Source organism: Bacillus sp. FSL K6-2944 (assembly GCF_038005385.1).
GTDB lineage: Bacteria > Bacillota > Bacilli > Bacillales > Bacillaceae_G > Bacillus_A > Bacillus_A cereus.
In genome coordinates, this window is the sequence record NZ_JBBOTE010000001.1 from 863,239 (window position 1) to 920,108 (window position 56,870).

Here is a 56,870-nt window from a genome sequence, read left to right on the forward strand (position 1 = left end):
ATACCTGGACAGGTTTATAAAATGGAAAATGGGGAAGGGCATTCTTTTTTATATGATCCAAAGTTTTATTCTAGGAATGGGAATGTAGCAATAGATAAATTGAAAAAGGTTAGCGAAACAGGATTTGATTGGAAATTTGGTTTTTTAGAAATATCAGAATCTGCTGGGGACCTATATAAAGGAATCACTGGAAAAAAAACATTAAGTACAACAGAAGAAGTTGTAGTGGATTTAGTGGTAAATGGAACCCCAGTCAGTGCAATTCTAGTTGCAATAACAGTAGTGGGAGATACTAGTGCTCTAGCAACAAAAATAGCAAGTATAGGTGTAGAAACAGGAAAAAAAGCTTTGAAATTTAGTAAGGAAGTTATACAAGAAGTTAGAAATCAGGTGAATGCGGCTGTGGATTGGATAGAGAATAAATTAGCAAAATGTAAGGAAAAGGTACTTGAAGTGTTAGAATCAGTATTTAACGCAGCTGTAGATTTTTTAGTAGGATGCATTATTCTTTATTTATCCCGTGATGAAATTATAGCAATTGCAAAAGAAGTAGCATCTTCTCTTGTTCAAGATATTTTAGATGTATTTAAAGGTGACTTTGAAATTGATACAAATATTGCTTCAATTGCTGGAGATTATGTAAGAAGCCATCGCCAATCATTATTAAACTATTTTATGAATGATGGTAGTAGAGGATTAAATCGTTCATTATTAGTAGAGATTTCCAGAGATGTGAACGAACTTTCAAATGATTTAAAAGAGTTAAGTCAAGATGTAACAGATGCGGTAATTTCTATGATAGCAAAAGATGAAGAGTTAGCTTCGGTTTCCTATTATTGATAAATGTTAAGGAAGGGGGTATGAGGATGGATTTACATATGATAATGTCGAGGGTTCATAGTACATTTCCGGACAGTGGTGGGCGAGATCAAATTATTAACGTTGTTATGCAACTTGAAAAAGCAGCTGTATCTTTGACAGGAGATATTAGAAGATTAGAAAGTAGTATTGATAATAGTTTGCAAGGTAAAACACGTGATGCTTTTATTGATCGTATTCGCCAATTAGAAAAAAGGCGACAAAAAATAGAAGAGAAAATTATCGTATTAAAAGGATCGGTGAATTAATATGAAAGATTATATGGAGAAAGTTTTGCCTTTAGGAAGTGTAGTGAGGTTGAGTACTGAGGAAGAAAAAGATGTAGAGTATGTAATTACTACAAGAGGAATACTTCTCGATGAAGACACTTTCTATGATTATGGTGGGGTATTACACCCAGTAGGTTTGACGGCAGAGACATATAAATTATTCAATGACTTTGATATTTTAGAAGTGAAATTTGAAGGGTATAAAAATTCTATTGAAGGAAAATTTGCTCATAATTTTAAAATATGGCGAAATGAATTTGTAAAAACGATAAAGAACAAGGCTGAAAATAATAAGTAACAATTATTAATAAAACAAGGGCTATAATATATTTAGAAATAAATAGACTTTCCTCTTCCAACATGGAAAGAGGAAAGTCTATTTTTGATTGAATAAGAATCTAAATATCTAGTATTACGTGGGAACAACATGAAAAGGAACGCCACGAATTTATAGCAAATAGAAAAAGAATAAGAGAGAAAGAACAAAAGCGAAACAAAAACTGAAATGAAAGTTGTAAATGATAATTGTAAACTTATATAGAATAAATGCATTATTCATAAGTTAACTAGTAAAGGGAGGGATGTAATATCTTGAATAAAGATCCCAAAACTGTAAAAACAGAAAAAGGTTTATTTGAAAGTGTAATAGTACCTATTATTGTCGGGATCATGTTTATCTTTTAATTCTATATAAAGTAGCACAGTTTCTGGGGAAGTGGATTGTTATCTTTGGAATAATATTTTTTATTGGTAGTATATTTCTTTGCATATATCTAGAAGAATATGGGGGGATTGGGCGGTAGGATAGGGTTAATATCAATGTTACTGTTGTATTTTATGTTTATTAGAAAAAGTAAAAAAGCTAGTTTAATATGAAATACCAAAAACATGTATTAACTCTCAGTTTGTCTACAAAAATAGAGTTAATACATGTTTTTAGAAAAGGTGGTGTCATTATATGTGGAACATAAAAGAAAAAGATTTAGATGCATTTAAAATAACATGTAGAAACCGTTTAAGTCCTGAAGCTGCTGTAGGTTTTATGCTAGGCTCAATCATATACACCTCATTAATCATGTTAGGTGTAATTTATGGTTTGGTGAAATTTGGTTGGTCAGTATATCCTAGTTTACTAGAGGAAACAATTATTAAAATAGAGTTATGTTTGTATAGCTTACAAATCATTTTTCTTATTGTATATTTATTTCCCAAAGCCCGTTTTAAATTTCAAAAGTTACAAGCTATAGTTATATTGCTATATGCACTTCAACTTGCGACTATAGGATTTGTAACAGTAGTTGTTTCGAGTATTTTCGGTTATTCAAATGATCATGTTACATTGACTTATGTAGCCTTATTATTGTTAGGAGCTTTTATTATTCATATTTTTACAACAATTAATACCTTTAAGCAAGCTAGCGAAGGCGCATTTAGTAAGTGGGAAAATTCAGTTTCATTTTTTAGTAAGACAAAAGATTTATTAATGATTGCCTCTATACTATATGTATTAACTCTCTTAATCTTAATTTATATTAATAATGATTATACGATGGGGCAAATAGGTTGGTATGCCGTATTGACCCTTATACTATATTCAGTAGCCATAGGTGCAGCAGAGTTCCAATTATTAGCCTATTGTAGATTCAAATTTCCGATATTTTACATTTCGTGGGAGGAACATGAAAGGGAACGTCAGGAATTCTTAAAGCGTTATAAAGAGAGAGAGGAAAAGAAAGCAAAATAAGTTTTGGTTTCTGAAAATTCGAACAGAATATATAAACAATTAAGGATTGTATAGAAATCGATGCTATTAAAAATTAAAGTATCTTCAATATAATCTGTATGAGTAAGTAAATATCAGTAAGTAAAGGTGAAATGTATTACTTTCCAAAAAGAAACATAATGAACTTAAAAATGCCTAGAGAAATCAACGGGGTGTCAGTATGAAGTTAAAGAAGAAAGCCAAGATGATGATAGTTCTGTCAATAATAGCAAATTTATTAAGTGGATGTGGTTTTGGGGAGACGAAGATAGAGTATGAGAGATTAGTAAAGGCATTGGATGAAGGTGATATGAAGACGGCTATGTCTGCGAGTGATGATGGGTATGCTTATGTGAAAGAAGAGGTTAGGGATAGCACGTTTGGGGCGGAAAATGATAATCGCATTAGCGTTGTATATCAAACAACAGGAGGAGTATACAATATTAAAGAAAAAAAGTTCTATGGAACAACTTTGCAAGAAATTGCTAGTTCATTAAATAGTGAGCAAAAAAAAGAAGAGATTGTATATAGAACTAGTATTAAATATGAAGATAATCAATCAAAAAGTCCAGATCAAAATTTGGATGTTTCGAATGTTCGATTTATATTTAATAGATTAAAGGGAATAGATAGTTTAAGACCCAAAAAAGATAAAAAAAGATTTAGTGAGTCATCCAAGGTAACATATTACTTAACCGAATCGGAATTTCAAGAAATAATTAATGATAAGTTAAAGGTGGACTACGATAAATTTGATGAAGCAATATTATTAATGGAGTTTAGTTCGGCGAAAGATTCAAAAGAAAATCCAATGGAATTCACTACAATAAGCATCACAATGGGATATGAAAAAAAGAATAAAGAAGGCCGATTAATAAGGCATGATCAAAAAATAGCAATCTATTTAAATAGTAAAGAAGATAACAATAAAGCTTCTAAAACCCGATATGAGAAGTATGAAAAACAATATTCAAATAGCAAGTAATGTATAAAATAAGGGGAAAGGTGTAGTTATGGTATGAGTAAAAGGTTAGTTAAAAAAATAGTTATTGTAATGACTGTAACGTTTTTACTAAGCGCGTGCAGTTTCGGGGAAACAAAAATAGAGTATGAGAGATTAGTAAAGGCATTGGATGAAGAGGACATGAGTACGGTAATGTCTGCGAGTGATGATGGATATGCTTATGTGACTCAAAGAGGTATTTATAGTACGTTTGAGCAAAAAGAAGATGGAGAGCACAGTAAGACAATTCGTCAAACTACGGAAGGTGTATATAATACAAAAGATAAAAGTTTATATGGAGAGGCGATACAAACAGTTGCGACTGATATAGAAAAAGACAAGGGGAAAAGGACAAATGAAAATTATAAAAAAGAAACTATTTATAGTACTCATGTTAAGTATGAAAATGGACAGGTGAAAAGTTCGGATTCAAATCTAGATGTTTCATACGTAAACTTAATTGTAGATCGTTTAAATGGGATAGGGAAACTAAAGATGAAGCCCGAGAATGATATAAAAAAGTTTGATCAGCCTAATTCAGTTGGATATCGACTAACTAAATCTGAATTTAAAGATATTATTAATAATAAATTAAAGATACAATACGATGAATTTGATGGAGCAACAATCGTATTGCACCTGGATGCCTCAAAAAATCCAAAACAAATTTTGCAAATGAGGATAGATATAGATTTTAAAGAAAAGAATGAGGATGGAAAATTAATAGAAAATATGTTCCAAATAATAACGTATTTTAATAGAAAACAGGATAATAACCAAGATGCGAGACAGGAATATTTAAAATACAAGGCGCAGTACAACAAAAGAGATAGTTAAGAGTGGCGATGAAAATAAAAAGGTATAAAATCAGTGACTAAGAAAATTGAATCTTTATTTTGGTAATATACTATAGTTCGGGGAAAGGTGAAGCTAACAAATGTGGAACATAAAAGAAGAAGATCTAGATGAATTTAGAATTACATGTAGACATCGTTTAAGCCCTGAAGGAGCTATGTTGTTTATGTTTGGTGGAATGCTTTATAGTTCGTTATTGATGCTTTTTATTTTTGGAGCATTAATTAGATTTGGCTGGGATTACTATCCGACTCTTTTTGACACAGTAATGGTCAGAATGGAATTGTTGTTATATAGCCTACAAGTAATCTTTTTTATTATATATCTGATCCCTAAGGTACGTTTTAAATTTCAAAAGCTCCAGACATTGGTGATATTATTATATGCGTTTCAGTTAGGTACTATAGGTCTTACGGCGTTTGTTCTTCCAGGGATGAGTAATTATTCTATTAATTTTATTACGCTTATTTATGTAGGTTTACTAGTATTAGGAGCAATACTTGTTCATGGTGTAACAACATTTGATACTTTTAAACAAGCAAGTAAAGGTGCGTTTAGTATGGGAGAAAGATCTACTTCATTTTTTAATAAGGAAAAGAAAAATGTAATGTTTGGTGTGGTAATTTATGTACTAATTCTTCTCGTTTTAATTTATATACAAAATAATTACTCATTGAGCATAATGTTTGGTTACTTTATATTTACATTCATCATGTACGCGATAGCCATAGGCGCAGCAGAGTTCCAATTATTAGCCTATTGCAGATTTAAATTTCCATCATTTTATATTTCGTGGGAGGAACATGAAAGAGAGCGTCAGAAAAGACTAAAGCTTTATGAAGAGAAGGAAAAAAAGAAAACTAAAGAAATAAAATAAGTTTTGCGTCGAAATGGGGAAAGATGAATGCTTAAAATAAAGGAAGAAGATTTAGGTTTTTTTCAAATTACAAATAAAAACCGATTAAGTCCGGATTATATAAGAATCTTTTATGGGGGAGTTTTTGCATATACTTCTATACCAATGCTCATCATGTTTTTAGGTGTTTTGCTGAACGGTGATAAGATTTCTCTAACTCCTTTTGAAAAGATAGTTGTACAAACTGAGGTTAAGTTGTATGTTGATGTATTTTGTGTTTGTTAAACAAAGTAAAAAAGGCTAGTTTAATATGAAATACCAAAAACATTTATTTACTCTCAGTTTGTCTACAAAAATAGAGTTATTACATGATTTTAGAAAAGATGGTGTAATTATATGTGGAATATAAAAGAAAAAGATTTAGATGAATTTAAAATAACATGTAGAAATCGCTTAAGCCCAGAAGACTCTGTGGGATTTATGTTTGGAGGAATAGTTTATAGTTCATTATTCATGCTTTTTATTTTGGTAGCATTAATTAAGATTGGCTGGGGATACTATCCGACTCTCTTTGACAAAATAATTGTTAGTATTGAATTAGTGTTATATGGTTTGCAAGTAATCTTTTTCATTCTATATCTAATTCCAAAAGCTCGTTTCAAATATCAAAAGTTGCAAGCACTTGTGATATTATTATTTGCATTTCAGCTAGGAACTATAGGATTCACATTGTTTATACTTCCAGCAATTTCGAATTATTCAACTGATCAAATTACATTATTGTATGTGGGTTTATTGTTTCTAGGAGCAGTTTTTGTTCATCTGGTGACAACGATTGATACCTTTAAACAAGCAGAGAGTGGGGCATTTAGTATGGATGAAAGAGCAACTTCATTTTTTAGTAAAACAAAAGGCAATGCAATGATTGGTGTTACGATATATGTACTAACCCTTCTTATTTTAATTTATGTTCATAATAATTATGAAACAGGGGTTTTAGTGGGGTATATGGCAGGAACCCTTGTAATGTACGCGGTAGCCATAGGTGCAGCAGAGTTCCAATTATTAGCCTATTGTAGATTTAAATTTCCATCATTTTATATTTCGTGGGAGGCACATGAAAGGGAACGTCAGGAATTCTTAAAGCGTTATAAAGAGAGAGAGGAAAAGAAAGCAAAATAAGTTTTGGTTTCTGAAAATTCGAACGGAATATATAAACAATTAAGGATTGTATAAAAATCGATGCTATTAAAAATTAAAGTATCTTCAACATAATCTGTATGAGTTAATAAATACCGGTAAGTAAAGGTGAACTATATTACTATCAAAATGGGAATGTAATGAACCTAAAAATGCCTAGAGAAATCAACGGGGTGTCAGTATGAAGTTAAAGAAGAAAGCTAGGATGATGATAGTTCTGTTAATAGTATCAAGTTTATTAAGTGGATGTGGTTTTGGGGAGACGAAGATAGAGTATGAGCCATTTGTCAAAGCTTTGGATGAAGGTGACATGAAAAAGGGTATGTCTGCGAGTGATGATGGGTATGCTTTTGTGGAACAAAGAGGCATATATAGTACATATGAACAAAAAGAAGATGGAGAACATAGAAATACAATCTATCAAACTTCGGAAGGAATATATAATACGAAAGATAAAAGTTTATATGGAAACACAACACAAGAAGTTACTTCAGCAGTAGACAGCAAAGATAATAAAGAAGAAGTTGTTTATCGTACCAATATTATGTATAAAAATGGGCAGGTACAAAGTACGGATTCAAGTCTGGATGTTTCATACGTGAACTTAATTGTAGATCGTTTAAAAGGGATAGGGAAACTAAAGATGAAGCCAGGAGGTGATATAAAAAAGTTTGGTCAGCCTAGTACTGTTGGATATACACTAACTGAATCAGAGTTTCAAAATATTATTAATGATAAGTTGAAAATACAATATGATGAATATGGTGGTGGATCAATCGCATTGCATATTGATTCTAAAAATGGTTCAAAGCAGATATTGGAAGTAAGTATTGTAATAAATTATAAGAAAAGAAATGATGAAGGCAAGTTAGTAAAATACATATCACAAATACATACATCTTTTGATAGTCACCAAGGCAATAACCAAGATGCGAAACAGGAATATATTGATTTTAAAGCACAGTATAATAAGAAGCAGTAATATTAAGAAGGGCATTTGCACGTAAAGATAATAGCGACATAGGTGTGATAAATGTTTCATAAATATAGTGGAAAGAATTTGAGGATAAACGCCCCAATTGCTGGAGTAGATGCAACAATTGGGGCGTTTATCTATCTAAAATTAGCTTGAATACATGAAATGTTTTAGTTAGGGGCATGGCTTTACAAGGAGTTTCTTCATAATAACGGTGTGGGGTTTTTGTGTAATCAGCTTTTATTGCTAAGTTACAACTATTTTCGTTTATAGAGTATCTCTTATTATCGATACATCGTCCACATTCCAATGTCTTTAAATCCTAGTCGTTTATAAATTCGTCCAGCAGCTGGATTGTTATAAAATAAACAAAGTGTTCGGTCTTCTTTCGTAAAGTCTTGGATCATTTTTTGTAATATGAGTGAAGCGTAACCATTTCCGCGATAATTCGGGTGTGTACATACACCAACTACCATAGCGGATAATGAATTTTCAGCGGAAGTAGAGGCGGATGCGATGATCACGCCATCTTTTTCAATATAGTATGTGCGTCCTGTATTTGTTTCGATAGCCTGCCTTAATATTTTCTCTGATTCATTGGTAGTCGGAAATTCAGCGATGTCACTTCGTAATTTCATAATTCGTTCTATATCATCTAGTGAGGCAAGTTTAATTGTTTCATGAATTGGTGTGCTAGGTAAGTTGTTGTCATTTAGACATTCGCAAAAATACATTTCATTTTTAGTACCTAGTTGTATATTTGAAGCAGTTTCAAATTGTTCTACGATAGTTGACTTACCAGAGAGTTTAAGTGGCTTATATGCGGAAAGAAGTGCCTCATAATCAGTGGTAATAAATTCTTCTTTACTATAGGGTATAAATGAATCGTGGAATCGGAGTAGAATTGATTTTAATGTTCCATTCTCTTTAAATACTCCCCATAATTCTTGAAAATCTGTGTCATAACCGAAAGCTTCAATATCTCCAATAATAAACAAGTTAAGGGCTGCTTCTTCTTTTAGATAAGCGAATACTTGTTCATGATCTTTCTTTGTTAATTTTCGCATCATAACGAATCGACCTCTTTTTTTATTTTTCTAAATATTACAACTTGAGTTTTTTGAAATCAATATAAAATTTTATGTTTAGTTCACAAACTTTCGGAAAAACTAGGAAAGATATGACAAAGGAGGTTATGAACGGTGGATCATCCAATTCAAGGGTTAATGAAAGCAGCAATGGAAAATTTAAAAGAAATGGTCGATGTAAATACGATTGTTGGAGAGCCTGTTCAAACGGCTGACGGTGGTGTAGTGTTAACGGTTTCTAAAGTAGCGTTCGGTTTTGGAGCAGGAGGTTCTGATTTCCAAACGAATGATGGACAAAGAGCGAACGGTAACCCTGCATTTGGTGGCGGTAGCGCGGGTGGTGTTTCTATTACACCAGTAGCATTTCTTGTGGTGAATAAAGATGGAGTAAATATTCTGCATCTACAAAATGCGACACATTTAGCAGAAAAAATGATTGAATTAGCTCCACAAACAATTGATAAAATTCAATCGATGTTCCAAAAAGAAGAAAAGAAAGAGGGAAATCATCATCCTCAAAACCCTGATGAAATCCTTTAAAAACGCCTGCTTATGAGCAGGCGTTTTTTCTTGTAATCACTATGTAATAAAACACATGAAATTGTAAATAGTTTTTGAAGTTTTTTCTATGTTTCTAAAATTTTTCATGTTAAAATATGCTATAGAATTGAAACATATAAAACGAAGGTGGCTAGGTGCTTTGTCTGGAGGATCTGACCAAGTAAAGAATATGATATATATTAATGGTAATCGTCGAGGTCATTGTTTTATTACATCAGGAATTACGTTTAAAGAGTTTGCGAGTAACATCCCTTCACCGCTTCATCAAGTGTTGCTTTTGAAGCACAACTTTGAATGGACGGATTTTCATTATCATACTTTATTTGAATATGTTGAGGAAGAAAATATACATAAGTTAATTCAAGCAGAGATTGATGAATTTGATGAATTTTGTTGGGTAGATTTTGATGATGCAAGCGATTTAGATGAATTAGAGCCGAAAGAAATTGCAGAATTATTATATTTGGCTCACAAAAAAGAACCACTTGCAAGAACATTCTTTCCGTTACTGAAAAATCGATTTGTTTATTTTTCACATGATGACGGATGGTACAACAAAGTGTATTATCGTAGAATTGCTGATTTTGTAGGAATGTTAAGTAAAGTCATTCCGTATAAACTCGGTGCTTTCGGTAAGAAACGTTTTTCTTTCTTCCAAAAATCAAAAATTTTCCCAGCGATTTCAAAAGAATTGATTATGGGACTTATTCCACTCATGGAAGATGGTCTTTACATAGATCTAGCAGGGAAGATTGAGTCAAGAAGAGGTCTTGAAATTCCGGTATATGTAGTTGGTTCGTATGAAAGTACGGATGAGGTGTTAGATAATATCGATGAATTGAAAGAGGAAGCAACAGAAACAGGTTGGCTCATTTTTGATAAGAAAGAACAAGAGTGGCAATGGGTTGTTGACTAAGAAAACTTGGCGTATGAAGTCAAGTTTTCTTGTCATTTGAAAGGAGTACAAATGAAGAAATATTATACAATTGTGGGTATTATAAGTATTATTCTCGTGGCAATATTACTTATAACTTGTCCGAAAGAATCAGATTTTAAAGTGTATGTACAGGATAAGTATGCGTTGAATTGTAATGAGAGTAGTTTTGAATGCACGCAAAATGTAGATGGTAAAAAAGAAAAACTACAATTTGAAAGTACAGATGCACGAAATGGTGTATTCTTTATGACTGTAAAGCAAACATTTAAAACAGAAGCTGGTGTTTCAAAAGAATATAGCGGAGTAGGAATGTTTGGTACATTTCTTTTTGTTTCAGAGAAGACTTTCTAGTAATAGAAGGTCTTTTTTTTATGCTTATGTTCATATAGATGAAGTAAGACAAGCATAGGAGGGGTATTGATGAAGAACACATGTATTGTTTGTGGCGGTGAGGAGTTTTTTTCCTCAACGTTATATGCACGTACGAAACAAGATTGGGCATATGCACCAAACATGTATCGATTTGAAAAAGTATTTATTGAGCATCGAGATGAAGAAAATTATCCAGTGTTTCAAGAAATTACAGCGAAACATTGTTGTGGATGCGGTCATATTATGTTGTATCATGAATGAACACACCAAGTATGACTTGGTGTGTTTTTTTAAAACGCTGACAAAGCAAGCGGATAAAGTAAAGTAAATAAAACAGAAAAACTACCAAAACCAATGGCTGTATATCCAAGTGTTCTTGCTCCGAAATTGACAGCTAATAGGCCAACTAAAATTGCTAGGGAGCCGAGCGTAACTGGATAAAAAGCAATGGAGAATAACGAAAGAAATAAAGCGACATAGCCTACCATTGCACCGGTATTTGTACCTTCTATCTCATTTGCAATTTCTTTACGCTTATGTCTAATTGGAATGCCAGCTGGTGATATTTCAGCTGCATACTCTTCGTTTTTTTCACCACTTTTAAAATGATGATTTCTCTTTCTTCGCATGTACATCCCTCTCTTTCAATTGGGTGTATCTATAGTATCTTTCAAAATGAGAAGAGCATGAGTATGAGTTAAACCCAAGTAAAGCAAAAATTGGAGAATACGCATTCCATCGTTAACATATCCATCTCCTATTGAAGATAAAGTGTGGGATTTTTTCCACTAGGACTGATTATCAGCCAGCAACAATTGGATTTTTATGAGCAGTTCTCTCCCATTAACTGATCCGCATCCATTGAATTTTGAGGTAGGTGTCTTACTGCAAGCGGGATAAAACAGGAATTTTGGAAAATGATGTAGAATGAAATGAGTGATAAAGCGTGAAGGTAGGGGAATGTATGACGAAATTTAATTGGCATGAATCAGCAGAAAAGAAATGGGATAGTAGTGCGGAGTTTTGGAATCAAAATAGTCAAGAGATGTGGGATAGCGGGAGTAGGAGCACAATTATTCCGTTTTTTGAACAATACGTGAAGAAAGAAGCACTAGTGCTCGATGTTGGTTGTGGTGATGGGTACGGTACATATAAATTAAGTCGCGCAGGCTATAAAGCAGTGGGAGTAGATTTATCGGAAGTGATGATTCAAAAAGGTAAGGAGCGCGGGGAAGGACCAAATTTATCTTTTATAAAAGGAGATCTTTCTGCATTACCATTTGAAAATGAGCAATTTGAATCAATTATGGCAATTAATTCTTTAGAATGGACGGAAGAGCCATTACGAGCATTAAATGAAATAAAGCGTGTGTTAAAGAAAGATGGATATGCATGTATTGCAATTTTAGGACCGACAGCAAAGCCACGAGAGAACAGTTATCCTCGCTTGTATGGAAAAGACGTTGTTTGTAATACGATGATGCCTTGGGAATTTGAACAGTTAGCGAAAGAACAAGGTTTTAAAGTTGTAGATGGCATCGGCGTATATAAGCGCGGAGTAAATGAGAAGATGTTAGGTCAACTACCTACAGAGTTACAACAATCGTTAACATTCTTATGGGTATTTATGTTAAAAAACGTATAAAGAAATGAAAGAATTTTTAGGAGGTAAATAAGTGCAGAAAATACAAAAAACTGATACAATATCATCAGAACCAATTAAAGGGGGACTAGGGTATATGACAACTACTACAACAGTGAAATCCGATATTGAAATCGCACAAGAAGCGAGTATGAAGAAGATTCAAGAAATTGCAGCTGATTTAAATATTTTAGAAGATGAATTAGAGCCATACGGACATTATAAAGGTAAGTTATCTCTTGATATTTTTAAGCGCTTACAAGATGAGGAAGACGGTAAAGTTGTTTTAGTAACAGCGATTAACCCAACTCCAGCTGGAGAAGGTAAATCAACAGTAACAGTTGGTTTAGGTCAAGCTTTTAACAAAATTGGTAAGAAAACAGTAATTGCACTGCGCGAACCATCTCTTGGACCAACGATGGGATTAAAAGGCGGAGCAGCAGGTGGCGGTTTTTCACAAGTCGTACCAATGGAAGACATTAACCTTCACTTTACTGGAGATATCCATGCGATCACAACTGCCAATAACGCATTAGCAGCGTTTATTGATAATCATATCCAACAAGGAAACACACTTGGAATTGATACGCGTAAAATCGTTTGGAAACGCTGTGTTGACTTAAATGATCGTGCCCTTCGTAACGTAGTAATTGGTCTTGGTGGACCTGTACAAGGTGTACCACGTGAAGACGGTTTTGACATTACAGTAGCATCTGAAATTATGGCCGTGTTCTGCCTTGCAACAGATATTCAAGACTTAAAAGCGCGTCTATCTCGCATCGTAGTTGCTTATAACTTTGCAAATCAACCTGTAACGGTTAAAGATTTAGGTGTAGAAGGTGCGTTAACACTATTATTAAAAGACGCATTAAAGCCGAACTTAGTACAAACGTTAGAAAATACACCAGCTATCATTCATGGCGGACCATTTGCGAATATCGCTCACGGTTGTAACAGTGTTATCGCTACAACAATGGCAGCAAAATTAGGTGATTATGTTATTACAGAGGCTGGATTCGGTGCTGATTTAGGCGCTGAGAAGTTTTTAGATATTAAAGCTCGTGCAGCTGGCATTAAACCAGAAGCAGTTGTTATTGTTGCGACGATTCGTGCGCTTAAAATGCATGGCGGCGTTGCAAAAGATCAATTAAAAGAAGAAAATGTAGATGCATTAGCAAAAGGTATGGAAAACTTACAGAAGCATGTTGAAACAATTCAAAGCTTCGGTGTGCCTTTCGTAATTGCAATTAATAAATTCATTACAGATACAGATGCAGAAGTTACATACTTACAAGAGTGGTGTAATGAGCGTGGCTATGCAGTATCCTTAACAGAAGTTTGGGAGAAAGGTGGCCAAGGCGGAGTTGACCTTGCTGAAAAAGTACTAAAAGAAATCGAAAAAGGTGAAAACAACTACGCACCACTTTATGAATTAGAATTACCATTAGAAGAAAAAATTCGTACAATTGCTCAAAAAGTATATGGCGCAAAAGATATTGAATTTGCTCCGAAAGCACGTAAGCAATTAGCTCAATATGAAGGAGAAGGTTGGAGTAATCTACCAGTTTGTATGGCGAAAACACAATACTCTCTTTCTGACGATGCAACAAAATTAGGTCGTCCATCTGACTTTATCGTTACAATTCGTGAGCTAAAACCATCTATCGGTGCAGGCTTTATCGTTGCGTTAACAGGTACAATGTTAACAATGCCAGGTCTTCCAAAACAGCCAGCAGCACTTCAAATGGATGTAAATGAAGATGGAAAAGCAGTAGGTTTATTCTAAAAGGTTGTAATTCATCTCGTTTATCTGTAAACTATATATACATCAAGTGGCGCCTTTCCATCGAAAGGCGCCTGTTTTTTGGAGGAAATTATGTTTGATCCAACTGCTTTTGACAATTTAAAAGTAATCGTAGAAGGTGCTGTGTATGATTTTGATCTACATGGAGATATTCTTGTAACAGATCGAAAAGATATGATGGATCTTGCTTCATTAAGTCGTATATATCATATCTCATTTCAATTAACAGAACCGTTTGAACCATTAGTAGAAGCAACATTTTCATTATCTGTGGATGCAAAGAACTTGTCTGGTGAAATACTAGAAGTGCCTCAGTTTACACCAGGTTGTGAGATGAAGCTAGCATTTTCATTCCCGTTAGAACAACCAGAAGTAAAATGTGAAGAAATTGAAACATTAATGCGTTCTATATGGGGAAAAGAAAGAATGATTATGCAGAAAGTTTCATACGAATATAATAAGCAAGCGATTTCATATCATAATAAGGTAGAGGTTCTATTTCAAAAAGCGATTACAGAAGACCATGTTGATGATTTAATAGCTGTTATTTCACACATGATAGAAACGGTGCGAACAATACAGCATTTTCTTCAAAAATAGAGATAAAGGAGAAAAACAAATGATAAAAGATATGCAACCATTTTTACAACAAGCTTGGGAGAAGGCTGGTTTTAAAGAGTTAACTGAAATTCAAAAACAAGCGATTCCAACTATTTTAGAAGGACAAGACGTTATAGCTGAATCTCCAACTGGAACAGGAAAAACATTAGCGTACTTATTACCCCTTTTACATAAAATTAATCCTGAAGTAAAACAGCCACAAGTTGTTGTTTTAGCGCCAACACGTGAACTTGTAATGCAAATTCATGAAGAGGTTCAAAAGTTTACAGCAGGAACTGAAATTTCAGGTGCATCTTTAATTGGTGGTGCAGATATTAAGCGCCAAGTTGAAAAATTAAAGAAACACCCAAGAGTAATTGTCGGTTCACCAGGCCGTATTTTAGAATTAATTCGTATGAAAAAGCTAAAAATGCATGAAGTAAAAACAATTGTATTTGATGAGTTTGATCAAATTGTAAAGCAAAAAATGATGGGCGCAGTGCAAGATGTAATTAAATCAACGATGCGCGATCGTCAATTAGTATTCTTCTCGGCGACAATGACAAAAGCGGCAGAAGATGCGGCACGTGATTTAGCAGTGGAACCACAATTAGTACGTGTAACACGTGCAGAATCAAAAAGCTTAGTTGAGCATACGTATATCATTTGTGAGCGACGCGAAAAAAATGATTACGTAAGAAGAATTATGCATATGGGCGATGTAAAAGCAGTTGCGTTCTTAAACGACCCATTCCGTTTAGATGAAATTACTGAGAAATTGAAATTCCGTAAAATGAAAGCAGCAGCTCTTCATGCAGAAGCAAGTAAACAAGAGCGTGAAGCGACAATGCGTGCTTTCCGCGGAGGGAAATTAGAAATTCTACTTGCTACTGATATTGCAGCACGCGGTATCGATATTGACGATTTAACACACGTAATTCATTTAGAGTTACCAGACACAGTAGACCAATATATTCACCGCTCAGGACGTACTGGACGTATGGGTAAAGAAGGAACTGTCGTGTCTCTTGTAACACCACAAGAAGAGCGTAAATTACTACAATTTGCGAAAAAACTAGGCATCGTATTTACGAAGCAAGAAATGTTCAAGGGATCATTTGTAGAAACGAAACCGAAAGCACCAAAGAAAAAGAAACCAGCATTTACTGGGAAGAAAAAGCCTAGATAAATGATAGGGAAGGCGTAACTATTTGTAGTTACGTCTTTTTTGTTTGTAAACAAGCGATAATGGGAATTGTATTAGTGTTTTTAATGTGCCTATCATATATATGCTTCTACTGGGAGTATCGAAAAAAGGGTAGTTTATTTATTTGGTTTATACGAGGAAATAATATAAAAAAAGTCGAATATTAAACTGACACGAAATAATAAAAAGAAGGTACACATATGGATAGGAAATTAGGAATGTTTTTAAATACGAAACATATTGAAGTAAACGAAGGAATACAAAAAGCAAGGGAATGGGATTTAGAATATATTCAATTATATGCTATGAATAAAAACTTTAACTTATCTAATATCTCAATGGTAGAATGGAATGCTTTAAAGAAAAGCTTATCTTTTAATGGAATAAAGATTCCATCATTAGCAATTAGTTTTGGAGAAAATGGAATTATGGGAATAGAAGCTGAGAGTGCAATAGATCAGTTTAAATATATTACTGACAGAGGTTTGGGGCTTGGGGCAAAGATCATAACAGCTCATATTGGAAAAGTTCCAGATGATGAAAAAAGTGCCTACTATGATAAAATGCTACGTGTTTGTAATGAAATAGGGGACTTAGCGTTCAGATTTGGAGGATTCTTCGCCATTGAGACGGGATCTGAAAAAGCAATAGTATTAAAACGATTTTTAGAAACTGCAAACTCGAAAGGACTAGCTGTTAACTTTGACCCAGCAAATTTAATAAGTGATGTAAATGAAAATCCGGGAGAAGGTTTATTACTATTAAAAGATTATATAGTGCAAACTCATATTAAAGATTGTACAAAGGTGAAAAGCGATAGTTCAAGTAAGTATATTGAAGTCGCAGCAGGGAATGGTGAAGTAGATTTCGATATATTCTTCAAAGTATTAGATAAAATTGGATTCGACGGATATAACATGATTGAAAGAAATGATTATTTTGATGAACTGGATGGGATGAGTCAGTCGATAAATTTTGCAAAGAAGTACATACCAACTCAAAAGGAATAACGATAGTATTTGTAGAAAGCTACATAGAATATAAAAACCATTAGGGGGAAATGTAATGATCCGTAAAGTAGGACAAATTATGTTATATGTAAATAATCAAGATGAGGCAGTAAATTTTTGGACGGAAAAGGTAGGGTTTCATGTAGTAGCAGAGGAAGATAACAAGCAAGGAATGAGATGGATTGAAATTGCTCCGACTAACGGTGCAGAAACGAGCATTATATTACATAATAAAGAAGTTATTTCTAAAATGAGCCCAGAATTGAATCTTGGTACACCGTCCTTAATGTTCTTCTCAGAAAATCTTGATCAATTATATACAGATTTAACAAACAAAAATGTTACTGTTGGAGAAATGGTAACTATGCCTTCTGGTAAAGTGTTTAACTTTGCTGATAGCGAAGGGAATTATTTTGCGGTTATGGAGAAGAACCAATAATAATATTGCTATGTGAAAATCCCCCTCAAATATATTTGAGGGGGATTAAATTTTTGAAGTGGATTTTTCATTAGAGAGTTGTTTAATAAAAAATACTCCTTTTTCAATCGCTGTCTCAATATAGCCAACGATTTGGTCAAACGTAAATACTTGTAAGTCTTCATGCAAATGTTGCTTTGGATACAACATATCTTCAAAAAGATACTTTCGAAAAGCTAAAACGTTTTCTTTAGAAACCTCTTCAATATCCACAATGTGAGCCTCTTGATTGAGAAGAGAGAAAAGCTGTTGTTCTTGATCGTAATGATGAAGCAACTTTGCATTTAACAATTTAAAATCGTTATAGTACAGGGGTGCGATAGTTTCGTCATTCTCTATTCTATTTTTTAGCCAAGGTAGAAAAAATCCACTTAGCCAATTATCATCGGCGATGAGATGGGTATAATAGCCTAAAATAAATGGGGAATCTATATGTGATTCATATTTATGAAAAAATGAATCATAATCTATTCTTCTCGTATAGTTCTTCGTTGTACCGGCATAAAAATGTGAGGTTCCTTTTTCTTTTTTTGAATGAACAGCATCAGGGGCTACAGCTCCAAGTAAGAAAGAAGTCTTATCGTGAATAGATAGTTTCTCAGCAATACCGTTAGCGATAATAACATGCATAATTCGTGATCCCATGAATGCCACCTCTGTTTCCAGTATTCATTTCAGGAAGAGGACTGAACAGTTAGTATTACTTTCCCTGTACTTTTTCTACTTTCGACCCATTCATGTGCTTTCCCTGCATCTTGAAGTGGAAAAGATTTCGTAGCCTTAATTTGTAAACGTCCGTCACGCAAATAACGGAAAACTTCATTTGCAGTTTCTTGGAGCAGTTCAGGACGCTTTTTTCGTGTGGTTCCAAAGCTAAAACCGAGTATAGAGCGGCAACTTGCATGTAAATCTTTCGTTTGAAAGTTACCAATTTCACCGCTAGCATTACCGAAATGAACGAGGCGACCGTAAAAAGCAAGGCAGTTTAAACTTCTTTCAGAAACAGTTCCAGAAATAGAGTCCAAAATAATATTCACTCCTTCTCCGTTTGTCAGCTCATTGACTTTCTCTACAAAATCTTCAGTTTGATGACAAATTACATAATCAGCTCCAGCATCTAAAGCGATTTTTCTTTTCGTTTCACTTCCGATAGTACCGATAACTGTTCTAGCCCCTAATAGTTTTGCAAGTTGAATTGCGGTAGTACCAATCCCGCCAGCAGCTGCATGAATGAGTACAGATTCACCTTTTTGAATTCTTGCAACATTTGCGAGTAAATTATAGCTTGTAAAGGATAAGGATACGATTGGACAAGCGGCTGCAGCTTGAAAGTCAACTTCATGGGGAAATACGAAAGTAAGATTTTCATTTGCAACAACGTATTCTGCGTAAGATCCATTTTGAGGAAAAGCAATGACACGTTGTCCAGGGTGAATATTTTTCACATGAGAACCGACACGTTCTACAATACCAGTGGCATCTATACCTGGAATAAAAGGTAGTGCTTTATTTCCTTTTTTGCCATAACGTGATTTAATATCAGCGAAATTTACACTAGTAGCAACTACGCGAATTAAAACTTGATCTTCTGAAATAGCCGGTATATCAAAATCTGTATATTTCATCACTTCAGGACCACCGAACGACGTTACAACGATAGCTTTCATTATATGTCCTCCTAAATTTGACTATATAAATTATTTTAAATCTTTATCAGAAATTGGAAAATTATATAATAGTTATGTGTGGTTATAAGTGAAGCTTATGAACTCAGTGGATCATTATATTAATTTATATAAAAAACTTTTTCGGAAAAATCGAACGAAATATGAATTACCTGCCAATATATAGTGTAAGACAAAGGAGGGCTGGAATATGAAGGGTGAAATAGATTACGCACATTTAATTCAATTAACTTTATCAGGCAATAAAGAAGCGTATAGCGAATTGTATGATGTAACGATTCAAGAAGTATATAAAACAGCACATTTTTTAATTGAAGATAAAACGGATGTAGATGATGTCGTTCAAGAAGTATACATACAGCTATATGAATCGCTTCGTAAATATGATAGCGAGAAGCCATTTCGCCCTTGGCTAATTGGGCTTGCGATTAAACAAATTCATTCTTATAGAAGAAAGAGGTGGATGCGACTAAGAATTATAAAAAAAGCAGAAGAGCAAAGAAAGCCAGTGCAAATTGATTTTTCTAACGATGTTGTAAGTAAAATATCAAACCAAAAACTAATCGAACTCATTCATAAATTACCGTATAAATTGAAACAAGTTATTATCTTAAGATACTTACACGATTATTCACAAGAAGAAGTAGCACAAATATTACATATTCCAATCGGTACAGTGAAATCTAGAATTCATGCGGCATTAAAGAAACTACGTCAAAAAGAGCAAGTAGAAGAAATTTTTTTAGGAGAGGTAGGGAATGTGAAATGAGTTTAGATTGTAGAGTTAGGGAATCTATACAAGAAGAAGCAAAGGGTATTGTTGCCCCGCCGGATTTAAAAGAAAAAGTAATCGTGCAAATAAAAATGAAGCACGGCGGGAGTAAGAGGAAGAAACGCCTTATCGCAGGAGTACTTGCAGCAGCTCTTTTAATCCCGACGACAGGTTTTGCGTACCAATCTATTATGGCGGATGGTATATATGGATCTTTTGAGAATTTAAAAAAACATGCCGGAGCAATGACATTAGAAACGTATATGCGTTTTAATGCAAAATTATCAGAAGCGAAAGATGAAATGGGTGCGAAGGAATATGAAGAGTTTACAAAAGAACTGAAAAAATTAACTAATGCAAAGCTTGCGTACGGAGATTCGAACGGTAATATAGATTATGATCAATTATCACCAGCTAAAAAAGAGGAATTGAAAAAGGTAGTAATGGAGCTTCATCCGTATTTTGATAAATTAAATGGCCATAAATCTAGTAAAGAAGTACTAACTCCTGAAGAGTATGAACAATATATGGAGGCATTAATGTCACATCAAACTGTGTTAGTAAAAACGAAATCGAGTGGAGGGATAACAGTAGAAGAAGTACCTGAGGCGTACAAAGAAAGATTTATTAAAGCAGAGCAGTTTATGGAGTATGTAAATGAAAAGGTGCGATAAGTAAAAAGCTCAAAGCTTTAGCTTCGAGCTTTTTTTATTGAAAGAAAATAAAGTATTCAATTATATTTTTTCATCGTTGCATAATCCTTTTGTATAAAACAATCTAAAAGGGAATAACCAGCTATTAAACTAATAATCGTAACAAAAGTTGTATTTATTAGAATAATATTAACTAAATAAGGTAGGTATTCGGCAAGTGGTGAAAAGAGTAGTGCTGGGGTAAAGGAAATGAATAGTGTAGGCACTGTAATAGCAATAAATTTATCCGGTTGAAAGCTCCAGTTTTGTTTACTCGTTTCGCGATTAATAGATTGAAGGAATCGTAATAAAATGCCAACTATAAGAGGGAAGAGTGTAAAGTAGAATAATCTTGGATAAACGTTAAAGTTCACTTGTGCATCTGTATCTAAATAAAATTGAATTTTTACTCCTACAAATAATAATAAGACGATAAATAATGTGAAGCAGAGGTATAGCATCAATTTTTGCATTATATTCCACCATCCTTTACTCAAAATATATTCAAAAAAAGAAGAGATATACAATAACTACTGTTGTATATCTCTTCTTTTACTGTTAGTTAATAGTGGAGTTTGCTTTTTCTTGCTTCGTGAAATAATCAATAATGCCCATTGCGCTAATTTCTATATCTAGATGTAAAATGTTATAAACGGAATGATCTGATGGAACGTTTAACTTTGTAAGATGAGAAGAGATTTTATCCATTAACAAAGTTTGTAAAGCTTTAGTCGCTTCATCGAAATCATTATACTTTTCAAAGACTTCCTTACCAGTCTGAACGAAAATAGGTAGCCAATGTTCCAATTGATTGTATACTTCTGTAACATGAGAGGATGCGCCGTAATGACCGAAATAAATAGTATCTACATTCATGCTTTGAATGTGATTTTTAGAAGCAATCATCGCATCTGGTTGGAATTGTGAAGGGGACGTTGATGGTAGATATAACTCTACATCAACGTCTGCGAGTTCTCTATAATAAATTCCAATTGTATCGCCAGTAAAAATCCCGTTTGTTAATGAATCGTGAATGCTAATATGGTGCTTCGCATGTCCTGGTGTATCATAAAATGTAAGGGTGCGGTCTTTTGCAATTTTTAATGTATCACCATGTTGTACAATATGAACACGTTCTTCTTCAATTGGAAGAATTGGGTCAAAGAGTTTATCGAAATCTTCTTTGTAGACAGCTTTTGCACCTAAAATAAGTTTTGTTGGATCAATCATATGACGAGCACCACGAGAATGCACATATAACGTAGCATTTGGACACTGTTCCATCATTAAACCAGCTGCGCCAGCGTGATCTAAATGCACATGTGTAACGATAATGTTTTTAACATCGTTTAAATCAATATGTAATTGTTGTAAGCCGTCTAAAATATACGGAAGAGAAGGGGCTGCACAAGTTTCAATTAAAGTAATATCGTCACCTAATAAAACGTACGTACCTGTTCGTTCATTATGCTGTAAATCGAAATCATCAATAAGATATAGGTGAGAAGATAATTGCTCTACTTTTTTCATAGTTACCACTCCTTATATACTGCATGTTTTTATTATACGCTAAAATAGAAAAAAGGCAGAAAACGAAGCTCGTCTTCTGCCTTTTTGTAATATTATTATTTCGTTTGTTGTTTATTAATAGACATAATGAACAGTCCAACAATCCCGCCTACTAATGGAAGCATAATCTCTCCTGCTAAATTAAAGTAGGAGCTTAAGAATAAACCATTAACATCGATTACCCAGCCAGTAACATACAATAACATCATATATAGTACGAAATAAAACTCGCGATTTGAAATCGTTTCATGTTGTGCAGTTTTCATAATGAACACCATCCTTTTCTTTTATAATGGAATATAAACTGTCACATTTTGTTCACATTTCAATTGTAAAACTTTCCATCATAAAAGTCTAGTGGTATGTGTCGAATTTTGAATGGAAATAAAGCGCTATCATTATAGCTTATAAGTACGTAATAAGAGCTGTATATTCACGAATGTAGTATAGTATAAATATAGAATGATAATGAAGAGAGGGGCAAAGACAATGACAGTTTATGATTTTTCAGCTAAAACAATTACAGGTGAAGAAAAATCGTTAAAAGATTACGAAGGAAAAGCACTTCTTATTGTCAATGTAGCTAGCAAATGTGGTTTTACACCACAATATAAAGGATTACAAGAGGTGTATGATAAATATAAAGACCAAGGACTCGAAATACTCGGATTCCCTTGTAACCAATTCGGGGGACAAGAACCAGGTACAGAAGCGGATATTACTAGTTTTTGTGAATTAAACTACGGTGTAAACTTCCCAATGTTTGCAAAGGTTGATGTGAAAGGTGATAAGGCTCATCCTTTATATACATACATGACAGAACAAGCACCAGGTTTACTCGGTATGAAAGCAGTGAAATGGAATTTTACGAAGTTTTTAATCGGAAAAGACGGGAAAGTAGTAGGGCGTTTTGCGCCGCAGACGAAGCCGGTAGATTTAGAAGTTGAGATTGAGAAGGTACTTGGAGAATAATTAGGAGTTTCACTTTATTAAAAAACGTCTCAAAGAACAATGTAGTTCTTTGAGACGTTTTCTTTAAACTCACATTTTCAAGATTAAATAACTGTATCAAAGCCATCTGATTTAGGCAGAGAAGCTGCTTTTTTCATAAGCACTTCCCATAAGTGTACAGATTTCTTCCATTCTTCTGCAGCCTGCTCCTGTTTATACATAGCGTTCTCATAACTGGCAGTAAGTTGTTGCATATCGGCCGAGTTGTAAAGTGTATCGATATGGAGAGCGTATTCTCGGAATGTTTGACTTTCACTCCGTGGTATGCCAATTCTCGCAAATTGTTTTAAAAGTGCACCGTAAGCTTTTTGATAAACAGCATCATTTTTTCGGTATTTATAGAAATGAATAATAAGAAATGTCATCCATTTCATTCTAGTGGTGAAGAGAATGTATCCTATAATACTAATTAGTATCGTAGAGAGGAATACGTACCACCAAGAAAAACTAGTTTTAGAATTTGTGACCTTTTTAGTAGAAGCTTCTTCTGTATTTTCTATTAAACTTTTAAGTTTTGCTTCATTATTTCGTTGTTGTATTTGCTCGTTATTAGAATTATTTGCTTCGCTATTTTGTGAAATAGGAGCAGGCGTATTATTTATAAAATTATAGGGATTGGTAAATCCTTTTGTTGGTTCGAATGGAATCCATCCGTATCCTGGGAAATATACTTCGACCCAAGAGTGTGCGTTATCGTTCGTGATTGTATAAACATCCGCACCTTCTGCAGAGGCAAGCGTATTGTCAAGAGTTCCTTCTGTATAGCCTTTTACCCAGCGAGCAGGAATCCCGGCAGAACGAAGTAGTACAATCATAGACGTCGAAAAATTATTACAGTAGCCGCTTTTTGTATCGAAAAGGAATTGATCTACATAATCTTGGCTTTTGGCAGGGAATAAGACATTCGTTGATTCGTATGTAAAAGAGTTGTCTGTGAAGTAATTTTCAATAGCTAATACTTTATCATATCGGTTGTCTTTATCATTTGTAAGATTGACAGCCAAGTCTTTTACGCGCTGTGGTAATGACTCGGGAAGTTGTGTGTACTTTGTCATAAAATAAGGGTTTGTTTCTTGACCTTCATTTGTTTTTACAGCTTTCAAGTTTTCTATGGAAAACTCAGGGATCTCATATGTTACTTTATACGAATGTAAAGTAGTAGAAGAGTCTCCATTCATTGTATAAATTTTTTCTGAAAACGGGTCAACACTGTATGATACATCAGAAGAAGCCTCAACTGATACTAATCCTGCTGGATAGGTAAGGTGAGGGTAACTTTTTTGCATGGTAATTGTTGCCTCAGTCGTTTCCGTTTTTGTATTTTGTTCGTACCAGCTTACGACGTCGTTTTTATTTTTAAAAGAAATCTTTTTCGGATTTTCAGAAATTTTCCAGCCTTTTCCTGTATAGAAATCTTTTGTTTCTACTCTCCAATATTGTTTGTTTTGCGTTCGTGCTGTGAAAACAATTGTAGGATCCGCCTTAAAAGGACCACCTAATCGCGAGTCATCTAAACCATACCCAATTGTAGAAACTTTTTGTTCTTTACTTGCTTCAGATGTGTTGAATTTTAAAAAATCCATTGGGTTTGGCCATTGAGGGCCAAATTTTGGAGCAAAGTATGCGATGGTTGCTAATAATACAATAAATATTGTAAGTGGTCTAAGTAATTTAGAGATTTCCCTAGCATAATTTTGTAAGTGTTCACGCTCTTTTATTCGTTCTACTTGAAGAAGACTAAGCATAAAAAATCCGATGACAACAGTTCGAATAATAGCGTAGTTTGCATTGTATAAATGTAAGTTATGAAAAGTTGCGATATAAATAATAGTCAATACAAGAAATAGAAACCCACGTTTTTTATGAATAATCCAAAATGAAGTGAAAGAACTCAAAAACCAAAATGAGAGAAAAAATAAAACCGTCGGAAAAACTGGAGAAATATCTAGTAAATTCCCTTGGAAAAATAGGGAGGAATTTCGAGACATATCAGAAAAGAATGTTGTTAGCCAAGATGGATTTATAAAAGCATTTTTATAATATAGGGAATGAATGATAAATAGGACTGTGACAATTTTTATTGGAATCTGCCACCTCGTTTGAAAAAAAGAGAGAGCGAAGCAAATTCCTATAAATGTTACGAAAATATCTAATCTACCTACATTTGTAATACCTATAAGAGGTCTTAGCCATTCTAGTAAAAGAAGAAATACACATGCATGCATAAAGAATCTGTTCGTATCCCACTTGTATTTTGTTTGTAATGTTATCATTTGCTCACCTCAAAAAACACGTTTGTATACCGGTTTTCATAAACCGTGTTTACAAATATTTGTCGTTTTTTTAGAGTTTCTATTATACTGATTTCTCGGTGTGAAAGTTGATTCGCTTTTTCTTTCACGACAAAAACCATACATTTTCTATTTTTTATAGCAGCACAATCAGCCGCCTTTTGAATATCGGGAGAAAGATTACTGGTCACGAGTATAACCGTGACGGGCTCATAAATTTTTCTTAGTTCCATGTCTACACTCTGGGAGAGCGGGAATACACTGTCTGCTTGCACTTTTGCTAAATGACAAAGGATTTGTTGTAACTGCGTATCTCCATTGTCTAAAGGGAAGATAGTTTGTTCTTTTCCGATAGACACGAATGATGCTGGTGAATTTTGTTTCAAGACAGCCCTTACGATAGAGGCAGTAAATGTGACGACTGATTCGAATAGAGGAGACTCGGTTCTGTCTATGAATATCATGACATTATGGCTGCGCTGCTGTTCAAACTCTTTTGTCATAATATTGTTTGTTCGTGCAGTTGCTTTCCAATCAATCCATGAAAAGCGATCACCAGGTTTATAGTCTCTGACACCGACAGAGATTGTAGAGTCTTTTGCTGAATTTATATTTGCTGAAAGCGCTCCTTGTTCGAAATGATTTTCCAATTGTCGATATGCTATATCTACATACTGGGGATAGACTAAAAATGTATCTGGAACTGAAAAAGTTACTTCTTTCTCTATCATGCCGAATAAATCGCCAGTTTTGACACGAACGCTTGAAAAAGTGTGCTCGCCTCTAGGGATTGTGTCAATAACATATTGAAACGAAATATTTCGTTTCAATCCTGGGAAGAGTACTACCTTATTCATCTTTGTTTGTTTACAACTTATAAATTGTGGTGGCAGTTCATCTTCTATAACTAAATAAAGTAAGGGGAAAGGAAGTTTTCTTTTTATTGTAATCGTGCTTACAAATTGTTCTCCTACTACATATCCATTTTGGTTTGTTATTCGTTTTACTTCAGCGTCCCGTAAAGCGTAGAAGGGGAGTAGTAGCGAATAAAGAGCAATGGGAATTATGCTGTAAAACAAAAACCAACTGACAAACCCTCCTTGAAGCATAGCGTACATAAATGTTAAGACTAGACATAAAGGGAGTAGCAATAACTTCATAACGTGATATAGCGCTCGTAGCATTCGTTTCATCAAGGATTCATCGTCCTTTGAGTAGGCACGGTAGTTCGTGCAACGATTTTTCCGATAACTTGTTCTCCTGTTATTCCTTCAAATTTTGCTTCCATTTTTAGAATGAGTCTATGTGCTAAAACGTAAGGAGCTAAAAATTTAACATCGTCTGGAATAACATAATTCCTGCCATGGATAAATGCATAAGCTTGTGAAGCTTTCATTAAAGCAATCGAGCCACGTGGACTTGCACCTAACTGTATAGAACTGTACGTACGAGTCTGATTAACAAGCTTTACAATGTAATGCTTAATTGCTTTGTCCATACTTACTACCCGTACGCTTTGTTGTAAATAAATTAATTCTTCTATTGTAGTAATGGTCTGTAATTGAGAGAGTGGATTTGTTTTTTCCATCCGGTTTAAAATTTCAAATTCTTCCTCTGGTGTAGGATATCCCATTTTTAGTTTCAATAAGAAACGATCGAGCTGAGCTTCTGGTAGAGAATATGTTCCTTCATATTCGACCGGATTTTGTGTAGCCATGACAAAGAACGGTTTTGGTAAAGGTCTTGTAATGCCATCTATTGTAATATTGCCTTCTTCCATACATTCAAGTAAAGCAGATTGTGTCTTTGGAGATGTACGATTAATTTCATCAGCAAGTACAAAATTCCCCATAATTGGTCCAGGCTTGAACTCAAATTGGAGCTCTTTCGGATTATAAATAGAAACTCCTGTTACATCTGACGGCAATAAATCAGGTGTAAATTGAATTCGCTTATAATCAGCATCAATGGATTTAGAAAGAGCACGTACTAGCATTGTTTTCCCGACACCAGGAACATCTTCTAATAGCACATGACCTTCAGCTAAGAGAGCTGTCAAAGCTAAGATTGTTTCTTTTCGTTTTCCGACCATTATTTTTTCAATATTATTGATTATTTTTTCTACAGTGGGATGTAATGAATCAAGCTGGGGCATCGTAATCCTCCTAATGTTATTATCGTTTTCTAATCAATTTAGTGGACATATTTCTAATTCTATATGTAGATAGTAAAGGTCTAACTTGAATTCTGAGAATATTCAGATTATTTATTTCGATTACATCTAGTATAATTGTTTCCGTAACTAAGAGCAATACAGTAAATAATGATTTGTAGTTTTATTCCTAGCTAGTAAAACCCCCACTGATTAAAGTTTTACTTTATGAGATTTTTACGCATAATTATAACTAAGGGAGATGATTTCAAATTGAATAAACAGAATATCAGCACAACAGTTTCAGGAGATTTAATTATTACCCATTTAATTGGAAATATAAGAACAGATGATGTGTATGAATGGTTTAATGGTTTTGAGCAAGTTTGTCAGCAATTCATTTCCGAGGGACGGAAGTACAAATTGTTGGTGGATAGAAAAGGATACACGCCAAATCATTTTTCTGTTCAAAAAGCATGGAAAGATAAGTTCTTCAATGAAACTATTTTGAATCACAGTAAGGCAATTGCGTTTCTCCTTGAAGAGGGGGAGATAATGAATTATTTACAGCAAGCCAATATAAAAGAATCTGTGAAGTTTTTTGATGATTATGAACAAGCGCTAAGTTGGTTGAATGAATATTCCATATAGAAACTTTATTAAACTAGTTTCTCGCAATCAACTGGTTTTTATATATCCATAATGTTGCGGTTATCGTAAAATTCATTAGCTTATCAGTTTCCAACACAATTGTTTTCTTCGCAGATTCTTGTCTAATTGCTTGTACGATGCTAAAAAGTGACGAATAATTAGTCAGAATATTTTAAGATAATAAAAAAGAAGCTTAGTAAAAGCTTCTTTTTTATTACTATTTTTCACATGCAACTCCATCGCCATCACGATCAAGATGTGAGTCATAACCTGGTTGTCCTTTATATAGAGGAGCTTTCCCGGCAGCTCTAACTGCGGTACAATTTTTGTAATATGCACTACTAGTATTTCCTGAAGCAGGTTGTGTTTGAGCTTGCTGTGCTTTTTGCTCTTCTTGTTGCTTACGAGCTTGTTCATCAGCCTGACGTTTTTGCTCTTCTTGTTGTTTACGAGCTTGTTCACCAGCCTGACGTTTTTGCTCTTCTTGTTGTTTACGAGCTTGTTCACCAGCCTGACGTTTTTGTTCCTCTTGTTGTTTACGAGCTTGTTCATCAGCCTGGCGTTTTTGTTCCTCTTGTTGTTTACGAGCTTGTTCATCAGCCTGGCGTTTTTCATCCTCTTGCTTACGAGCTTGTTCTTCGGCTAGACGCTTCTCATCTTCTTGCTTTTGAGTTTTTTCGTCCGCCTCTTTTTTTTCTAGATCTTTTTTCTTTTCGCTATCTTTCTGTTCCTCATTGTTAGAAGCAACTTTTGTACTAGTTGCTGTCGTTTTTTCAGAAGAAGGATCTGAAATACCTGATAGCGCAACAAAAATGACAAATAATACGGCTGTAATAATAAATTGTTTTTTCGCTACACCTGTTTTCTTAATAACAGATAAGATTGCTAGAACAAGGAAGAATATAAATAGAATGAAACTTAAAGTAGAAAAAAACTCGACGACGGGGTGTTCCGATTTTGTTGTACCGGCCGTTATTAATATAATAGAAATCATAAAAAGAATAACGGTAGGACGTCCATATTGTTTTGCTTTTCCATTTTTCTTAAAGAATGAAATAATACATAAGATTAAAAGAATAAAAGCAATAAAAAATAAAGCTGCACCAATATTACTTAAAATCGTCATTTTCATACCTCCATTTGTAAGATTCTTCTTATTGATTATATAGGAACTTATTGGATATTACACGTTTTATATAAATTTAGAAAGTTAATATTTTTACTAGACTTATAAACATTTATTTTATATATAGGGAAAAATAGATATATATCCCATTACGTTTTGAAAGAGATTTCATAAATTATAGTATATCGATTGAAAGGAGGAGATTTGAATGGAATTTCAATTGTTGGTAACTTGTATATTACAAGAAGGTAATGCTTACTTTTTAGTAACGAAGGTAGACGATGTTATTACGTTAAAAGTACCGATTACTGCGGGAGTAGCAGGTTTATTTTTAGCTTTAGGTGTACCAAGATGTTCTTAATTTAAATCTCTATAGTAGAAGGGGAAGGGACATGCCTTCCTTTTCTACTATTACATAATATAATTATGTAAACTTAAATATCATATTTGTGATAGCACGTTTGAAATGGACATGCATATACTATAATGTTTCATTGGATGTTAGCGGTGAAAGGTAGTTTTAATAAGTACATCCAGTGATGTTTTTAAGTTATGAAAATAAAAGAGGTGCTATTATATATGAAAAGAAAAACATTTGATATTCCAGTTACATTGCGAAGAGAGTGGTTTTTACTAGAGTTAGCTTATTTAACGAAAAAATATGGAATTGAAATTGCAACTAGCAAAATGGATGCTGCACCGTTTTTAAGAGATCAAGTTACAGAATCAAAGATAGGGAAAGGGTTACAATACGATAAATATGATGATGAATATATAATTGAAAATTAAAGGGTAACAACAAAATTAAATTAATTTATAACAAAATATAAAATAAAGCAGATTCTAAATATAGAATCTGCTTTATTATGAAGTACTTGTAGTCAACTAACCTCTTTCTAGTGTTTTTCCTACATATTTCTCTTGCGTTATTCCAAAAGATTCACGAAGAATGCGAGCATAATCTTTAGATTCTATTGGTCGTTTATTTTTAGTGCCTTTAAAGGTTTCTGTATAATTTTTATTTGTTAATGATATGTGACCATAAGTAGTTAATTTACAAGTGATAGCCCCTTTATTAAAAGGAGATTCTTTATGCTCTACAATCACTTTTTGAATGTTATTCACTTTTTTCTCATCTATTGGATCTACAGTGAAAGCATAGCCTATTTTCCATTCATTTGAAGGTTCAGATTGTAAGAAACTTGTAGATTCTCCGTTAGCTCCTTTTCTCATTTCTAAAATATGCGTACCTTTTCGAGTATTTTGCTTACGAATTCGATATTCTCCTGTTTGAGAGGAGATGACTTCTCCGTTAAAAGGGACTGGATGTAAAGGGAGATGAGATGCAAAACCTGCATCCACAACATAATCTTTACCCTCATGACTTAATATGATAATGACATGACCATCATCGGGTTTCCATTTATTATCGTACAGATCATAAACAGTACCGGCTACTTTGTATACTTGAAACCCACAATCAATTAAAAAATAATACAATAAGGAGTTTAATTCATAACAAAGTCCACCTCGTTTTTGAATAAGTAACTTTTCTATTAAGTTATCTTTTGAGATATTTTTAATAGTACCAGCCATAATATCAAGATTTTCATAGGGGAGAATCATTCCCATTTTTAAGAGAATTTCATCTAAATCATCAAATGTTATTTCTTTTGCAGGAATTTTTAAGCGTTTAAAAAACTCCTTTTGTAAATTGGTCATCATAAAGTATTCTCCTTTCTTTTTACAGAATTTTCTTCTGCTCACCGATAGGTTAGTACTTCTAAAAAGTTAATTCAAGTGCGCGGAAATTATCATAATATATGTTTCTGGAAATGTGATTTTCTATTCTGAAATTTCAGTTTAATTTTTAATCGTAGGAAAGTCTTATAATATAAGCTCCTTTAAAATTAGTTTGTATTTAATGAAAAGAAAGTACATATCTTTATTATATTTTTAAATAACTAACTAGTAATAAAATGTTTTTTCACTAAAATTTTTTCAAGATTTGTATGCTTTATATAAACAATATTGATTTAAAAAATATCTGGATGTAGCTAAGTTAACAATTATTGAGAAACTTTTTTGTCGTATTCTATCAAAAGGAAGAGGTAGAAACAAAGAGAATAACGAGAGTTAAGGAAGAGGGTATACAACTAGTAACCTTCTAAAAATAGGGCTAACATCTTTTTAAAATAAAAGATTAGCTATTATTAAGGAAGGGAAAATATAAAATATTATAAAGAACACCTTCTTTCAAAAAAATAGGGGGAGTAATATGCGACTGATGAGAAGATGCGTGGCCTTACTAATTGTATTTTTTATCATGGCTCCAACGATTAGCACAAATGTACAGGCAGAAGTTGTAAAAGAGCTTGGAAAGGGGTTTCCTGATACAGAAGTATTCACACCTGGAGAATGGTTTTTAGGCCAAAAACCTGCTAATTATGATGAGAATAAACCGCCAATTCTCTTTGTACAAGGAAGAAATGGTAATGCTGATAGTTGGTATGGAAAGACAGTATATCATGATATAAATGATATGTATGATTATGCTTTAAAAGCAGGCTATCAAACAGTGTTTATACAATTGTATGATGCAGCGGGGAAAGGTTCGGCTAGTCAGTGGGATAACGGAAAATTGTTGGCACAAAAACTTGAAGAAATATATAATCATTTCGGTAAGAAAGTTAATATTGTAGCGCATAGTAAAGGTGGAATTGATACACAAGCTGCATTAGTTGAATATGGTGCGAATCGATTTGTTGGAAATGTTATTACACTTGCTACACCGCATCACGGCTCAAATTTAGCAGATTTGTCATATAGTTGGTGGGCAGGGTGGCTTGCTTCTATATTAGGTCAAAAAGATGATGGTACGTACTCGTTACAAATAGGTGAAATGGCAAAGTTTCGTTCAATAATAGATAACAACCCAGCAGCTAAATTAAACCGTTACTATACGGCTACTGGAACTAGCTGGGGGCCAACATTTTCTGCATTATCTATGGGTGGGTTATATTTATCATCGTACGGTTCAAATGATGGACTAGTAAATGAATGGAGTGCCAAGCTATCGTACGGTACACATTTATTTACAGATTCCAGATTTGATCATGACAATATAAGAAAAGGATCAGCTGTTTTTGCACGAATTGAACCATATTTACGTACGACAAATGTGGGATTACCAGCTTTAGTAGCATCCAGCACTAGTTCAAATGAAAATCTAGAACAATTAAATACAACTTCAAATCAAAATATTTTAGGAGGCGAATTACCACAAAATCAGTGGATAGAGCAAAGTATTTCTGTTGATAAAAAGGCTGAAGGAATAGTTTCTGTACTAACTGCTTCTTCTGATGTTGAAGTACAAATGGTATCTCCAAAAGGAAAAATCTATGCAAATAAAGATAGCGCTATAACTACTGGTGAAGGCGAATCTTTCTTTAATGGGGCGACAATTAGAACATTTAAGTTTGATAAATTGGAAGTAGGCGAATGGAAAATCAAAATGATGGCGAAGCAGTCGAAAGATGCATATTTAGTTGTAAGCGATTACAATAATGGCGCGCCATTTGTTCTTCAAATGCCTACAAAAGTTAAAGTAAATAAACCTGAGTATAAACTGAAAAAATCACCAGTGGCACCTGAAATGAAAGGGGATCTTTCCATAACAGTAAGAGTCGTTAATAAAGAAGGTAAGTTAGTCTCTGAATTTAATGAATTACAAAATGTTAATACGAATACATTTACAGGTGCTTTGAAAGATATAAAACAACCGGGAGTATATAACGTTACGATGGATATAAAAGGGATGAATAAAGAAGGAAAACCATATAATCGTACGATTGTTAAGTCGGTTTATGTAGAGAAATAAGGAAGAATAAATAAGCATAATATAAAAGTGCAGAAATCTTGTGTTAGAAAGAATTCTGCACTTTTTTTGCGTGATGAAAGATAATAAAAGTCGAAGAAAACTGTTATTCAATAAAAAAAGATGCTGAAATAGCATCTGAATGTAAAGAAATAATATTAACTTAGTTTTGTAACTGTTAATTCAACTGAATTTATACCATTGTCACAAGTTACAATACTTTGACGATTAAAGCCACTATTATTTCTAAGTTGAAGAGTTGAATTAGCTGGCACTGTAACAATCGTTTCGCCAACGAGTTGAAGACATTCGTTATTTGATGAAGTATTCATTTGAATAGCGAAGTCACCTTGACTATTAGCAAGTGGATTGTTATTTAAAAATATAGTTATGACTGGGATATGTGGAAATACAGGATTTAAAGTAGTATTAATACTGGAAATGAACGAAACTCTATAATCACCAAATTGTCTAAAGTGTATAGTAGTAGGATTTAGTAAGGAAACGCCTCCTGCTAAAGGTCCAACGTGATTAAATGGAAAAGGATCGCCAAAAGGAACAGTTATAAATTCAGTTTGCCAAAAAGTTCCGTATGCAGGACAGCTGCGTTTATGTGAATGGTCACATGAACATTTTTTATACGAGTTTGAAGAATGATAGTATGAACCCAATATATTACCTCCTATTCTTAATAAATTTAAACCACATAGTAGTTTATGAAGGTGAATCACAATTGGCGTGTATGCTTGTACTATAAAAGGAGATAGATGTGGAATATAAAGTGGTCAAATGATGAAATGTAGTATTTGGGTATTACCTGTAACACCTTTTGAAGATGATAAGGTTCATAATTTGATAGAAAAATAAATGGAATTTCTAAATAGATTGAAGTAACGAGGAAACGTGTATCCCGCTATTTTCCGAGCAGTAAGACTCCCATCTCAAAATTCAGCGAAAGCAAAGAAGTTAGGTGGGGATGAATAAAACCCCACTCATTAAAGTTTCACTTTACTATATTAATTTCGTCTGACAAACAGCAATATTATCTTTCGCTGTATGGATGTTATCATTTGGTGAAGTTATGGCATTTAACTGTATGTATATTAGGTTATTCAGTTTATTTTTTTATTTGCGTAGCTGAGCAGGAAGAAGTCAGAAAATATAGAATAATTTACATATGAAGCATCGTTTGTTTTTGGTGTGAATAGTAATTAAAGATACGCTAAAATATTTAAAATTGTAACGAAAGAGAGATTAAATAATAGAGGGAGCAACTTACATGGAAAATATATTAAAGGTATCTTCAAAATCAAGCCCAAATTCAGTCGCGGGTGCAATAGCGGGTGTACTAAGAACAAGTGGTAATGTGGAAATTCAAGCGATTGGGGCTGGAGCTATAAATCAAGCGATTAAAGCAATTGCGATTGCAAGAGGGTTCGTCGCTCCAAGTGGTATTGACTTAGCCTTCGTACCAGCATTTCAAGAGATTTCTATCAATAATGAAGAAAGAACAGCGATTAAATTAATTGTAGGCCCTAGAAAGAAAAGGTCTTAGTAGAAGAGAGTGTTACTATAAGGGGAAAAGACCAATAGACTTCCCATGTTAGATACGTTATTTTATGTAACCGATCTTTGGGTGTGGACACGGCATTATACCGGACGCCTGTCTGTTAAGTTCTCCTTAAACTTAGCGAGTGTTCTAGATACTTAAAAATGCCAAATCCTTTATGATATAAGGGATTTGGCATTTTTGATGTTTTAAAAATAAACACCCTTAAAACTGCTCATTCTTTTCCCAAGATTCTACGATATAGCATGAAAACCTTATTATATCAAGGTTTATAAGTGTTGATTTTCCTTGATGCTCACATTTTGCTCACATTAAATCTTTTCATTTTTTATCAGGTGTTTTCATTAGATTTGATTATGCTCTCGAAGTTTTCCGCTGCTTGTTGCTGCATGTTCTGTGTGATGTGGCTATACTTGTCTAACGTCATTTGAATAGATGAGTGTCCTAAGCGATCTTGTACGATTTTAGGGTGTTCTCCAGCCTGAAGCATGAGTGTAGCGTGAGTATGTCGTAAGTCATGTATACGAATTCGGGGAACACCAGCTTTTTTATAGTGATCATTCAAAAAGCGATGGGGAGCATCTATATGTAAGGGCGAATGTATCGTATTGCCAGTGAAAATATAGGTCTCTTCATTCAAGTGTATACCCCAGCGGAAAAATTCTTTCTTTTTATAGGAGTAGTAGGATTGTAACTTCCCTATAACAAAAGAAGAGATACTAATGCTTCTATTTGAAGACTTAGTTTTTGTAGCAGCTTTAAAAAGTCCTTTTTCTGTTTTTACAAGCGATTTATTAACCAGGATACGTTTATTATCAAAGTCAATATCTTTCCATGTTAGTGCAAGTAATTCTCCGCGTCTCATACCTGTATAGATTGCAAGTAAGAAGAACATATGGTACTTAATATTTTTTTCTTCTAGATACTGGAGGAATCGATTACATTCTTCGCTGGACCATGTTTTCATTTCACCTTGCTCTTCACGTGATTTTTTAACCTTATTCATTATATTATCATGTATGATTTCCCATTCTACAGCGTGTTTGAAAATGCATCTTAGACAGCGATGGATATTGCTGATTGTACCATTTGATAGTCCTTTTTCCTTAAGTTCAGCATAGTAGCTTTGAATCATTATGGGCTTAATACTTTTAATTTTTTTATAACTAAATGGGGGAAGGATATAGAGCTTTACTAAGCTCATGTCTTTCTCATAAGATGTAATTTTTAATTCAGCTTTACGAAGAGGCTTTAACTTTTCCCATACATCTAAAACAGTTAATTGTTTGTCATCAAAATATATTCCTTTCTCTATCTCTGTAATCATCGTTGCAGCAGCATTTTGAGCTTCTTTTTTTGTTCTAAATCCACCTTTATTTTTTTGCTTTCTTTTGCCTGTCAATGGATCTATACCAACATCTATAGTAAACGCCCATCTGTCTCCACGTTTACGAAAGTATCCCTTCAAATTGAACCCTCCTTAAAAAGTTATTAACTCATTTTGTAGTGTTGAGTAATGTCATCTTGTAACTTACTAGCTAATAGTTGATTTTCAAAACGCAGTAGCCTTTTTTCAGCGAATTGGAGTGAGACGTTAAAAGTCTCAGCTATAAAATGTGCTGTTAAATATGAAGGAGACAAGTTTCTTAACATAAAAGTTGGAATACAAAACTGTAATTCAAAATTCTTAGCTTTTGCTTCTTGGTAATCAAGAAACATCTTAGACATTAATAATTGGTTACCAGAATGTAAGAGTATGTGACATAGTTCATGTCCAAAATCCTCCCATTGCTTTTGTTTTGTTTGTCGATTATCAATTATTAGGCTATACATTCCGTTCCTTTCGATAGCATGGCTACCAAATGGAGCACAATAGAGCCAAATATTTAATTTATTCGCAATCTCAATCATATCAATTTGTTCTGGAACAATAATAGATAAGGAATGGTACATGTGCTGAATATAGTCTTCGAGTTGTGTCGTGTAGTAGGGTTGCGATTGAAACATAATTTTCACTCCGTTTAAATTATAAAATAAGAACATTTGTTCTTATTTTATAATAAAAGAGAAAAAGTTTGAAGTTTTATTTTTATATATTGATTTTAAAATATTAAACTATGTGAGATTGCTAATTTATATCTTGCCAGGAATTAAATGTTAAGATACGGTAATAAATGAAAGAAATATATGGCAAAGAGGGTTGAGAGTAGTTGGAAATGAAAACAATGGTAACACAAAAACAAATTATAAAACATTTCAATTTATCTAGAGATACTTTGGTCACTATGGAAAAAGAAGGATTACCTTTCTATAAAATTAGTACTCGTGATAAAGGGTATGATATAGAGAAAGTAAGAGAGTGGTTAAAAAATATTAGAAAAGACATCGATTCAATGGAAATAGGTAAAATATACGATAATAGTGAAATTGCTAAACATTTTAAATGTGGAAACATGGGTGGAATGAGGCGATCTAAAAAGACAAATACATTAGTATTATTTTCTGATCATACAAAAGGTATTTATGATGATCGTTGGGATAAAGATATATTATTTTATACAGGAATGGGACAAGAAGGACATCAAACACTAGATGGAAACCAAAACAAAACATTGTACGAATCCAATGAAAATGGAGTAAGTATATATTTGTTTGAGGCGTTTCGACCTGGTGAACATATCTTCATGGGGCAAGTTAAACTTATAGAGGAACCTTTTCAAGAGATACAGGAAGATACACAAGGTAAAGATAGGATGGTATGGGTTTTTCCAATTCGTTTATTAAAAGATAATGTAATACTTTCAAATAAAGTGGTTCAAAGCAAACAGGAGAAAGAACAAAAGGAAGCAAGAAAATTAGATTACCAAGAATTAAAGGAGAGAGCTAAGAAAGCTGCGCCTGTTAGTAATAAACGATATACAAAAACTGAAACGTACCAAAGAAATGAATTTGTGGCAGAGTGCTCAAAAAGGCGTGCAAATGGCATATGTGAGTTATGTGAGCAAGAAGCTCCATTTGAAGATAAAAAAGGGAATCCTTATCTTGAATCTCATCATGTAGAATGGTTATCTGAAGGAGGAGAAGATACTATCTATAACACAGTAGGAGTGTGTGCAAACTGCCACCGTCGTCTACATGTTCTAAATGATAAAAATGATGTTATGAAGTTAAAAGTAAAATTAGACCAATATAAGAATGAAGATGATAATTGAATTACACTAAAACCTCTAAGGAATGATTGAACATGAAAAACATAGTTTCCGTCGTTGGAGCGGTTATATTTAATGATGATAATGAAGTGTTGTGTGCATTGCGTTCTCCTACAATGTCACTACCCAACTATTGGGAGTTTCCGGGTGGAAAGATAAAAGAGGGAGAAACTTTACAAGAAGCTTTAGTACGTGAGATTAAAGAAGAACTAAATTGTATTATTTCTATAGAAGAAAAAGTAGAAGAAATTGAGTATGAGTATGAGAATATTATTGTTCATCTAGTTACATTTAAAGCGTGTATTGAGTACGGTATACCTGAAGCTTTTCAACATGCGAAACTGAAATGGGTTAGTGTCGCTAATTTGCTAGAGCTTGAGTGGGCCCCAGCTGATATACCAACAATAGAAAAATTACAGAGTTCCCTTTAATGAATCGATACATAAAACTTAAGTATAAATAGGTATTAATTAAAAAAGAATAATTTTATTTTTGAAAATAATTAATTAAAAGGATAAGTGATAGTATGAGTAAAATGTTGCAAAATAAAAAAATATTGGAGAGTTTCAAAGATACAATTCCATTCATTTCTAAGTTTACTGTGGATAATCTTAAAGATTATGTTGAGAAAAATGCAGTTAAAGCTCTTGAAAATACAAACGGTTTAGTGGGGATAACCGTAAAGTTATTTGGCCAACAACTAATTGATAAATATTTTGAGCGTCAATCTGAAAAAAAACTTGAGAATTTTGGATTAGGTACTTATTTCCTTTCAGCGTGTATACAGGCAGAGCAGTCTTTGGGAAAATTGGAAGATTTTTCAATAGATATTCATGTGCAAAATCATATAATAGATTTATTTGAGACAAGTATAAAAAACAAACAGGATAATATTTGTAATTCGGATATTATCTTGCACTATACTCCAATAAAACATCCAGCTGTGCATTTTATAAGGGAATCATGTGAGCATTTGTTAGATCAGATTATTTTAGAAGAGCCATGTGAGAAGCAACGAATAATTAATTTTTTTGTAAAAGATTTTAACGAGAATATTGCGAGTGAAGTGGAAAAGCAGTTTGGTGAGGATTATCCTCGGCATTTTGAAGAAATACAGGATGCATTGTTAAAAAATAATGAATTAAGATTATTAAATGACACTCTAAACTTAGAAAAAATTGGATATGTTCAATCAGAGGAGTTTAGATATCAAACAACTTATGCAAGTTGGAGGAAGGTTACACAGTATAGAAATGAGAGTAGTGAATACTCAGATGAAAATATAACTGATATTGATGAGGAAGAAAAAAAATTAGAGCCAATTGAAAATTTAATTAAACAATATTTTTCTGAAACAGAGGATAATATAGAAAAAGTACTATTTGTAATAGCTGACTTTGGAAAAGGGAAGTCGACTTTTATGAAGTATTATGCCTCACAGTTAGCAAAGAAATATCAACAACGTGGTGAGGGCTTATTCCCAGTATATTTTAATTTAAGAGAATTTGATACTTATAATCAAGATAGTGTATATGGTGTCATTAGTGATTATTTAGGAGGTATGGTATTGATTTAGCTGAGGATTCCTTCAAATCAAAGGAATATTGTTTTTTAGTTGATTCATTAGATGAATCGGGGAATCTGAATGAAGAACATATTGAAAAAGTTGTTTTATCTGTTAAGCGAATACAGAATCTAGATGTAACAAGATCTAGAAAAAATAGAGTAATAGTTACATCTAGACCAATAGAATACGGACTACAAAAACAATTAAATCAACATAGACCATTTACAATAAATAATGATGAGGAAAGGCCAATAGCGCATTATATTTCCCTATATGGTTTTTTAAAGTTTCAATTTAATGATTGGTTATATGATAGTTTATTAAGAGAGGAAGATTTAAAACTTGATAGCTATAAAGGGATTGGGAGAGAAATCATCAATAGCCTGAATACTGGATTAAGAATAGATGTTTATAAAGAATTAATAGATAAAAAAATATTAACATATGATGAATTGAAGAGACCTATTTTTGCCTATATTCTATATAAATTAATAATAAATAAGGAGGAGCTTTCTGGTACCAATAAAATTGGAATATATTTATCTTTTATTAATCTACTTACTAAAGAAGCAAAGTACATGGAGTCAGTTAAGGTGATTAATTTATTAGATGAATTTAGGTTTAGAAATATTTTGCATTCTACGGCAGCTTTATGGATATTTGAAAATCATATCGGCAAAAGTAGAAGCTTATTAACTAAAGAAAATATAAGTAATACGTTAGAAGGTGCTGTAATAGATAAGAACGATAATGCAAAAAAAGAACAATATAAAGAAGTAGAGGAGATAAGATTTTTATCACAGTGTTATTTCGGACAAGATGGAAATCATTTTTATTTCCAGCATCAATCTTTCGCGGAAATGCTTCTTGCTGAATACTATTTAAAAGTATTCATAAATTATGCTCTTAATGACAATACAAGTGTTGAGGAGGCTAGGATTAGATTGAATATAGGAAATCCTACTGCACAAACTATAGAATTTTTTAAAGGATTATTAAATCTATTAAAAGAAAGTGTTTCTGATAGTTCAGTGGAAGAGGTAATGAAAAGACGAAGATTGCTTTTCCCAATGTTAGCATCACTATGCATTCCGGAATATGGTAAAGACCTATTTACACATAAACTAAAGTATAAATGGTTTGATGAAGTCACATTTGATTCTAATACTACTAAAATACCAGACATACTTTTAAATGAATGGCCAATAGATGAGAAAGTATTGAATAAAATAGTTGAATTATCATTATCTATAATTCAATCAAGTTCGAATTACTTTCTAATTAAACCGATTTCGCAACATACAGCTCTATTTGATAATGAATTATTAAAGGTGCCGTTACCAATAGATCAAAATGTTCCTGATATAGATCGATGGCTAGGGCTTATTACAGGGAATACATTGTACAATGATATAAACAATAAACAATTTTTCTTATCTAAGATGGAGGATTATTCAGTTTTGTTTAAAATGTTTAAAAACTGGAATCATTTTGCTGGTAGTGCGGCCCCTGAATGGAGTCAGGATTGTTTTCAGGGGATAAATATGGAATCTATAGATAATGATTATAACTTAGGGCGTGAGAGATCCAGAACCTATTTGCTATCGGGGTTACGGCTAGGAAATATAGATTTTTCTTATAGTAAATTTAATAATATTGTTTTTGAAAATTGTCATTTAAATAACGCGAACTTTGAGAATTCAACCTTTAAATATGTAGATTTTGAAGATTGTAATTTAAGGTATGGGAATTTTGAAAATACATACATTCGTAATTCCAAGATCGAGACATCTATGATTCAAAACTGTAAATTTCAAGGAATCAAATTTTCGAATTTTATTATAAATATGAATGAAATTTTACAAGGGGTATTGGTACCATATTATTTGGAAGAAAAACTGTACGGCTCATATGTTGGAGGTGGCATGTTGATTAATCTTGGTGGTAGAAGTTTTCTAAATGGATCAGAGCATTATAGAATAGGATCTAAAGAGATAATTAGTATGTTTACTACACTAAAACCATTCATATCTTTTGTAATTGAAAATTCTAATGTAGAATTAGATGAAGTAAAGGGATGGTTTGTAACAGATGATGAGGGAATAGATGGGATAATCGATGAAACTTTATCTAATTTGTTTGAGTAGATTTAATTTTAATTGAGAAACAACAAATTAATAATAGCACAGGAAAAAATTCTTGTGCTATATGATTTACCTATGATTATGTTAATGAAAAAATAGGCTAATGGTATATGTAAAGTTAGTAAAAGAGAATTTATACATATAATAATTAAAATATTTTTTGAATTCCTCAAAAGGGTCTTTTTTATAAAGGGAAAATATTAAAATAAAGATAAATAGGGTTGAGGATTAGTTCTTGACTTTATTTATCTTTATTTTGTTTAGTCTTTTCATTCTGCATTATAAACTCCCAAAACCGTTTTAACTCTTCACGTTTCTCAGGAGAAGCTTCTTTAATATCTTTAAACCAAAGTCCAAGTTCTGGGTCATTAATTATATCTTTTTTTGCGTCACTTCTTTCCCCTTCAATAAAGCCTATTTCTTCTAAAAGATTTTCTGTTTTTTTATCCATAGCTTTTGATATTTTTTCTATTACTAATAGTGTCGGTTCTACAGGTTTGCCATTTCTGGGATCAATACCTTTTTCAAGCTTGTCTATGTATGCATGACTGACATCACATTTTTGAGCAAAATCTCGCAAGGAGAGTTTATGTGTTAAACGATAATTTTTAATGATTTCACCAAGAGTTTTTTTCATACTTCATCCTCCTAATATAATTGTAAACAATAATTTACAAAAAGAAACAAAAATAGATAAAAAGATAAGTAAACCATTGTTGACAATTTAGTAAATCATAGTTTACAATATGTTTTGTATTCATATGAATACAACGAAAGGAGAAATTGTATGAATAAATTAGCTTTATTCAGAAAGGAGAAATTACTATCTCAAGAACGGTTAGCGAGCTATGTTGGTTTATCTCGTACGTATATTTCTGAAATAGAAAATAATAAAAAGCAGCCCAATGTAAAATTAGCAATAAAGATTGCTAAAGTTTTAGGGACTAATGTAGAAAATATATTTTAGATGTTTTTGTAAACCATAATTTACGAAAAGATACTGTAAGCAGAAAGAGGTGTATACGATGATTAAATTTGATATTGAATCATTTCGTCAAATCATCCGAGAAGAAGTACGAAGAGCAACTGAGCATCTTCAACCAATGAAAGAACTACCACCATTTTTAACTATTACAGAACTAATGGAACTATTACATATTAAACGCACTAAAGCATCTGAGCTATTAAACCGTTCTGATTTTCCAGTATGTCGTGAAGCCGGGGTTCTTATTCCTACACACCTTCTTTTTAAGTGGATGGAGAATCACACTGAATGGGTAGAAAACAATACTGAGTATTACAATCCATTTAAAGAATCCGTCTAATAATAAATTAGCATAGTAAGTTGTCACAAATAAATATTGCTTTAGGTACGAATGGGGGAAGTAACGATGTCCATAGGAAAAGAAGTTGCTATGGCACGAAAACGAAAGGGAATCACCCAAGAACAACTCTCCTTAGAAATCCCCGTGAGTCGTGAGTCACTAGCAAAATATGAAACTGAACAACGACGGTTACCAGAAGATTTACGAAAATGCATTACTGAAGGAATTGATGATCCACAGTTGTTTTTTAAAATGTGGAGTGAAGCAGCAGGATATGTAAGTATCCCATTCTTTAATGGAGAGCAAATAGATCTTCATCCTACAAGTATGAGATACATGGTTTATCAAGAGACAAATGAAGCTTTGGAACAACTCGATACAGTATGTTGGTTTAAACCTTCACAAACTTGGTCCGAAAGTGAGAAAGAGGATTTGAAAAAGGTAATGCATGAGATCTTGGATGCTACAGGTTCAATGATGAGCCTCGTAGCGATCCTATGTGATCAATATGGTATTTCAATGAAAGAAGTCTTTAAGTACTGGAAAGTATCATTACGAGCTAGGAAGTATATAAAAGCTTAATTTAATTATTTTATTGGGGAGGTTTAAGTTATGACGATTGATTATGCAAGTCCAACTTTAAGTCAATATAAAGCTCTAATTCGTAAGGAAGCAAATTTATATGGCGATATTCGAATTGCAGCAGTTTGTGGGGACTATATGAAAGCTAGGGATTTAAAACAAGAGAAGAAATTAATGGAGATAAGAATTCGAATTATAGAAGCAGCATTTGTTTTGAAAAACAAAAAGAAAAAAGGAAAGGCCACCGCGTAGCCTGCGATAGCCAATCATTACAATAGATGAATTATAGCATATAACAATTTAATTCGACAAGCCATTGTACTTGTCGTTATGACCAGAAAGATTTGTTAACTCTAACCGCTTAATATACATTACATTCTGGTCATAACGATGCGTACAGTATCAAATTATTAAAAATGGGGAGCAAATTATGAAAGTAGAATGTAATCGTCTGTTCGACTTAGTTCTACCAGGTGATTTTGCTTTTGCAAATGAATTACATAACTGTATGGTGACATGTATTCATAACATGTTCAATGCTGGTTCATTAGATGAAGCAAATCATTGGGAGAAGGAATTAAATAGATGCGCAAAAGAATTTAAGATTCTTCGTGATACAAAGGAGGAGCACGATATATCTAAGAGTTATCGTGTAATTGTTAAAAGTCTTCAAGGACAGGGGATTAACGCATCATTAGTTAGTCGTAAAAAATAAAAAATCTATCACTTTGCAGAGTGATAGATTTTAGACTCTTATAGAGAGTCTTTCTAAAAATAGAATTGGATTAAGTATATCAAAGCAAATCAAGTAAAACAATGGAGGATGAATAATATGGCAGTTTATAGACCTGTTCAAGTTTCATATTGGCAAGATGCATTCGTTTTAGATCTTACACCGGAGGAGAAATACTTCTACTTATACTTAATGACTAATAGTAAAACTTCTCAAAGTGGTATCTATGAGCTTCCATTACGAGTGATAGAAATGGATACAGGATATAACCGTGAAACGGTTGAGAAGCTGCTAGAGCGGTTTGCTGATTACGGGAAAATTCATTACAACAAAAAGACGAAAGAAATTATGTTGATTAATTGGCTTAAATTCAATGCTATTACAAATATGAATATTGAAAAGTGTGTGTTAAAAGAAATCCAGAATATTAAGTGTGAAGATTTTTTAATTGATTTTTATGAGACATGTTTAGATTTAGAACAGCAGCAAGATTTTAAAATCCCTCGTATTAAGGAATACTTCCAAGCTCGTTTTGAGTGGCTTATAAGGGGCTTCGAAGAACCTATGAAGGAAAAAGAAGAAACAAAAACAGAAACAAAAGAAAAAGAAGAAACAAAAACAAAAGAAGAAGCAGCAAGCTGCTCAAGAGATAAAAAAGTTGTAGAAGAAAATCCAATAGCATTTTATGAGCAAAACTTTGGAGTTCTTAAACCATTTGTGGCTGAAGGGATTAATGCGTGGATTGAAGATTTGAATGCACAGCTTGTTATTAAAGCAATGAAAATAGCTCTAGAAAAGAATGCACCTAATATGTCTTATGTACAAGGTATTTTAAGAGATTGGCATGCTAAAGGATATAAGAGTATTACTGACGTTGAAGCTGCACAAACTCAATTCCGTAAGAAATACCAGTCTCGTGGTGGGAGAAGTAATGCTCGAAAAGAAATTGTTCCTGATTGGTTACATACTCAAGATACAGAAGTGCAATCTCAGCCTGTAAAGCACGATGAAATGGATTTAGAGGGTGAACGTAAACGTTTAGAACAAGTGTTATCTAAATATAAAAAAGAGGCTTAGGAGGATTGTAATGCCAAAACAGTTAACAATATTTGATGTTGAGCCTGTAGTAGCATTCGATGCTGAGAAAGCACATATTCATCGATTAAATTCTAAAGTTCGTTTTACGGATGTAGTTGTTCAAGTACCAAAGCAAGTAAGAGCTACTGATGAATTAAAACCAACAACAGCGCCAAATGATCAGTATGAATTATTTGAGGAATATACAATTGGAATTTGGAGATTTAAGCGAGTGGAAGATAAGCAGTTCGATTGGGAAGAAGCGGAGGAGCTTTGCAAGTCCGCGAGAGATAATAAAGAACCGATTTCGATACGACTTTATTTATCATTAGAACAATCATTTATTCCTGATAATGTTGTGGAATATCTATAACAAAATAAAAAAGTCGAGATTACTCCCGACTTGCTTCGACAAAATAATCATAACATATGGGAGTGGTCTTAGTGGGAATTATTAAAGAAAATCTTGTAGAAATGACAGTTGAAATAGATTTGAAAATAAACGGAATATATGTTGTTAAAAATGGTCAGGTCCAACTAATAGAACCACCCCAAGGTGGATTTGGTGAACAATCATTTGTATATCAAAGTGGAAAAGTAATTCGTATGGAAGAACGAAAAACACAGTTACTTTAATCAAATTTGAATTTTGTTAAGGAATGAGGAAAGATATCAGTAAATTAAGGTGTTACTTAATATTTAAAAGGATATTAAAAAGAGCACCATATAAGTGCTCTTCGGGCTAAGACTCTTTTTATAAGAGAGTATGCGCTATTGTATATTTATCTTTCTACAACTATGAAGTATGTGAGTGAAATAATTGTTTCACGGGGATGGGAATCTAGCCGCTTCAAAATGAGTGCCAGTGTTCGGAACATATACACCAGTTATACTGGTAACAGCCTGAATGGTTACAGCATCGCCTGCTTGTAATTGAAGAATGGAAGAAATAATTGTAAAGTTCAAAACACTCGTACTCCCATTCATAAAAGGTAGAGTAGTAGCTATATTACCATTTACAAGTATATTTACTGTAGTTGTATAGATTGATACAAAACCTAGTGAAAAAGTTACAGAGCCAATAATGAGATATACTCCATCTTGTTTAGGTGTGAAGGTTGATATTCCATCATATTCACCATTTAAATCAAATTCTACGACATCAAATGTAAGTATGACTGGAGTAACTTCAGGCTGATTAGTACCAAATGCTGTAGTAGCTCTAAATGATGATTGAATTTCAATAGGTCCTGTGTCACCGGTAGGTCCAGTAGGTATTGTAAATGTTGGAGTAGGTGGTAGTGTAGGTCCAATCGAAGATGGATTTATGTAGAATTTCATGGGAATTAAATATATTTTCTTTTGACATATTTTACCTCCAGTATATTAACCCTTTATTAATAAATGCCAAAGAGGGATGGAATATGAAAATAAAAGATTAATAAAGCATGTCCAACTGATGCTAAAAAGAATATCTAATAAAAGCGTTATTTTGCAAAAAAAGAACAGCTAGCAAAAGCTAACTGCTCTCTTAAGGAAGCGTTAAGAAAAAATCTCAAAAATTAAGTGTAATTATAGTATGAACGGAATACTTAGTTTTATTTAGGAGGGAATAAGTAATGTGAAATTTTTATTAGTAAAGTGTATTGAGGACATTGTAATTACAGGAAGAAATAGCAATGGAACTCCAAATCATTGTTTTATCAAAGGGAAAGAGTACGACATGTGCTTTGATGAGAAAAAGGGCGATTGCTTTACAGCTAATGAAGTGGAAGTAATGCATTTTATAGGTTATGAAAATAACTACTATTTTGATGAGCATTTTGAAGTCATAAAAGAGTTGAAGGACGAGGATTTTGTTAATGATGAATTAAGACTTCAACGACTAAAAAGAATGGCACGAGAAAAACATAATTACGAAGATTAAAACCAAATAAATTAGTTATTTTATAACCCAAAACAAAAGAACCCGTTTGTTATAAACGAATTCTTCCCTTAAGGTGTGCAAGAAATTCAAGGTAACTGGACCAGAGCACCATATAGAATTTCTTTTGATATTAATGTATTCAAGGAAATCTAAAATGTTAATAGTAATTAAACAAAATCCTTATTCAGTCATAAAAAAAGTGCACAATGTATGTGCACTTGGACAAGAAAGGTAGATTCCTATGAGAGGATGCCTCCATACAATAACATATGCTTGTCCAGTTAAAAGGTGAACGATTTATTTTGTTTTATGAAAATTGAATACAAAAAGAGCACCTTCGAACAGTGCTCTTTCTCGGAGCGTTATATATTTATGAAGGTGAACTGCCCTCTCAGAATAATATATGCACTTTTGAATTAATGAGTGTTTGTACAAAAGGGAGCAGTTAAATTTAATAAGAAAAGTGATACAAAATCTTTATTTAAAATAAAAAAGGTCCTAGGGGACTAGGACTTTTTTGAGAATAATACTAAAAAAAGGACTTTTATATTCTAACATATTGAGATCGTTATATATGTGACGAAAAAGTGAACAAAATTGTTATTTGAAAGTAAATAAAAAAGAGCACACATATAAGTGTGCTTCTAGACTAAAAGGTTTGAACGTATGGACTGGAGTGCCCTACACAATAATATATGCTTGTCTGATGAAAAGGTGAAAAGTTTTTTATAAAAACGCTATTTTATTAGAAAAGGGGAATGAGTCGTGGAAGAAGTATTCTTGCCAATCGGAACTGTAGTAAAGGTTGAGGGAGAATACGGAGAAGAACCAGAGACGTGCATGATAATTGGACGCAGGGTTATTAATCCAGCTTCTATGAAATCTTGGGATTATATAAGCGTTTATTACCCTGAAGGTTTTAAAAGAACATTTACAAAAACGACATTTACAAAAACAAGTGATGGTTATAAGCAAGAAGAAGATCTGTTTTATTTCAATTATACGGAAATTATAGAGGTAGTTAGTAATTTTGAATAAAAACTTCATTTTAGAGTAAAGGGGGAGTTAGGTAATGGAGTTAAAGGAGTACGCCATTTATAAAGGTGAATCGCTAATATGTATTGGAACTGTACAGGAGTGCGCTCAACATTTTGGCGTACTTCCTAGGACCATACTCTTTTATAAAACACCAGCTTATAGAAAGAGAGTGGCCAGCAGAAAGAAAGCTCGTAATTATTTAACTGTTACGCCGTTAGACGAAGATTAATATAAAACTTCCATTTTGTAAAAAGAAAAATAGAGCTATTGTATTTGTTGTTAGCGATAAAAGTGCTTGTTCTGGTTAGGGGGATTTTATCTTTATCTATTCAAAGCACGTACAAGTTGTAATTACATACAATGTTTATAAAGCTTATGTTTCATTTATTAATGCAGGAGGCTTAACATGCATAATTTGAATCTTCAAGGTCTAACTGGAAAAGTTATTACAAAATTTCATTGTGAGTACGAACAGGCAAGGCAAGAATGGAACCGTTCTATACAAAAATTCCCACTGGTTATTGTTTACTGTTATACAAATTTTGATATCAGCAACGCAATTATGTGGGCCCGTAAATATAAAGTGAATATCCGCATACGTACAGGTGGGCATCATTATGAGGGATATTCTGTTGGTAATAACGTACTTGTTATTGATATAAGTAAAATGAATTGTCTAGAATTTATTCCAAAAGGACAAAAATTAAAAATGCAAGGAGGTGTAAAAAATGAACAAGTTTATAATTTTATTTCATCCAAGGGCTATCCATTTCCAGGAGGGACATGTCCTACTGTTGGAGTATCTGGATACACATTAGGAGGTGGTTGGGGATATTCTTGCAGAAAATTCGGACTAGGTTGTGACAGTTTACTAGAAATTGAGTTAATTGATTATAGAGGTAATTTAATTGTAGCAAATGAACAATGTAATAGTGATTTATTTTGGGCTTGCAGAGGTGGAGGTGGTGGGAATTTTGGGGTCATTGTTTCAATGACTTTTAAACTTCCTCTAAAAGTTGATAAAGTTACTTTCGTTGAAATATATTGGCCTACTGCATCATCAGAAATACAACAACTGTTCCTAGAAAAATGGCAAAAATGGTTAGTAAATCTAGACCATAGAATTACATTAGGGGTAAGCTTGTATAACTCTGTTAGTGAGGGTTTAGCCATATATGGAAGAGGTTTGTTTTATGGAACACCCGAAGAAGCGAGGGATATTTTACAACCATTAGTTTGTATAGATGGAGGTACAATTAATTTGGAGTATATCTCTTTTTTAGATGCTGTAGAAAAAATCGAGGCATCTTATCCTAGATCGGAGCAATTTAAATCTACCGGAAGATTTGTTTATAGATATTATGATAGACAGGAGATTAAAAATATAATTAGTCTTATTCAAGAAAGAGCAGGTGGTAGTATCTTTGCAGCAATAAGTCTATATGCCCTTGGTGGTAAAGTAAGTAGTATAAATAAGGAGGATACAGCTTTTTTTTATAGGGACGCTCACTATATTTTGGGAATCCAATCTATATGGGAAAATCCTATCTTTAAAAAAGATAATGTTCAATGGGTGGAACAAAGATTTAACTATATAAAAACTATAACTCAAGGCTCCTTTATAAATTTTCCTTATAGTGAATTAAAGGACTATATGTCTGCTTACTATGGCAGGAATGCTGGACGTTTAAGGAAGATAAATAAAAAGTATGATCCTTTGAATCTATTTACATTTCCCCAGGGTATTAAGAGTTAAATACCAATGTAGCAATGTTTAAGAGTAAGATTTTGTTCCTGGACCTTTACAAAATAAAGTTTCAGGTGCTGTACATAGATTTAAAATATAAATATACTTCATAAATATAAAGTTTGGTTACATTTTTTAATAATAAAAGTTAAATAAAATAATCCGTTTATAACCAAAAATAAAAGAACCCGTTTGTTATAAACGGATTCTTCACACAAGGTCTGCAAGAAATTCAAGGTGACTGGACAAGAGTACTCTATGGAACCCCTTGCAATAATAATGTATTCAAAGGAATCAAAAAGGTTAATGGAAATTAAACAAAATTCTTATTTAAGCGGAAAAAGAGCACCTGAGAAAGCGCTCTTTAACCAAGACTCATATCATATTTAGAGGTGAAAATGTCACCACAATACATCATATGAATATTTTTAGCGTATGTGCAAATTCTGAATGAAATCTTTATCTTATGTAAAAAAGGCTAGGATTAATCCTAGCGCTCAATAAAAGGTTTTGTCACATGGGAAATGAGAAAAGATAATAAGTAAATTTACTTATTTCAAATGTAGTATATAACGTTTTTAAGGAGGGAAGCAAGAGATTTAGTAATGTTTACAGATGTATTACGCGAGCATGAAGATGTTGATGAATTATAAAACCGTTATTTGGGAGGAAGCTGAATGATCGGTGGATTTGACCCACTTCATGAATGGTGGAAGATGAAAAGCTACACAAAGTGGTATCACTACTTTTGGGAGATGCTACTTATCGCTATAGGACTTGCAGTAGCTTGGGTAACTTTAACAATATTTGATACGGTGTGCGGATTAATAGACTCATTTAAAAAATAGAAAGGAAGAATGAATATGGCATCTGGTTGTATCTTAGGGGAATGTCCGATATGTGATGAATTAATTTTTGAAGATGAGATTGATTTTGACCATTACAACAACATGGTTTATAGAAGGTGCCTTAATTTACGAAATAACAATAGGGAGACGATCCATCTCTTACACCAAGAAATACAAAGGCTTGAGAAAAGAATAAAAGAATTGGAAGAGTAGAATAAGAGCGGATAGATGACTCTATTTTAATAAAATCCTTATTTAACAACAAATAAAAAGAGTGCATTTTTATATGTACTCTTAGTAAATCGGGTGAATGTCTCATGAAATATAAAAAATTCAAAAAATCGTAATCAGATTTTCACGAGTAATTTTTTATATTGTATGCCTTACTTGGAGTTAGGGAGCATGTCATTAAAGAAAAGAGGCAAGTGGGATTTTAACAAAATCTTTATTTGAAAGTAAATAAAAAGAGCACACATATAAGTATGCTCCTAGCCTAAAAGGTTTGAACGTATGGAGTGTCTCCATACAATAACATATACTTGTCCGGTTAAAAGGTGAAGGATTTATTTTGTTTTATGAAAAGTGAATACAAAAAAGAGCACCTTCGAACAGTGCTCTTTCTCGGAGCGTTATATATTTATGAAGGTGAACTGCCCTCTCAGAATAATATATGCACTCTTGAATTAAGAGGAGTTTGTACAAAAAGAGAACAGTTAAATTTTTAATGAGAAGAATGATGAAAAATCGTTCTTTAAATAAAAGAAACCCCGTTTGTCTACGGGGTTCCTAAGGGTAATTGTCAAGTAATGACGTACTCGACTAAATAACCATATCATGAATTTATTGGTAAAAATACTGGTAAATGTGTCCAAATGGATAAGGTCATTATTTTGAACAAAAACGCTATTTGGTTGGAGATTAAAAATACCATACGTACCCCAAAAAAAGTGAGAATATAACTAAAAGTATAAATGAAAAATATTTAAGAATTTTGAGTGATGTTTTCATTACTTAACTCCTGATTTTTGGGTATTTTATGTGGCTAGGTAGAGGTTTATACAACTAAACAAAAATTCTGTTTTGTAAAAAAACGCCAAAGTAAAACGAGCGCTTGTTCCAGAGTGCTCGCTTAAAAAACATTCCATGTATTGGGGTTATGTTTGTAAGTCATGAACCAGTAAATGAGTGAAAAATAAGGTTCAAGATAGTTTATTCATTTTAGAGTAAATGGGTACCTGTACGAAAAAGAGCAGCCAGCAAACGCTAACTGCTCCATTAACAAAAAAGGCTTCAGGCTGCAAACACTGTTAAGAAAGCAGCTTATCAGTAGTATGTACAGAATTGTGAAGATTATTAGGATGAAAAAAGAGCGCCTTCGAACAGCGCTCTTCCTCAGAGTGTTTAGTACATGATACTTCATGAAGGTTTTTAAGAAATAAAATGAATGAGCTCACAACTGAAAAGATGCGGCTACACAATAACATATGAAAATTAAGTAGTAGGAGTGACAATAAAATTTAAAATACAAAGAGCAGCTAGTGAAAGCTAACTGCTCCAATCAGGGATGTAATTCTAGATATATGTATAGTATCGACAAAATATTGAGTTTTATTCAGGAGGGAGAGGAGTAGAACATTAACATGAAGATGTGCCAATTCATATCCTGTAAGTACTAAATTAATGACGGGGTAGATTGAGAATGGATAATCCGATTAAGGAGATAGTTGGCGCTTGGTTTGTTGCAATAGGGACAATTATTGCGGCGATTGGGAGTACACCTTTAAAAAGATTGAACAGCGAATTAAGAAAAGACTTGAACGTATGGGGGAATGTATTACAGGCAACGGGGAATGGTCTGGAAGCTGATGGACAAGGAGAAATATCCCTTGAATTGATTGGGAACGAAATCCAATCAATTGGTAATGTAACGGTTCTAACGGGACTCATTATAGAATTTGAAGATGAAACACAAAAAAAATTAGTGATTGCAGGAAATTGGATACAAGCATTAGGTGGTGTTACATCAATAGGTGGGGAAATAGAGGATAGTTCCAATATAGATGAATCGTATAACATTATCGGGAATGTGCTACAAGCGACTGGTAATTCATTACAGGCAATAGGTGGAATTGATGAATTGAAAGCTAGTCGAGATAAAGTGGAGGGAATTTCAGAAGACGATGATGAGGATGGACAGCTTATAGTGATTACGGGGAGTTGGGTCCAAGCGGTCGGTTCAGTAGTTTCATTAATCGGTCAAATAAAAGAAGAAAGCCAAGAGATAGAGGAAAATAATTCATAGAAAACCTAATGAAATAATCCTTTTAAAGTAAAGCAAACAGAATATAGTCCGGCTAGAAAACTAGAGGACACCAATTCATTAAAGCAGTAATTAAAGCTGTTTTAGGAATAGGTGTCCTCTTTATTTTAAAAAGGGAGATGGGGAAATGAAGGGGGTTAAGAGATCAATTGCGTGAATAGAAAAAGCAATTAAATAAAGCAAAGAAGAAAAAACGAAAAGAGAAATTTAGCACTCGTGATATTGAAGATTTAATGGGCATGCATAGACCTTGTTATAAACGAAGACGTGGAGCAATAAGACAAAAGTAATCTAAAAATAAAAAGGAGTGGTCTTACATGACTAAACAATTATCTTTCTTACCAAAAATTGATAGAACAGCGACACAAGAGGAATTAGAATGTGTGTTGGAAAGCGTACGTATACATAGACAATTTGGGATGATGCGTAAAGAAATGAAAGTCACTCCTTCTTATGAAGTGCGTGAGCATGGTCCTACACATACAGTTGGGAAACCATTAGAAGATGTTGCTATAGCAAATATTCAACAAAGCAAACGAGAAGAGTGGCTTGAAAGAATGTCTGTACGTATTGATCAGTTTCTAAATCGATTAGGGAATGGACGTGCAGGAAGCATTCAAAGAGATATTATTTATAAACGTTATTTAGAAGAAGAGGACGTATGTGATTACATGGTTTATAACGAAATAGGGATGTCAGAGCGTACTTATCGACGTTGGAAGTCTAAAGCGTTTTATAAGCTTGCTTTTGCGCTTGGATTAGAAATTTACGAGACAGAAGAAACTGGAGGTAATGAATAATGAATTTTGTTCAACCGATACGTGATCCGGAGCAAATCCAACAAATTAAAGAGTATTTGAGGGGAAAGAGCCAACGTAATTATATTTTGTTTGTAATAGGAATCAATACTGGTTTACGTATTAGTGATATTTTGAAACTGAAGATTGGAGATTTAAAGGGAAGCCACATTTCTATGCGTGAAATGAAGACAGGTAAGCAGAAACGTATTCAGATTACTGCAGCATTAAGAAGAGAATTAAAGTGGTACATTGAAAATATGAAAGACCATGAGTATCTAATTAAGAGCAGGCAAGGAAAGAATCGACCAATAGGAAGAAGTATGGCGTATAAAATACTTAGCAGTACAGCAGCTGAGTTTGGTTTAGATGAGATTGGAACACATACACTACGTAAGACATTCGGATATCATATGTACATGCAGACTAAGAATATAGCTTTGTTAATGGAGATATTCAATCATTCAAGTGAACGAGTAACTTTAAGATATATTGGCGTAAATCAAGATGCAATGGATAAAGCAATGACTAGGTTTAAAATCTAATTATTGTTTATATTCATGCACATGTATCTTCTAAAAGATACATGTGCATGAATATTTAAATAGTAAGTGAGTGGTGTTGAGATTTCAAAAAATGTAATATCTATCATTGTGAAATTTGCTATATTGAAGAGGTTCTTTCTAAAAAATAAGATTAAATTAATGTGTTTTTGATGTAGGTAAGATATATTTAATAATGACCTAATTAAGGCTAGCCTGATAGTTCGTCGTATAAATAGGAGGAGAATAAAATGAAAATCAACTTACCACATGCTGAATTAACTGCATTACCTTGCCTAGACATATCTCTAAATGAAATTACAAATATAAATCTATTCGATAATAATTTCACGAAAATCCCAACAGAGATCTATGAAATGAAGAGTCTAGAGGTGTTAAATATTTCTGCTAATGGGATTAGGGAAATTCCTGGTAGTATAAAAAATTTAAAAGAACTTAGAATGGTGGACTTAGGACATAATCAGATTGAAACTATTCCATCAGAAATAGAACACCTTGTAAATCTAGAAGATTATTTATATCTTCACAATAATAAACTTGAAACAGTTCCATCAGAAATTAAGACTCTTAAAAAATTAAAATATTTAAATCTGAGTGATAATAAATTGACGGAATTACCAAAAGAAATTGGTGGATTAACTAACCTGATAGAGTTACGAATAATGAATAACCAACTTCAAAAGATACCTGAGAGCTTTAGCATGTTAACTAATATTAGAGAACTTCACCTGAAAAATAATCAATTTAGTGCTCTACCTGAAGTGTTTGGAGAGTTAGCATTATTAAGAGTTTTGGATTTGGAAGATAATAATTTAAAACAAGTTCCTAATGAACTCAACAAATGTAAGAAATTACGACGTTTGAACTTGAGGAATAATCAATTGACTACGTTGCCAAATGGAATAGGAGAACTAGCAAATTTATTGGAATTAGATTTAAGAAGTAATAAACTGAGAAAATTACCGGATTCATTATTGGAAATAGAAGGATTAGAGCGTTTAGATTTAAGATGGAATCATGAGTTAAGAATACCTGGCTGGCTAGGGGAGTTAGAAGAAAAAGGCTGTATTGTTTATTTGTAGATTAATTTTTACTAATATATTTATGCGTTAGTTAAAACAAGGAATAAAAAGGTGATCTCTTATAGGATAATATAAGAGGATTATATTTCCATACAGAAAAATTTTGAGAGTATAATTACTATCATTGTCTATTGTTTGTTTATGATTCTTATGAAGGTTTGTATTTATAAAAAGGACACCCATTTAAGGTGTTCTTTTTTAGTTGCTAATGAGATTTAAAGTAGTAGACAAGAGGAATGAAAGGGATATTAATTTATAATTACTCATTATTATTGTATTGTGTAACTCAAAAGTGGAAGGGCTATGAAGCTATGAATATCAAGGGCTATAGCAATTGACTTAGTTACACAAAATATAAGATATGGGTAAGTGGTAGTATCAAGGAATTGAATGGTGTATATACATAAATATAAAATGTAAGGGGGAGGTAATTGTGATTCACGTTAAATGAAGAACTATTAGAAGTAATAATTAGATACAAAAGGAATACTGGAAGAAATCCTGATGTGTTAAAGCTAAATCCAACTTATTTTAGAAATATTCTAGAAGAATTGAATTATCCACAGTGGATTATAAAAAAGAAAATGACAGAAATGAAAAAAAGTATTTTCGGTGTATCAGTGGAATTAACAGATGCAGTGGAAAAATTTGAACTATGAAAAAGTTGGCAGAGTCGTGACCGCTTTTTGGCAGGAAATGTGCCGGTTATTTTGGAATTAACGTGTTATATTTGTATTGTGGGAAGTGGCGGGAAACACAACTCATTATGTTGTTTTTAAAATTCTAAACGGTTCGTAATGACGGCACATAAAATCCGAAACCAGCAGATGGTAGTGGTTGAATGATACCGTTATTAAGGAGAGCTTTTGCTCTTCTTCCAGTTACTTAATAATGCATAAAAAGGTTGGTGCAGCAACATTAGGTGATTGGAAGAAGGCTAAAACTTCATTTACCGTAATTAAAATACAAATAAATAATTGATATCAGAGCATCCATTCAGGTTCTTTTTATTTTGG

At 33.0% G+C, this 56,870-nt stretch carries 66 protein-coding genes and 2 pseudogenes (1 of these 68 running past the window's edge); 51 read left to right on the forward strand and 17 right to left on the reverse strand.

Annotated features, from left to right (window positions below; all coding sequences use genetic code 11):
• From MHH55_RS04480 to MHH55_RS04530, 11 genes and pseudogenes are all read left to right on the forward strand, one after another.
• Positions 1–840: the 3' portion of a lipase gene (locus tag MHH55_RS04480; RefSeq protein ID WP_029442152.1), read on the forward strand. The gene continues 624 nt to the left of window position 1, outside the view; 840 of the gene's 1,464 nt are visible here — the last part of the coding sequence; its start codon lies beyond the left edge, outside the window; its stop codon occupies positions 838–840.
• A 26-nt stretch (positions 841–866) separates the two neighbouring features.
• Positions 867–1,127, forward strand: coding sequence for a hypothetical protein (locus MHH55_RS04485; protein WP_000363091.1), 261 nt, complete (start codon positions 867–869; stop codon positions 1,125–1,127).
• A gap of 1 nt (position 1,128) precedes the next feature.
• Positions 1,129–1,446: a DUF4176 domain-containing protein gene (locus MHH55_RS04490; RefSeq protein ID WP_000656387.1), complete on the forward strand. Its 318-nt coding sequence runs from the start codon at positions 1,129–1,131 to the stop codon at positions 1,444–1,446.
• A gap of 293 nt (positions 1,447–1,739) precedes the next feature.
• Positions 1,740–2,024, forward strand: a pseudogene (locus MHH55_RS04495) (hypothetical protein).
• Positions 2,025–2,106: 82 nt separating this feature from the next.
• On the forward strand, positions 2,107–2,892 hold the full coding sequence (locus MHH55_RS04500) for a hypothetical protein (protein ID WP_000267167.1): 786 nt from the start codon (positions 2,107–2,109) through the stop codon (positions 2,890–2,892).
• 199 nt (positions 2,893–3,091) lie between these two features.
• Positions 3,092–3,895: a DUF3952 domain-containing protein gene (locus MHH55_RS04505; RefSeq protein WP_134207673.1), complete on the forward strand. Its 804-nt coding sequence runs from the start codon at positions 3,092–3,094 to the stop codon at positions 3,893–3,895.
• A 33-nt stretch (positions 3,896–3,928) separates the two neighbouring features.
• The gene (locus MHH55_RS04510; RefSeq protein WP_071740431.1) at positions 3,929–4,750 is read left to right on the forward strand and encodes a DUF3952 domain-containing protein; all 822 of its coding nucleotides are present in this window, start codon (positions 3,929–3,931) and stop codon (positions 4,748–4,750) included.
• 100 nt (positions 4,751–4,850) lie between these two features.
• Complete coding sequence (locus MHH55_RS04515) at positions 4,851–5,645, forward strand: hypothetical protein (RefSeq protein WP_078186663.1); 795 nt, start codon at positions 4,851–4,853, stop codon at positions 5,643–5,645.
• 27 nt (positions 5,646–5,672) lie between these two features.
• Positions 5,673–5,888: pseudogene (locus MHH55_RS04520) on the forward strand (hypothetical protein); the annotation flags it as partial.
• A 132-nt stretch (positions 5,889–6,020) separates the two neighbouring features.
• Complete coding sequence (locus tag MHH55_RS04525; RefSeq protein WP_139019872.1) at positions 6,021–6,806, forward strand: hypothetical protein; 786 nt, start codon at positions 6,021–6,023, stop codon at positions 6,804–6,806.
• Between the two features lie 199 nt (positions 6,807–7,005).
• Complete coding sequence (locus tag MHH55_RS04530) at positions 7,006–7,806, forward strand: DUF3952 domain-containing protein (RefSeq protein WP_000768480.1); 801 nt, start codon at positions 7,006–7,008, stop codon at positions 7,804–7,806.
• 278 nt (positions 7,807–8,084) lie between these two features.
• On the opposite strand, the gene MHH55_RS04535 is transcribed toward MHH55_RS04530, so the two are convergent.
• A complete protein-coding gene (locus MHH55_RS04535; protein WP_000984754.1) occupies positions 8,085–8,870 on the reverse strand; it encodes a GNAT family N-acetyltransferase in 786 nt (261 codons plus the stop codon).
• A 132-nt stretch (positions 8,871–9,002) separates the two neighbouring features.
• Here MHH55_RS04535 and ytfJ point away from each other — a divergent pair, with 132 nt between their 5' ends.
• The 4 genes from ytfJ (at position 9,003) to MHH55_RS04555 (ending at position 11,019) form a co-directional block, all read left to right on the forward strand.
• Positions 9,003–9,428 (forward strand): GerW family sporulation protein, encoded by a 426-nt coding sequence (gene ytfJ, locus MHH55_RS04540; protein WP_000349991.1) that lies wholly within the window; start codon positions 9,003–9,005, stop codon positions 9,426–9,428.
• Positions 9,429–9,588: 160 nt separating this feature from the next.
• Complete coding sequence (locus MHH55_RS04545) at positions 9,589–10,365, forward strand: oxalate:formate antiporter (protein ID WP_000014087.1); 777 nt, start codon at positions 9,589–9,591, stop codon at positions 10,363–10,365.
• 51 nt (positions 10,366–10,416) lie between these two features.
• A complete protein-coding gene (locus MHH55_RS04550) occupies positions 10,417–10,737 on the forward strand; it encodes a hypothetical protein (RefSeq protein ID WP_000761174.1) in 321 nt (106 codons plus the stop codon).
• Positions 10,738–10,806: 69 nt separating this feature from the next.
• Positions 10,807–11,019, forward strand: coding sequence for a hypothetical protein (locus tag MHH55_RS04555; protein ID WP_000798747.1), 213 nt, complete (start codon positions 10,807–10,809; stop codon positions 11,017–11,019).
• 29 nt (positions 11,020–11,048) lie between these two features.
• Here MHH55_RS04555 and MHH55_RS04560 read toward each other — a convergent pair whose 3' ends face one another.
• Positions 11,049–11,387 (reverse strand): hypothetical protein, encoded by a 339-nt coding sequence (locus MHH55_RS04560; RefSeq protein ID WP_001253201.1) that lies wholly within the window; start codon positions 11,385–11,387, stop codon positions 11,049–11,051.
• A gap of 335 nt (positions 11,388–11,722) precedes the next feature.
• Here MHH55_RS04560 and MHH55_RS04565 point away from each other — a divergent pair, with 335 nt between their 5' ends.
• The 6 genes from MHH55_RS04565 (at position 11,723) to MHH55_RS04590 (ending at position 17,460) form a co-directional block, all read left to right on the forward strand.
• Positions 11,723–12,403 (forward strand): class I SAM-dependent methyltransferase, encoded by a 681-nt coding sequence (locus tag MHH55_RS04565; protein WP_000160041.1) that lies wholly within the window; start codon positions 11,723–11,725, stop codon positions 12,401–12,403.
• A gap of 94 nt (positions 12,404–12,497) precedes the next feature.
• Positions 12,498–14,186, forward strand: coding sequence for a formate--tetrahydrofolate ligase (locus MHH55_RS04570; RefSeq protein ID WP_013141915.1), 1,689 nt, complete (start codon positions 12,498–12,500; stop codon positions 14,184–14,186).
• A gap of 90 nt (positions 14,187–14,276) precedes the next feature.
• Positions 14,277–14,804: a hypothetical protein gene (locus MHH55_RS04575; RefSeq protein ID WP_000460219.1), complete on the forward strand. Its 528-nt coding sequence runs from the start codon at positions 14,277–14,279 to the stop codon at positions 14,802–14,804.
• Positions 14,805–14,823: 19 nt separating this feature from the next.
• Complete coding sequence (locus MHH55_RS04580; protein ID WP_000588613.1) at positions 14,824–15,993, forward strand: DEAD/DEAH box helicase; 1,170 nt, start codon at positions 14,824–14,826, stop codon at positions 15,991–15,993.
• A gap of 218 nt (positions 15,994–16,211) precedes the next feature.
• On the forward strand, positions 16,212–17,021 hold the full coding sequence (locus tag MHH55_RS04585) for a sugar phosphate isomerase/epimerase family protein (protein WP_078186664.1): 810 nt from the start codon (positions 16,212–16,214) through the stop codon (positions 17,019–17,021).
• A 55-nt stretch (positions 17,022–17,076) separates the two neighbouring features.
• Positions 17,077–17,460, forward strand: coding sequence for a VOC family protein (locus tag MHH55_RS04590; RefSeq protein ID WP_078186665.1), 384 nt, complete (start codon positions 17,077–17,079; stop codon positions 17,458–17,460).
• A gap of 45 nt (positions 17,461–17,505) precedes the next feature.
• Here MHH55_RS04590 and MHH55_RS04595 read toward each other — a convergent pair whose 3' ends face one another.
• Entirely contained in the window at positions 17,506–18,144 is a 639-nt protein-coding gene (locus MHH55_RS04595; RefSeq protein WP_033695483.1) for a zinc dependent phospholipase C family protein, read from the reverse strand.
• Between the two features lie 29 nt (positions 18,145–18,173).
• Positions 18,174–19,166 carry a quinone oxidoreductase family protein gene (locus MHH55_RS04600; RefSeq protein ID WP_078186666.1) on the reverse strand — a complete coding sequence of 331 codons (993 nt, stop codon included), beginning with the start codon at positions 19,164–19,166 and terminating at the stop codon, positions 18,174–18,176.
• Between the two features lie 208 nt (positions 19,167–19,374).
• Here MHH55_RS04600 and MHH55_RS04605 point away from each other — a divergent pair, with 208 nt between their 5' ends.
• Both MHH55_RS04605 and MHH55_RS04610 read left to right on the forward strand, forming a co-directional pair.
• A complete protein-coding gene (locus tag MHH55_RS04605) occupies positions 19,375–19,953 on the forward strand; it encodes a sigma-70 family RNA polymerase sigma factor (protein WP_000675556.1) in 579 nt (192 codons plus the stop codon).
• Positions 19,950–20,630: a DUF3600 domain-containing protein gene (locus tag MHH55_RS04610; protein ID WP_078186667.1), complete on the forward strand. Its 681-nt coding sequence runs from the start codon at positions 19,950–19,952 to the stop codon at positions 20,628–20,630. The genes MHH55_RS04605 and MHH55_RS04610 overlap by 4 nt, the downstream gene beginning before the upstream one ends.
• Before the next feature lie 56 nt (positions 20,631–20,686).
• Here MHH55_RS04610 and MHH55_RS04615 read toward each other — a convergent pair whose 3' ends face one another.
• The 3 genes from MHH55_RS04615 to MHH55_RS04625 all read right to left on the reverse strand — a co-directional run bounded on the left by MHH55_RS04615 (position 20,687) and on the right by MHH55_RS04625 (position 22,483).
• The gene (locus MHH55_RS04615) at positions 20,687–21,121 is read right to left on the reverse strand and encodes a hypothetical protein (protein WP_078186668.1); all 435 of its coding nucleotides are present in this window, start codon (positions 21,119–21,121) and stop codon (positions 20,687–20,689) included.
• An 85-nt stretch (positions 21,122–21,206) separates the two neighbouring features.
• The gene (locus MHH55_RS04620) at positions 21,207–22,178 is read right to left on the reverse strand and encodes an MBL fold metallo-hydrolase (protein WP_000754976.1); all 972 of its coding nucleotides are present in this window, start codon (positions 22,176–22,178) and stop codon (positions 21,207–21,209) included.
• Positions 22,179–22,273: 95 nt separating this feature from the next.
• Positions 22,274–22,483, reverse strand: a complete 210-nt coding sequence (locus tag MHH55_RS04625; protein WP_000844984.1) for a DUF3925 domain-containing protein — start codon at positions 22,481–22,483, stop codon at positions 22,274–22,276.
• A 223-nt stretch (positions 22,484–22,706) separates the two neighbouring features.
• On the opposite strand from MHH55_RS04625, the gene bsaA reads away from it, so the two are divergent.
• A complete protein-coding gene (gene bsaA, locus MHH55_RS04630) occupies positions 22,707–23,189 on the forward strand; it encodes a glutathione peroxidase (RefSeq protein WP_000219434.1) in 483 nt (160 codons plus the stop codon).
• 83 nt (positions 23,190–23,272) lie between these two features.
• On the opposite strand, the gene MHH55_RS04635 is transcribed toward bsaA, so the two are convergent.
• From MHH55_RS04635 to MHH55_RS04645, 3 genes are read right to left on the reverse strand one after another with little or no spacing between them, the layout of a single operon-like run.
• Positions 23,273–25,501 carry a transglutaminase TgpA family protein gene (locus MHH55_RS04635; protein ID WP_078186669.1) on the reverse strand — a complete coding sequence of 743 codons (2,229 nt, stop codon included), beginning with the start codon at positions 25,499–25,501 and terminating at the stop codon, positions 23,273–23,275.
• Positions 25,498–26,712 (reverse strand): DUF58 domain-containing protein, encoded by a 1,215-nt coding sequence (locus MHH55_RS04640; protein ID WP_078186670.1) that lies wholly within the window; start codon positions 26,710–26,712, stop codon positions 25,498–25,500. The genes MHH55_RS04635 and MHH55_RS04640 overlap by 4 nt, the downstream gene beginning before the upstream one ends.
• A complete protein-coding gene (locus tag MHH55_RS04645) occupies positions 26,712–27,674 on the reverse strand; it encodes an AAA family ATPase (RefSeq protein WP_001135807.1) in 963 nt (320 codons plus the stop codon). The genes MHH55_RS04640 and MHH55_RS04645 overlap by 1 nt, the downstream gene beginning before the upstream one ends.
• Positions 27,675–27,899: 225 nt before the next feature.
• Here MHH55_RS04645 and MHH55_RS04650 point away from each other — a divergent pair, with 225 nt between their 5' ends.
• A complete protein-coding gene (locus MHH55_RS04650) occupies positions 27,900–28,322 on the forward strand; it encodes a SpoIIAA family protein (RefSeq protein WP_078186671.1) in 423 nt (140 codons plus the stop codon).
• Positions 28,323–28,539: 217 nt separating this feature from the next.
• Here the strand turns inward: MHH55_RS04650 and MHH55_RS04655 are convergent, their stop codons facing one another.
• On the reverse strand, positions 28,540–29,448 hold the full coding sequence (locus MHH55_RS04655) for an excalibur calcium-binding domain-containing protein (protein WP_078186672.1): 909 nt from the start codon (positions 29,446–29,448) through the stop codon (positions 28,540–28,542).
• Positions 29,449–29,656: 208 nt separating this feature from the next.
• Between MHH55_RS04655 and exsG the strand changes: the two genes are divergently transcribed.
• Positions 29,657–29,809 (forward strand): exosporium protein ExsG, encoded by a 153-nt coding sequence (exsG, locus tag MHH55_RS04660; protein WP_000395679.1) that lies wholly within the window; start codon positions 29,657–29,659, stop codon positions 29,807–29,809.
• Between the two features lie 218 nt (positions 29,810–30,027).
• The gene (locus tag MHH55_RS04665; RefSeq protein WP_000824197.1) at positions 30,028–30,237 is read left to right on the forward strand and encodes a hypothetical protein; all 210 of its coding nucleotides are present in this window, start codon (positions 30,028–30,030) and stop codon (positions 30,235–30,237) included.
• Between the two features lie 96 nt (positions 30,238–30,333).
• Here the strand turns inward: MHH55_RS04665 and MHH55_RS04670 are convergent, their stop codons facing one another.
• Positions 30,334–31,173 carry an arylamine N-acetyltransferase family protein gene (locus MHH55_RS04670; RefSeq protein ID WP_000988905.1) on the reverse strand — a complete coding sequence of 280 codons (840 nt, stop codon included), beginning with the start codon at positions 31,171–31,173 and terminating at the stop codon, positions 30,334–30,336.
• A gap of 553 nt (positions 31,174–31,726) precedes the next feature.
• On the opposite strand from MHH55_RS04670, the gene MHH55_RS04675 reads away from it, so the two are divergent.
• Positions 31,727–33,328 (forward strand): esterase/lipase family protein, encoded by a 1,602-nt coding sequence (locus MHH55_RS04675; protein ID WP_001238703.1) that lies wholly within the window; start codon positions 31,727–31,729, stop codon positions 33,326–33,328.
• 155 nt (positions 33,329–33,483) lie between these two features.
• Here the strand turns inward: MHH55_RS04675 and MHH55_RS04680 are convergent, their stop codons facing one another.
• Entirely contained in the window at positions 33,484–33,996 is a 513-nt protein-coding gene (locus tag MHH55_RS04680) for a hypothetical protein (RefSeq protein WP_000536148.1), read from the reverse strand.
• Positions 33,997–34,604: 608 nt separating this feature from the next.
• Here MHH55_RS04680 and MHH55_RS04685 point away from each other — a divergent pair.
• Positions 34,605–34,880, forward strand: a complete 276-nt coding sequence (locus MHH55_RS04685) for a stage V sporulation protein S (protein WP_000427801.1) — start codon at positions 34,605–34,607, stop codon at positions 34,878–34,880.
• Positions 34,881–35,226: 346 nt separating this feature from the next.
• On the opposite strand, the gene MHH55_RS04690 is transcribed toward MHH55_RS04685, so the two are convergent.
• Together MHH55_RS04690 and MHH55_RS04695 are read right to left on the reverse strand one after the other, a co-directional pair.
• Positions 35,227–36,363, reverse strand: coding sequence for a site-specific integrase (locus MHH55_RS04690; protein ID WP_078187621.1), 1,137 nt, complete (start codon positions 36,361–36,363; stop codon positions 35,227–35,229).
• Between the two features lie 23 nt (positions 36,364–36,386).
• A complete protein-coding gene (locus MHH55_RS04695; RefSeq protein ID WP_078187620.1) occupies positions 36,387–36,902 on the reverse strand; it encodes an ImmA/IrrE family metallo-endopeptidase in 516 nt (171 codons plus the stop codon).
• A 209-nt stretch (positions 36,903–37,111) separates the two neighbouring features.
• Here MHH55_RS04695 and MHH55_RS04700 point away from each other — a divergent pair, with 209 nt between their 5' ends.
• The 4 genes from MHH55_RS04700 (at position 37,112) to MHH55_RS04715 (ending at position 41,818) form a co-directional block, all read left to right on the forward strand.
• On the forward strand, positions 37,112–38,107 hold the full coding sequence (locus tag MHH55_RS04700; protein ID WP_078187622.1) for an HNH endonuclease: 996 nt from the start codon (positions 37,112–37,114) through the stop codon (positions 38,105–38,107).
• A gap of 32 nt (positions 38,108–38,139) precedes the next feature.
• Positions 38,140–38,535 (forward strand): (deoxy)nucleoside triphosphate pyrophosphohydrolase, encoded by a 396-nt coding sequence (locus tag MHH55_RS04705; RefSeq protein WP_078187619.1) that lies wholly within the window; start codon positions 38,140–38,142, stop codon positions 38,533–38,535.
• Between the two features lie 95 nt (positions 38,536–38,630).
• The gene (locus MHH55_RS04710) at positions 38,631–39,680 is read left to right on the forward strand and encodes a hypothetical protein (protein ID WP_078187618.1); all 1,050 of its coding nucleotides are present in this window, start codon (positions 38,631–38,633) and stop codon (positions 39,678–39,680) included.
• A 584-nt stretch (positions 39,681–40,264) separates the two neighbouring features.
• Positions 40,265–41,818 (forward strand): pentapeptide repeat-containing protein, encoded by a 1,554-nt coding sequence (locus MHH55_RS04715; RefSeq protein WP_340880409.1) that lies wholly within the window; start codon positions 40,265–40,267, stop codon positions 41,816–41,818.
• A gap of 238 nt (positions 41,819–42,056) precedes the next feature.
• Here MHH55_RS04715 and MHH55_RS04720 read toward each other — a convergent pair whose 3' ends face one another.
• Positions 42,057–42,452: a helix-turn-helix domain-containing protein gene (locus tag MHH55_RS04720; RefSeq protein ID WP_078187400.1), complete on the reverse strand. Its 396-nt coding sequence runs from the start codon at positions 42,450–42,452 to the stop codon at positions 42,057–42,059.
• A 150-nt stretch (positions 42,453–42,602) separates the two neighbouring features.
• Here MHH55_RS04720 and MHH55_RS04725 point away from each other — a divergent pair, with 150 nt between their 5' ends.
• From MHH55_RS04725 to MHH55_RS04760, 8 genes are all read left to right on the forward strand, one after another.
• The gene (locus MHH55_RS04725) at positions 42,603–42,782 is read left to right on the forward strand and encodes a helix-turn-helix transcriptional regulator (RefSeq protein ID WP_078187399.1); all 180 of its coding nucleotides are present in this window, start codon (positions 42,603–42,605) and stop codon (positions 42,780–42,782) included.
• Between the two features lie 58 nt (positions 42,783–42,840).
• Positions 42,841–43,140 carry a helix-turn-helix domain-containing protein gene (locus tag MHH55_RS04730; protein ID WP_078187398.1) on the forward strand — a complete coding sequence of 100 codons (300 nt, stop codon included), beginning with the start codon at positions 42,841–42,843 and terminating at the stop codon, positions 43,138–43,140.
• A 66-nt stretch (positions 43,141–43,206) separates the two neighbouring features.
• Positions 43,207–43,722 (forward strand): helix-turn-helix domain-containing protein, encoded by a 516-nt coding sequence (locus tag MHH55_RS04735; RefSeq protein WP_078187397.1) that lies wholly within the window; start codon positions 43,207–43,209, stop codon positions 43,720–43,722.
• Positions 43,723–43,752: 30 nt separating this feature from the next.
• Positions 43,753–43,974 (forward strand): RNA polymerase subunit sigma, encoded by a 222-nt coding sequence (locus MHH55_RS04740; RefSeq protein ID WP_078187396.1) that lies wholly within the window; start codon positions 43,753–43,755, stop codon positions 43,972–43,974.
• Positions 43,975–44,152: 178 nt separating this feature from the next.
• Complete coding sequence (locus MHH55_RS04745) at positions 44,153–44,437, forward strand: hypothetical protein (RefSeq protein WP_078187395.1); 285 nt, start codon at positions 44,153–44,155, stop codon at positions 44,435–44,437.
• Positions 44,438–44,554: 117 nt separating this feature from the next.
• Positions 44,555–45,532 carry a DnaD domain-containing protein gene (locus tag MHH55_RS04750; protein ID WP_078187394.1) on the forward strand — a complete coding sequence of 326 codons (978 nt, stop codon included), beginning with the start codon at positions 44,555–44,557 and terminating at the stop codon, positions 45,530–45,532.
• A gap of 10 nt (positions 45,533–45,542) precedes the next feature.
• A complete protein-coding gene (locus MHH55_RS04755) occupies positions 45,543–45,905 on the forward strand; it encodes a hypothetical protein (RefSeq protein ID WP_016513932.1) in 363 nt (120 codons plus the stop codon).
• Positions 45,906–45,976: 71 nt separating this feature from the next.
• A complete protein-coding gene (locus MHH55_RS04760; RefSeq protein ID WP_070168741.1) occupies positions 45,977–46,168 on the forward strand; it encodes a DUF3954 domain-containing protein in 192 nt (63 codons plus the stop codon).
• A 189-nt stretch (positions 46,169–46,357) separates the two neighbouring features.
• Here MHH55_RS04760 and MHH55_RS04765 read toward each other — a convergent pair whose 3' ends face one another.
• A complete protein-coding gene (locus MHH55_RS04765; RefSeq protein WP_078187393.1) occupies positions 46,358–46,873 on the reverse strand; it encodes an exosporium leader peptide-containing protein in 516 nt (171 codons plus the stop codon).
• Positions 46,874–47,153: 280 nt separating this feature from the next.
• Here MHH55_RS04765 and MHH55_RS04770 point away from each other — a divergent pair, with 280 nt between their 5' ends.
• The 10 genes from MHH55_RS04770 to MHH55_RS04815 all read left to right on the forward strand — a co-directional run bounded on the left by MHH55_RS04770 (position 47,154) and on the right by MHH55_RS04815 (position 56,513).
• Complete coding sequence (locus MHH55_RS04770; protein ID WP_078187392.1) at positions 47,154–47,459, forward strand: hypothetical protein; 306 nt, start codon at positions 47,154–47,156, stop codon at positions 47,457–47,459.
• A 765-nt stretch (positions 47,460–48,224) separates the two neighbouring features.
• Entirely contained in the window at positions 48,225–48,497 is a 273-nt protein-coding gene (locus MHH55_RS04775) for a DUF4176 domain-containing protein (protein ID WP_254849768.1), read from the forward strand.
• Between the two features lie 34 nt (positions 48,498–48,531).
• On the forward strand, positions 48,532–48,726 hold the full coding sequence (locus MHH55_RS04780) for a hypothetical protein (protein ID WP_078187391.1): 195 nt from the start codon (positions 48,532–48,534) through the stop codon (positions 48,724–48,726).
• Positions 48,727–48,903: 177 nt separating this feature from the next.
• Entirely contained in the window at positions 48,904–50,253 is a 1,350-nt protein-coding gene (locus tag MHH55_RS04785) for an FAD-binding oxidoreductase (RefSeq protein ID WP_078187390.1), read from the forward strand.
• Positions 50,254–50,921: 668 nt separating this feature from the next.
• A complete protein-coding gene (locus MHH55_RS04790; protein WP_163262847.1) occupies positions 50,922–51,092 on the forward strand; it encodes a hypothetical protein in 171 nt (56 codons plus the stop codon).
• 1,699 nt (positions 51,093–52,791) lie between these two features.
• A complete protein-coding gene (locus tag MHH55_RS04795; protein ID WP_078187388.1) occupies positions 52,792–53,394 on the forward strand; it encodes a DUF6944 family repetitive protein in 603 nt (200 codons plus the stop codon).
• A 335-nt stretch (positions 53,395–53,729) separates the two neighbouring features.
• Positions 53,730–54,212: an ArpU family phage packaging/lysis transcriptional regulator gene (locus tag MHH55_RS04800; protein WP_078187387.1), complete on the forward strand. Its 483-nt coding sequence runs from the start codon at positions 53,730–53,732 to the stop codon at positions 54,210–54,212.
• Positions 54,212–54,754 carry a site-specific integrase gene (locus tag MHH55_RS04805; protein WP_078187386.1) on the forward strand — a complete coding sequence of 181 codons (543 nt, stop codon included), beginning with the start codon at positions 54,212–54,214 and terminating at the stop codon, positions 54,752–54,754. Before MHH55_RS04800 ends, MHH55_RS04805 begins: the two co-directional genes overlap by 1 nt.
• 248 nt (positions 54,755–55,002) lie before the next feature.
• Entirely contained in the window at positions 55,003–55,854 is an 852-nt protein-coding gene (locus tag MHH55_RS04810) for a leucine-rich repeat domain-containing protein (RefSeq protein ID WP_078187385.1), read from the forward strand.
• Between the two features lie 467 nt (positions 55,855–56,321).
• Positions 56,322–56,513, forward strand: coding sequence for a hypothetical protein (locus tag MHH55_RS04815; RefSeq protein WP_078188218.1), 192 nt, complete (start codon positions 56,322–56,324; stop codon positions 56,511–56,513).
• Positions 56,514–56,870 lie beyond the last annotated feature (357 nt).

Excerpts from the sequence above, each read along its gene's own strand:
- MHH55_RS04485 (WP_000363091.1), top strand. The coding sequence starts at position 867 with ATGGATTTACATATGATAATGTCGAGGGTTCATAGTACATTTCCGGAC.
- MHH55_RS04490 (WP_000656387.1), top strand. The coding sequence starts at position 1,129 with ATGAAAGATTATATGGAGAAAGTTTTGCCTTTAGGAAGTGTAGTGAGG.
- MHH55_RS04500 (WP_000267167.1), top strand. The coding sequence starts at position 2,107 with ATGTGGAACATAAAAGAAAAAGATTTAGATGCATTTAAAATAACATGT.
- MHH55_RS04505 (WP_134207673.1), top strand. The coding sequence starts at position 3,092 with ATGAAGTTAAAGAAGAAAGCCAAGATGATGATAGTTCTGTCAATAATA.
- MHH55_RS04510 (WP_071740431.1), top strand. The coding sequence starts at position 3,929 with ATGAGTAAAAGGTTAGTTAAAAAAATAGTTATTGTAATGACTGTAACG.
- MHH55_RS04515 (WP_078186663.1), top strand. The coding sequence starts at position 4,851 with ATGTGGAACATAAAAGAAGAAGATCTAGATGAATTTAGAATTACATGT.
- MHH55_RS04525 (WP_139019872.1), top strand. The coding sequence starts at position 6,021 with ATGTGGAATATAAAAGAAAAAGATTTAGATGAATTTAAAATAACATGT.
- MHH55_RS04530 (WP_000768480.1), top strand. The coding sequence starts at position 7,006 with ATGAAGTTAAAGAAGAAAGCTAGGATGATGATAGTTCTGTTAATAGTA.
- MHH55_RS04535 (WP_000984754.1), bottom strand. The coding sequence starts at position 8,870 with ATGATGCGAAAATTAACAAAGAAAGATCATGAACAAGTATTCGCTTAT.
- MHH55_RS04550 (WP_000761174.1), top strand. The coding sequence starts at position 10,417 with ATGAAGAAATATTATACAATTGTGGGTATTATAAGTATTATTCTCGTG.
- MHH55_RS04555 (WP_000798747.1), top strand. The coding sequence starts at position 10,807 with ATGAAGAACACATGTATTGTTTGTGGCGGTGAGGAGTTTTTTTCCTCA.
- MHH55_RS04560 (WP_001253201.1), bottom strand. The coding sequence starts at position 11,387 with ATGCGAAGAAAGAGAAATCATCATTTTAAAAGTGGTGAAAAAAACGAA.
- MHH55_RS04565 (WP_000160041.1), top strand. The coding sequence starts at position 11,723 with ATGACGAAATTTAATTGGCATGAATCAGCAGAAAAGAAATGGGATAGT.
- MHH55_RS04570 (WP_013141915.1), top strand. The coding sequence starts at position 12,498 with ATGACAACTACTACAACAGTGAAATCCGATATTGAAATCGCACAAGAA.
- MHH55_RS04575 (WP_000460219.1), top strand. The coding sequence starts at position 14,277 with ATGTTTGATCCAACTGCTTTTGACAATTTAAAAGTAATCGTAGAAGGT.
- MHH55_RS04580 (WP_000588613.1), top strand. The coding sequence starts at position 14,824 with ATGATAAAAGATATGCAACCATTTTTACAACAAGCTTGGGAGAAGGCT.
- MHH55_RS04585 (WP_078186664.1), top strand. The coding sequence starts at position 16,212 with ATGGATAGGAAATTAGGAATGTTTTTAAATACGAAACATATTGAAGTA.
- MHH55_RS04590 (WP_078186665.1), top strand. The coding sequence starts at position 17,077 with ATGATCCGTAAAGTAGGACAAATTATGTTATATGTAAATAATCAAGAT.
- MHH55_RS04595 (WP_033695483.1), bottom strand. The coding sequence starts at position 18,144 with ATGGGATCACGAATTATGCATGTTATTATCGCTAACGGTATTGCTGAG.
- MHH55_RS04600 (WP_078186666.1), bottom strand. The coding sequence starts at position 19,166 with ATGAAAGCTATCGTTGTAACGTCGTTCGGTGGTCCTGAAGTGATGAAA.
- MHH55_RS04605 (WP_000675556.1), top strand. The coding sequence starts at position 19,375 with ATGAAGGGTGAAATAGATTACGCACATTTAATTCAATTAACTTTATCA.
- MHH55_RS04610 (WP_078186667.1), top strand. The coding sequence starts at position 19,950 with ATGAGTTTAGATTGTAGAGTTAGGGAATCTATACAAGAAGAAGCAAAG.
- MHH55_RS04615 (WP_078186668.1), bottom strand. The coding sequence starts at position 21,121 with ATGCAAAAATTGATGCTATACCTCTGCTTCACATTATTTATCGTCTTA.
- MHH55_RS04620 (WP_000754976.1), bottom strand. The coding sequence starts at position 22,178 with ATGAAAAAAGTAGAGCAATTATCTTCTCACCTATATCTTATTGATGAT.
- MHH55_RS04625 (WP_000844984.1), bottom strand. The coding sequence starts at position 22,483 with ATGAAAACTGCACAACATGAAACGATTTCAAATCGCGAGTTTTATTTC.
- bsaA (WP_000219434.1), top strand. The coding sequence starts at position 22,707 with ATGACAGTTTATGATTTTTCAGCTAAAACAATTACAGGTGAAGAAAAA.
- MHH55_RS04635 (WP_078186669.1), bottom strand. The coding sequence starts at position 25,501 with ATGATAACATTACAAACAAAATACAAGTGGGATACGAACAGATTCTTT.
- MHH55_RS04640 (WP_078186670.1), bottom strand. The coding sequence starts at position 26,712 with ATGAAACGAATGCTACGAGCGCTATATCACGTTATGAAGTTATTGCTA.
- MHH55_RS04645 (WP_001135807.1), bottom strand. The coding sequence starts at position 27,674 with ATGCCCCAGCTTGATTCATTACATCCCACTGTAGAAAAAATAATCAAT.
- MHH55_RS04650 (WP_078186671.1), top strand. The coding sequence starts at position 27,900 with ATGAGATTTTTACGCATAATTATAACTAAGGGAGATGATTTCAAATTG.
- MHH55_RS04655 (WP_078186672.1), bottom strand. The coding sequence starts at position 29,448 with ATGACGATTTTAAGTAATATTGGTGCAGCTTTATTTTTTATTGCTTTT.
- exsG (WP_000395679.1), top strand. The coding sequence starts at position 29,657 with ATGGAATTTCAATTGTTGGTAACTTGTATATTACAAGAAGGTAATGCT.
- MHH55_RS04665 (WP_000824197.1), top strand. The coding sequence starts at position 30,028 with ATGAAAAGAAAAACATTTGATATTCCAGTTACATTGCGAAGAGAGTGG.
- MHH55_RS04670 (WP_000988905.1), bottom strand. The coding sequence starts at position 31,173 with ATGATGACCAATTTACAAAAGGAGTTTTTTAAACGCTTAAAAATTCCT.
- MHH55_RS04675 (WP_001238703.1), top strand. The coding sequence starts at position 31,727 with ATGCGACTGATGAGAAGATGCGTGGCCTTACTAATTGTATTTTTTATC.
- MHH55_RS04685 (WP_000427801.1), top strand. The coding sequence starts at position 34,605 with ATGGAAAATATATTAAAGGTATCTTCAAAATCAAGCCCAAATTCAGTC.
- MHH55_RS04695 (WP_078187620.1), bottom strand. The coding sequence starts at position 36,902 with ATGTTTCAATCGCAACCCTACTACACGACACAACTCGAAGACTATATT.
- MHH55_RS04700 (WP_078187622.1), top strand. The coding sequence starts at position 37,112 with ATGAAAACAATGGTAACACAAAAACAAATTATAAAACATTTCAATTTA.
- MHH55_RS04705 (WP_078187619.1), top strand. The coding sequence starts at position 38,140 with ATGAAAAACATAGTTTCCGTCGTTGGAGCGGTTATATTTAATGATGAT.
- MHH55_RS04710 (WP_078187618.1), top strand. The coding sequence starts at position 38,631 with ATGAGTAAAATGTTGCAAAATAAAAAAATATTGGAGAGTTTCAAAGAT.
- MHH55_RS04720 (WP_078187400.1), bottom strand. The coding sequence starts at position 42,452 with ATGAAAAAAACTCTTGGTGAAATCATTAAAAATTATCGTTTAACACAT.
- MHH55_RS04725 (WP_078187399.1), top strand. The coding sequence starts at position 42,603 with ATGAATAAATTAGCTTTATTCAGAAAGGAGAAATTACTATCTCAAGAA.
- MHH55_RS04730 (WP_078187398.1), top strand. The coding sequence starts at position 42,841 with ATGATTAAATTTGATATTGAATCATTTCGTCAAATCATCCGAGAAGAA.
- MHH55_RS04735 (WP_078187397.1), top strand. The coding sequence starts at position 43,207 with ATGTCCATAGGAAAAGAAGTTGCTATGGCACGAAAACGAAAGGGAATC.
- MHH55_RS04740 (WP_078187396.1), top strand. The coding sequence starts at position 43,753 with ATGACGATTGATTATGCAAGTCCAACTTTAAGTCAATATAAAGCTCTA.
- MHH55_RS04745 (WP_078187395.1), top strand. The coding sequence starts at position 44,153 with ATGAAAGTAGAATGTAATCGTCTGTTCGACTTAGTTCTACCAGGTGAT.
- MHH55_RS04750 (WP_078187394.1), top strand. The coding sequence starts at position 44,555 with ATGGCAGTTTATAGACCTGTTCAAGTTTCATATTGGCAAGATGCATTC.
- MHH55_RS04755 (WP_016513932.1), top strand. The coding sequence starts at position 45,543 with ATGCCAAAACAGTTAACAATATTTGATGTTGAGCCTGTAGTAGCATTC.
- MHH55_RS04765 (WP_078187393.1), bottom strand. The coding sequence starts at position 46,873 with ATGAAATTCTACATAAATCCATCTTCGATTGGACCTACACTACCACCT.
- MHH55_RS04780 (WP_078187391.1), top strand. The coding sequence starts at position 48,532 with ATGGAGTTAAAGGAGTACGCCATTTATAAAGGTGAATCGCTAATATGT.
- MHH55_RS04785 (WP_078187390.1), top strand. The coding sequence starts at position 48,904 with ATGCATAATTTGAATCTTCAAGGTCTAACTGGAAAAGTTATTACAAAA.
- MHH55_RS04790 (WP_163262847.1), top strand. The coding sequence starts at position 50,922 with ATGATCGGTGGATTTGACCCACTTCATGAATGGTGGAAGATGAAAAGC.
- MHH55_RS04795 (WP_078187388.1), top strand. The coding sequence starts at position 52,792 with ATGGATAATCCGATTAAGGAGATAGTTGGCGCTTGGTTTGTTGCAATA.
- MHH55_RS04800 (WP_078187387.1), top strand. The coding sequence starts at position 53,730 with ATGACTAAACAATTATCTTTCTTACCAAAAATTGATAGAACAGCGACA.
- MHH55_RS04805 (WP_078187386.1), top strand. The coding sequence starts at position 54,212 with ATGAATTTTGTTCAACCGATACGTGATCCGGAGCAAATCCAACAAATT.
- MHH55_RS04810 (WP_078187385.1), top strand. The coding sequence starts at position 55,003 with ATGAAAATCAACTTACCACATGCTGAATTAACTGCATTACCTTGCCTA.